General features: G+C 44.8%; 57 protein-coding genes (2 of these 57 only partly in view). 34 read left to right on the top strand and 23 right to left on the bottom strand.

Features of this window, described 5'->3' with window-relative positions; all coding sequences use genetic code 11:
* The 4 genes from QXT17_RS04255 to QXT17_RS04240 all read left to right on the top strand — a co-directional run.
* Positions 1-799: the 3' portion of a NuoM family protein gene (locus QXT17_RS04255; RefSeq protein WP_020962971.1), read on the top strand. It extends 707 nt beyond the left edge of the window; 799 of the gene's 1,506 nt are visible here — the last part of the coding sequence; its start codon lies beyond the left edge, outside the window; its stop codon occupies positions 797-799.
* Between the two features lie 2 nt (positions 800-801).
* Entirely contained in the window at positions 802-2,877 is a 2,076-nt protein-coding gene (locus QXT17_RS04250) for an NADH-quinone oxidoreductase subunit L (protein WP_020962972.1), read from the top strand.
* Positions 2,874-4,247, top strand: a complete 1,374-nt coding sequence (locus QXT17_RS04245) for an NADH-quinone oxidoreductase subunit N (protein ID WP_020962973.1) — start codon at positions 2,874-2,876, stop codon at positions 4,245-4,247. The genes QXT17_RS04250 and QXT17_RS04245 overlap by 4 nt, the downstream gene beginning before the upstream one ends.
* A gap of 88 nt (positions 4,248-4,335) precedes the next feature.
* Positions 4,336-5,625: a glutamine synthetase family protein gene (locus QXT17_RS04240; protein WP_020962974.1), complete on the top strand. Its 1,290-nt coding sequence runs from the start codon at positions 4,336-4,338 to the stop codon at positions 5,623-5,625.
* 32 nt (positions 5,626-5,657) lie between these two features.
* On the opposite strand, the gene QXT17_RS04235 is transcribed toward QXT17_RS04240, so the two are convergent.
* Both QXT17_RS04235 and QXT17_RS04230 read right to left on the bottom strand, forming a co-directional pair.
* Positions 5,658-6,173 carry a type 1 glutamine amidotransferase domain-containing protein gene (locus QXT17_RS04235; protein WP_020962975.1) on the bottom strand — a complete coding sequence of 172 codons (516 nt, stop codon included), beginning with the start codon at positions 6,171-6,173 and terminating at the stop codon, positions 5,658-5,660.
* Positions 6,174-6,259: 86 nt separating this feature from the next.
* Positions 6,260-7,012, bottom strand: coding sequence for a sugar isomerase domain-containing protein (locus QXT17_RS04230; RefSeq protein ID WP_020962976.1), 753 nt, complete (start codon positions 7,010-7,012; stop codon positions 6,260-6,262).
* A 48-nt stretch (positions 7,013-7,060) separates the two neighbouring features.
* Between QXT17_RS04230 and QXT17_RS04225 the strand changes: the two genes are divergently transcribed.
* The gene (locus QXT17_RS04225; protein WP_020962977.1) at positions 7,061-7,333 is read left to right on the top strand and encodes an HPr family phosphocarrier protein; all 273 of its coding nucleotides are present in this window, start codon (positions 7,061-7,063) and stop codon (positions 7,331-7,333) included.
* An 11-nt stretch (positions 7,334-7,344) separates the two neighbouring features.
* On the opposite strand, the gene ptsP is transcribed toward QXT17_RS04225, so the two are convergent.
* Positions 7,345-9,090 (bottom strand): phosphoenolpyruvate--protein phosphotransferase, encoded by a 1,746-nt coding sequence (gene ptsP, locus QXT17_RS04220; RefSeq protein ID WP_020962978.1) that lies wholly within the window; start codon positions 9,088-9,090, stop codon positions 7,345-7,347.
* Between the two features lie 109 nt (positions 9,091-9,199).
* Between ptsP and nagA the strand changes: the two genes are divergently transcribed.
* The 3 genes from nagA to QXT17_RS04205 are packed head-to-tail and all read left to right on the top strand — an operon-like array spanning position 9,200 to position 13,435.
* Entirely contained in the window at positions 9,200-10,357 is a 1,158-nt protein-coding gene (nagA, locus tag QXT17_RS04215) for an N-acetylglucosamine-6-phosphate deacetylase (protein WP_020962979.1), read from the top strand.
* 2 nt (positions 10,358-10,359) lie between these two features.
* Positions 10,360-12,189 (top strand): glutamine--fructose-6-phosphate transaminase (isomerizing), encoded by a 1,830-nt coding sequence (glmS, locus tag QXT17_RS04210; RefSeq protein ID WP_020962980.1) that lies wholly within the window; start codon positions 10,360-10,362, stop codon positions 12,187-12,189.
* 10 nt (positions 12,190-12,199) lie between these two features.
* On the top strand, positions 12,200-13,435 hold the full coding sequence (locus tag QXT17_RS04205) for a neutral/alkaline non-lysosomal ceramidase N-terminal domain-containing protein (RefSeq protein ID WP_052885546.1): 1,236 nt from the start codon (positions 12,200-12,202) through the stop codon (positions 13,433-13,435).
* Here QXT17_RS04205 and QXT17_RS04200 read toward each other — a convergent pair.
* The 4 genes from QXT17_RS04200 to QXT17_RS04185 all read right to left on the bottom strand — a co-directional run bounded on the left by QXT17_RS04200 (position 13,409) and on the right by QXT17_RS04185 (position 16,414).
* Positions 13,409-14,521, bottom strand: coding sequence for a Gfo/Idh/MocA family protein (locus QXT17_RS04200; RefSeq protein WP_020962982.1), 1,113 nt, complete (start codon positions 14,519-14,521; stop codon positions 13,409-13,411). The genes QXT17_RS04205 and QXT17_RS04200 overlap by 27 nt on opposite strands.
* A 13-nt stretch (positions 14,522-14,534) precedes the next feature.
* Positions 14,535-15,038, bottom strand: coding sequence for a PTS sugar transporter subunit IIB (locus QXT17_RS04195; RefSeq protein ID WP_020962983.1), 504 nt, complete (start codon positions 15,036-15,038; stop codon positions 14,535-14,537).
* A gap of 78 nt (positions 15,039-15,116) precedes the next feature.
* Positions 15,117-15,521 carry a PTS sugar transporter subunit IIA gene (locus QXT17_RS04190; RefSeq protein WP_148682118.1) on the bottom strand — a complete coding sequence of 135 codons (405 nt, stop codon included), beginning with the start codon at positions 15,519-15,521 and terminating at the stop codon, positions 15,117-15,119.
* A gap of 5 nt (positions 15,522-15,526) precedes the next feature.
* Entirely contained in the window at positions 15,527-16,414 is an 888-nt protein-coding gene (locus tag QXT17_RS04185) for a hypothetical protein (RefSeq protein WP_020962985.1), read from the bottom strand.
* A gap of 97 nt (positions 16,415-16,511) precedes the next feature.
* On the opposite strand from QXT17_RS04185, the gene QXT17_RS04180 reads away from it, so the two are divergent.
* Positions 16,512-18,113 (top strand): PTS system mannose/fructose/sorbose family transporter subunit IID, encoded by a 1,602-nt coding sequence (locus QXT17_RS04180; RefSeq protein WP_020962986.1) that lies wholly within the window; start codon positions 16,512-16,514, stop codon positions 18,111-18,113.
* Positions 18,114-18,132: 19 nt separating this feature from the next.
* On the opposite strand, the gene QXT17_RS04175 is transcribed toward QXT17_RS04180, so the two are convergent.
* Complete coding sequence (locus QXT17_RS04175; protein ID WP_020962987.1) at positions 18,133-18,801, bottom strand: phosphoglycolate phosphatase; 669 nt, start codon at positions 18,799-18,801, stop codon at positions 18,133-18,135.
* 227 nt (positions 18,802-19,028) lie between these two features.
* Between QXT17_RS04175 and QXT17_RS04170 the strand changes: the two genes are divergently transcribed.
* Positions 19,029-20,318 (top strand): PTS ascorbate transporter subunit IIC, encoded by a 1,290-nt coding sequence (locus QXT17_RS04170; RefSeq protein ID WP_020962988.1) that lies wholly within the window; start codon positions 19,029-19,031, stop codon positions 20,316-20,318.
* A 17-nt stretch (positions 20,319-20,335) separates the two neighbouring features.
* On the opposite strand, the gene QXT17_RS04165 is transcribed toward QXT17_RS04170, so the two are convergent.
* The gene (locus QXT17_RS04165) at positions 20,336-20,656 is read right to left on the bottom strand and encodes a PTS sugar transporter subunit IIB (RefSeq protein ID WP_020962989.1); all 321 of its coding nucleotides are present in this window, start codon (positions 20,654-20,656) and stop codon (positions 20,336-20,338) included.
* A 70-nt stretch (positions 20,657-20,726) separates the two neighbouring features.
* On the opposite strand from QXT17_RS04165, the gene QXT17_RS04160 reads away from it, so the two are divergent.
* Positions 20,727-21,191 carry a PTS sugar transporter subunit IIA gene (locus QXT17_RS04160; protein ID WP_020962990.1) on the top strand — a complete coding sequence of 155 codons (465 nt, stop codon included), beginning with the start codon at positions 20,727-20,729 and terminating at the stop codon, positions 21,189-21,191.
* A 50-nt stretch (positions 21,192-21,241) separates the two neighbouring features.
* On the opposite strand, the gene QXT17_RS04155 is transcribed toward QXT17_RS04160, so the two are convergent.
* Positions 21,242-21,973 (bottom strand): phosphoribosyltransferase family protein, encoded by a 732-nt coding sequence (locus tag QXT17_RS04155; protein WP_020962991.1) that lies wholly within the window; start codon positions 21,971-21,973, stop codon positions 21,242-21,244.
* A gap of 84 nt (positions 21,974-22,057) precedes the next feature.
* Between QXT17_RS04155 and QXT17_RS04150 the strand changes: the two genes are divergently transcribed.
* Genes QXT17_RS04150 through QXT17_RS04140 form a run of 3 tightly spaced genes read left to right on the top strand, consistent with a single transcriptional unit; the run spans position 22,058 to position 25,289 of the window.
* Complete coding sequence (locus tag QXT17_RS04150) at positions 22,058-22,846, top strand: hypothetical protein (RefSeq protein WP_148682119.1); 789 nt, start codon at positions 22,058-22,060, stop codon at positions 22,844-22,846.
* A 3-nt stretch (positions 22,847-22,849) separates the two neighbouring features.
* The gene (locus tag QXT17_RS04145; RefSeq protein WP_020962993.1) at positions 22,850-23,662 is read left to right on the top strand and encodes an energy-coupling factor transporter transmembrane protein EcfT; all 813 of its coding nucleotides are present in this window, start codon (positions 22,850-22,852) and stop codon (positions 23,660-23,662) included.
* Position 23,663: 1 nt separating this feature from the next.
* Positions 23,664-25,289 carry an energy-coupling factor transporter ATPase gene (locus tag QXT17_RS04140; protein WP_342784343.1) on the top strand — a complete coding sequence of 542 codons (1,626 nt, stop codon included), beginning with the start codon at positions 23,664-23,666 and terminating at the stop codon, positions 25,287-25,289.
* A gap of 3 nt (positions 25,290-25,292) precedes the next feature.
* On the opposite strand, the gene QXT17_RS04135 is transcribed toward QXT17_RS04140, so the two are convergent.
* The gene (locus QXT17_RS04135) at positions 25,293-26,300 is read right to left on the bottom strand and encodes a phosphoribosyltransferase (RefSeq protein WP_020962995.1); all 1,008 of its coding nucleotides are present in this window, start codon (positions 26,298-26,300) and stop codon (positions 25,293-25,295) included.
* A 174-nt stretch (positions 26,301-26,474) separates the two neighbouring features.
* On the opposite strand from QXT17_RS04135, the gene QXT17_RS04130 reads away from it, so the two are divergent.
* Together QXT17_RS04130 and bgaS are read left to right on the top strand one after the other, a co-directional pair.
* Positions 26,475-27,752: an MFS transporter gene (locus QXT17_RS04130; RefSeq protein WP_020962996.1), complete on the top strand. Its 1,278-nt coding sequence runs from the start codon at positions 26,475-26,477 to the stop codon at positions 27,750-27,752.
* Positions 27,753-27,754: 2 nt separating this feature from the next.
* Positions 27,755-29,314: a beta-galactosidase BgaS gene (gene bgaS / locus QXT17_RS04125; protein ID WP_052885547.1), complete on the top strand. Its 1,560-nt coding sequence runs from the start codon at positions 27,755-27,757 to the stop codon at positions 29,312-29,314.
* Here the strand turns inward: bgaS and QXT17_RS04120 are convergent.
* The 3 genes from QXT17_RS04120 to QXT17_RS04110 all read right to left on the bottom strand — a co-directional run bounded on the left by QXT17_RS04120 (position 29,304) and on the right by QXT17_RS04110 (position 31,646).
* Positions 29,304-30,212 (bottom strand): winged helix-turn-helix transcriptional regulator, encoded by a 909-nt coding sequence (locus QXT17_RS04120; protein ID WP_187147004.1) that lies wholly within the window; start codon positions 30,210-30,212, stop codon positions 29,304-29,306. The two genes, bgaS and QXT17_RS04120, sit on opposite strands and share 11 nt — an antisense overlap.
* A gap of 67 nt (positions 30,213-30,279) precedes the next feature.
* Positions 30,280-31,287, bottom strand: a complete 1,008-nt coding sequence (gene galT / locus QXT17_RS04115) for a galactose-1-phosphate uridylyltransferase (protein ID WP_020962999.1) — start codon at positions 31,285-31,287, stop codon at positions 30,280-30,282.
* 35 nt (positions 31,288-31,322) lie between these two features.
* Positions 31,323-31,646, bottom strand: a complete 324-nt coding sequence (locus QXT17_RS04110; protein WP_052885548.1) for a hypothetical protein — start codon at positions 31,644-31,646, stop codon at positions 31,323-31,325.
* Between the two features lie 101 nt (positions 31,647-31,747).
* Here QXT17_RS04110 and QXT17_RS04105 point away from each other — a divergent pair, with 101 nt between their 5' ends.
* On the top strand, positions 31,748-32,875 hold the full coding sequence (locus QXT17_RS04105; RefSeq protein ID WP_020963001.1) for a galactokinase family protein: 1,128 nt from the start codon (positions 31,748-31,750) through the stop codon (positions 32,873-32,875).
* Positions 32,876-32,896: 21 nt separating this feature from the next.
* Here QXT17_RS04105 and QXT17_RS04100 read toward each other — a convergent pair whose 3' ends face one another.
* The gene (locus QXT17_RS04100) at positions 32,897-34,933 is read right to left on the bottom strand and encodes a hypothetical protein (RefSeq protein ID WP_342783664.1); all 2,037 of its coding nucleotides are present in this window, start codon (positions 34,931-34,933) and stop codon (positions 32,897-32,899) included.
* Positions 34,930-36,012 (bottom strand): metallophosphoesterase, encoded by a 1,083-nt coding sequence (locus tag QXT17_RS04095; protein WP_342783663.1) that lies wholly within the window; start codon positions 36,010-36,012, stop codon positions 34,930-34,932. The genes QXT17_RS04100 and QXT17_RS04095 overlap by 4 nt, the downstream gene beginning before the upstream one ends.
* Before the next feature lie 124 nt (positions 36,013-36,136).
* Here QXT17_RS04095 and QXT17_RS04090 point away from each other — a divergent pair, with 124 nt between their 5' ends.
* Both QXT17_RS04090 and QXT17_RS04085 read left to right on the top strand, forming a co-directional pair.
* On the top strand, positions 36,137-36,982 hold the full coding sequence (locus tag QXT17_RS04090) for a cation diffusion facilitator family transporter (RefSeq protein ID WP_020963004.1): 846 nt from the start codon (positions 36,137-36,139) through the stop codon (positions 36,980-36,982).
* A 63-nt stretch (positions 36,983-37,045) separates the two neighbouring features.
* The gene (locus QXT17_RS04085; protein WP_342783662.1) at positions 37,046-37,384 is read left to right on the top strand and encodes a 4Fe-4S dicluster domain-containing protein; all 339 of its coding nucleotides are present in this window, start codon (positions 37,046-37,048) and stop codon (positions 37,382-37,384) included.
* A gap of 79 nt (positions 37,385-37,463) precedes the next feature.
* Here QXT17_RS04085 and QXT17_RS04080 read toward each other — a convergent pair whose 3' ends face one another.
* Positions 37,464-37,745: a hypothetical protein gene (locus QXT17_RS04080; protein WP_020963006.1), complete on the bottom strand. Its 282-nt coding sequence runs from the start codon at positions 37,743-37,745 to the stop codon at positions 37,464-37,466.
* Positions 37,746-37,822: 77 nt separating this feature from the next.
* Here QXT17_RS04080 and nrfD point away from each other — a divergent pair, with 77 nt between their 5' ends.
* From nrfD to QXT17_RS04065, 3 genes are all read left to right on the top strand, one after another.
* Positions 37,823-38,257 carry an NrfD/PsrC family molybdoenzyme membrane anchor subunit gene (gene nrfD / locus QXT17_RS04075; RefSeq protein WP_020963007.1) on the top strand — a complete coding sequence of 145 codons (435 nt, stop codon included), beginning with the start codon at positions 37,823-37,825 and terminating at the stop codon, positions 38,255-38,257.
* Between the two features lie 147 nt (positions 38,258-38,404).
* A complete protein-coding gene (locus QXT17_RS04070; RefSeq protein ID WP_052885682.1) occupies positions 38,405-39,193 on the top strand; it encodes a sulfite exporter TauE/SafE family protein in 789 nt (262 codons plus the stop codon).
* Between the two features lie 154 nt (positions 39,194-39,347).
* Positions 39,348-40,391, top strand: a complete 1,044-nt coding sequence (locus QXT17_RS04065; protein ID WP_052885549.1) for a hypothetical protein — start codon at positions 39,348-39,350, stop codon at positions 40,389-40,391.
* Positions 40,392-40,407: 16 nt separating this feature from the next.
* On the opposite strand, the gene QXT17_RS04060 is transcribed toward QXT17_RS04065, so the two are convergent.
* From QXT17_RS04060 to glpK, 5 genes are all read right to left on the bottom strand, one after another.
* On the bottom strand, positions 40,408-40,755 hold the full coding sequence (locus QXT17_RS04060) for a hypothetical protein (RefSeq protein ID WP_020963010.1): 348 nt from the start codon (positions 40,753-40,755) through the stop codon (positions 40,408-40,410).
* Positions 40,745-41,122 (bottom strand): hypothetical protein, encoded by a 378-nt coding sequence (locus QXT17_RS04055; protein WP_020963011.1) that lies wholly within the window; start codon positions 41,120-41,122, stop codon positions 40,745-40,747. The genes QXT17_RS04060 and QXT17_RS04055 overlap by 11 nt, the downstream gene beginning before the upstream one ends.
* Positions 41,123-41,782, bottom strand: coding sequence for a succinate dehydrogenase/fumarate reductase iron-sulfur subunit (locus QXT17_RS04050; RefSeq protein WP_020963012.1), 660 nt, complete (start codon positions 41,780-41,782; stop codon positions 41,123-41,125).
* Between the two features lie 14 nt (positions 41,783-41,796).
* Positions 41,797-42,951, bottom strand: a complete 1,155-nt coding sequence (locus tag QXT17_RS04045) for an FAD-dependent oxidoreductase (RefSeq protein ID WP_342783181.1) — start codon at positions 42,949-42,951, stop codon at positions 41,797-41,799.
* A gap of 77 nt (positions 42,952-43,028) precedes the next feature.
* Positions 43,029-44,606: a glycerol kinase GlpK gene (gene glpK, locus QXT17_RS04040; protein WP_288006126.1), complete on the bottom strand. Its 1,578-nt coding sequence runs from the start codon at positions 44,604-44,606 to the stop codon at positions 43,029-43,031.
* 194 nt (positions 44,607-44,800) lie between these two features.
* On the opposite strand from glpK, the gene trxA reads away from it, so the two are divergent.
* The 12 genes from trxA to QXT17_RS03980 all read left to right on the top strand — a co-directional run bounded on the left by trxA (position 44,801) and on the right by QXT17_RS03980 (position 56,840).
* On the top strand, positions 44,801-45,211 hold the full coding sequence (gene trxA / locus QXT17_RS04035; protein ID WP_020963015.1) for a thioredoxin: 411 nt from the start codon (positions 44,801-44,803) through the stop codon (positions 45,209-45,211).
* 133 nt (positions 45,212-45,344) lie between these two features.
* Positions 45,345-46,649: an extracellular solute-binding protein gene (locus QXT17_RS04030; protein WP_020963016.1), complete on the top strand. Its 1,305-nt coding sequence runs from the start codon at positions 45,345-45,347 to the stop codon at positions 46,647-46,649.
* Between the two features lie 26 nt (positions 46,650-46,675).
* Positions 46,676-47,539: a carbohydrate ABC transporter permease gene (locus QXT17_RS04025; protein WP_020963017.1), complete on the top strand. Its 864-nt coding sequence runs from the start codon at positions 46,676-46,678 to the stop codon at positions 47,537-47,539.
* Positions 47,527-48,330, top strand: a complete 804-nt coding sequence (locus tag QXT17_RS04020) for a carbohydrate ABC transporter permease (RefSeq protein WP_020963018.1) — start codon at positions 47,527-47,529, stop codon at positions 48,328-48,330. Before QXT17_RS04025 ends, QXT17_RS04020 begins: the two co-directional genes overlap by 13 nt.
* 10 nt (positions 48,331-48,340) lie before the next feature.
* Positions 48,341-49,387 (top strand): ABC transporter ATP-binding protein, encoded by a 1,047-nt coding sequence (locus QXT17_RS04015; RefSeq protein ID WP_148684553.1) that lies wholly within the window; start codon positions 48,341-48,343, stop codon positions 49,385-49,387.
* 86 nt (positions 49,388-49,473) lie between these two features.
* Positions 49,474-50,199 (top strand): HAD family hydrolase, encoded by a 726-nt coding sequence (locus QXT17_RS04010; RefSeq protein WP_020963020.1) that lies wholly within the window; start codon positions 49,474-49,476, stop codon positions 50,197-50,199.
* Positions 50,200-50,256: 57 nt separating this feature from the next.
* The gene (locus QXT17_RS04005) at positions 50,257-51,126 is read left to right on the top strand and encodes a lysine exporter LysO family protein (protein ID WP_342783180.1); all 870 of its coding nucleotides are present in this window, start codon (positions 50,257-50,259) and stop codon (positions 51,124-51,126) included.
* A 15-nt stretch (positions 51,127-51,141) separates the two neighbouring features.
* Positions 51,142-52,218: an MFS transporter gene (locus QXT17_RS04000; protein WP_148682122.1), complete on the top strand. Its 1,077-nt coding sequence runs from the start codon at positions 51,142-51,144 to the stop codon at positions 52,216-52,218.
* A gap of 91 nt (positions 52,219-52,309) precedes the next feature.
* Entirely contained in the window at positions 52,310-53,308 is a 999-nt protein-coding gene (locus QXT17_RS03995; protein ID WP_342783179.1) for an ABC transporter ATP-binding protein, read from the top strand.
* Positions 53,309-53,311: 3 nt separating this feature from the next.
* On the top strand, positions 53,312-54,091 hold the full coding sequence (locus tag QXT17_RS03990) for a hypothetical protein (RefSeq protein WP_342783178.1): 780 nt from the start codon (positions 53,312-53,314) through the stop codon (positions 54,089-54,091).
* Complete coding sequence (locus tag QXT17_RS03985) at positions 54,092-54,841, top strand: hypothetical protein (RefSeq protein ID WP_020963025.1); 750 nt, start codon at positions 54,092-54,094, stop codon at positions 54,839-54,841.
* A 220-nt stretch (positions 54,842-55,061) separates the two neighbouring features.
* On the top strand, positions 55,062-56,840 hold the full coding sequence (locus tag QXT17_RS03980) for a S9 family peptidase (protein WP_020963026.1): 1,779 nt from the start codon (positions 55,062-55,064) through the stop codon (positions 56,838-56,840).
* A 289-nt stretch (positions 56,841-57,129) separates the two neighbouring features.
* Here QXT17_RS03980 and QXT17_RS03975 read toward each other — a convergent pair whose 3' ends face one another.
* Positions 57,130-57,671, bottom strand: partial view of a flavin reductase family protein gene (locus QXT17_RS03975; RefSeq protein WP_020963027.1) — the 3' portion only. The gene runs 7 nt beyond the window's last position; only the last 542 of its 549 coding nucleotides appear in the window; its start codon lies off the right edge, out of view — the gene reads right to left on this strand; its stop codon occupies positions 57,130-57,132.

Here is a 57,671-nt window from a genome sequence, read left to right as displayed (position 1 = left end):
CCACATGTGGCTACCATACGCCCACGCCGAAGCACCTACACCGATATCTGCACTTCTAAGCCCCAACCTGATTGGTCTAGGAGGAGCAATGATGTTTAGGATCGTATACACCCTATTCCCGCAAATGTTTGCATCAGCCTCCCCAATACTTACAGCGTGGGCAGTCATAACAATGACTTACGGTGGACTAATGGCGCTCAGCCAGACAGACTTTAAGAGGTTGCTCGCCTACAGCAGTATCTCGCAAATGGGATACCTCCTACTTGGACTAGCCTCTGTAAACGCCTACGGCATAGCTGGAACATTCCTCCACTACATGGTCCACGCTTACGGAAAAGCAATCCTCTTCGCCGTAGCAGGCATCCTTATAGCAACATACCACGGTCTAAGAGACATAACGAAGATGGGTGGACTAGCCGCAAAAATGCCCTATACAGCTTCACTTGCATTACTAGGCTTCATGCACATCACCGGAATACCGCCGACCCTAGGCATCTGGAGCGAATACCTAATAGTTAGAGGAGCAGTAGCACAGGCACTACAAAACGGCTCAACATGGTATATCCTTCTAGCAGTAGGGCTCCTCATAGCAATAGGCCTATCAACTGCATATGCATTTGTAACAATGAGAAGAATCTTCTATGGCCCACTCAAAGTCCAGGAAGCTAGAGAAGCCAGCGCGTCGCTCTGGGGACCATTACTAGTCTTCGCACTCCTCGGCATACTCTTCTTCCTATTTGCCTCTCTTCTCATAGATCCCCTCTTAAGCTTCCTGAAAACGTTCCCGCTAGGTGCATAAACATGGAGAGCCTGCTACTGCTTGCTTGGCTTTCACCATTCATTGGAACCCTCCTCATACTATTATTTAAGAGCGCCTCCTGGAAGATAAAATCACTCCTAGGCATACTATCCATCCTTGTCTCTGCACTCGTATCTAGCTATGCCGCTTATCTATTCCTAACTGAGGGAGAATCCATACACATAAGTTATCCCTGGGTGAAAAGCCTAAACGTTTCTCTGGGAGCATTCTTTGACGGCCTCTCTACAGTTATGGCCCTAGTGGTTTCATGGCTAAGCTTCCTGATAGCTGTCTACAGCTACGAATACATGAAGGGAGAAGTAGGCGAAACACGGTACTGGCTCTTCTTCACATTCTTTGTTGGAAGCATGATGCTACTCGTACTCTCAGACAACATGATAAGCATGTTTATAGGCTGGGAGGGAACAGGGCTTGCAAGCTACGCCCTCATCGGGCACTGGTTTACAGACGAAGAAGAAAGATGGGTCGGCGAACCCGGCAGAAGAGCACTAGGCGTCCCAATGTGGTCTGAACCAAGCCACTCAAGCCTCAGAGCAATAGTTTTTACAAGGCTAGGAGACGTTGGAATGGTCATAGGAATAGCGACCCTACACACATTGGCCGGGACCACTCTATTGTCCGGACTCCTTGACGCCCAATGGGCAACACAGCTACTAAGCAAAGGCGTGTTACCCGTGTTTCTCTGGCTACTTTTCCTCGGAGCCCTAGCGAAAAGCGCACAGTTCCCGTTCCACGAATGGCTCGTCACAGCAATGACTGGCCCAACGTCGGTAAGCGCGCTGATACACGCTGCAACAATGGTAAAGGCGGGTGTATACTTTGCGCTCAGGTTTTCACCCTTCCTTGTAGCCGCATACATCGTACTCCAGGGCGGCATCGGCTCCACAATAATTGAAGAGTTCCTCGTTGGCCTTGCAGTGATAGGCGCATTCACAGCCTTCATGATGGCTACAATGGCAATCGTCAGCAGAGAGCTCAAACTCGTACTAGCCTTCTCTACAGCCAGCCAGCTTGGCTACATGTTCCTCGGCGTTGCCGTGGGAACACTGGTCGGGGGCGCTGTTGGGGGTCTCTATGCAGGTATGTCACACCTAATGAGTCATGCCGTGTTCAAGGCGGCCCTATTCCTGGGCGCCGGAGCAGTGATTCACGCTGTCCACTCTAGGTTTATTGACGACATGGGCGGATTAGCCAAAGAGATGCCCATTACAGCCACAGCATTTGTGCTAGCTTCCCTGAGCCTTGCTGGTGTACCACCCTTCCTAGGATTCTGGACGAAGGACGAGATAATACACCTGTCTTCAGAGACAGGCCTCATAGTGCCCACATTCTTAGCAGTAATAACTGCCTGGATAACAGCGTCTTATACAGCCCGAATGATTTCAAGAGTATTCTTTGGCCATTCCCACCACAAAGCACACGAAGTCAGCCCAGTAATGTTTACCCCGTACCTCGTCTTGGGTCTAGCAAGCATAGGAATCGGAGCAATATGGCCCTCGATTTCTGGCAGCTTTGAAAAAATGCTTGAACACACCTTGGGAGGTGAAAACTCTGTCCATATGCTTGAAGGTCACATACCTGGAACATTTGAAGCCACAATTATCCTTGTCCTCCTCCTATTTCTCTCAGTATTCTACATCTACAGCATAGCAAAGAAACAGCCCTACTATTACATCTCTAAGAGCCCCATTCTAATGAAGCTTCACAGTTTCCTCTTTGACAGGTGGTATATCAATGCACTGTACTATAGGACTATAGTTGATGGATTCAAGGAAACGTCCAAGGCCCTCTACAAATACTTAGATACACTTATAGTCGACAACTTCTACCACAAAGCCATACCTAAATTATTCCAGCAACTAGTCAATGTGACTTCAATATACATAGAACACACATGGGACCGTATCCTGCATCACTACCTCGTAGAGGGCTTTAAAGGCTTATGGAGGATATTCAAGCAACTGCAAACTGACAAGGTGTCAAGCTACTTACTCTATCTCTGGCTAGGATTGTCCCTAATCCTGGTATCCATGTACATTTTAGGGTGGTTCCCATGATGTTGGAAGCCATATACCTCGATATAGCTCTACTAGTACTAACCGCAATAATAGCCCCGTATTTAAGGAAACAGCCGAAGATACTCTATGTCTTAGCATCACTCGCCCTAGCTTTCACCTTACTCGTAAGCCTAGAGGAATCATTATCAGGCACAATAGCCACAGGAGAAATGGTCACCGACTGGTTTACCTCCCTCATACTAACCATTGTCCTCGCAGACATCCTCGTCGTAATAGCCTCATCATTCCAAGCCCTCAACCTGTCCCCCGAGGGCCCATCCTTTATAGCGACACTACTATTAGGCATAACTGGCCTCATAGGCCTCTCCCATGCAGGAACAATACTCATGCTCCTCGTCTCATGGATACTTGTCTCTGTGACAAGCTACGCTATGATTGCACTCATGAAAGACAAGTACTCAGCATCTGGAGCAACAAAATACGGGTTAATGAGCCTAGCCTCCTCAATGCTCCTCCTATTATCACTAACCTTCGTAACAACACAGGACCCAAAACTATCAATCACTCCGTTAAGTTCTCCACCCATAATAGTGGCGGTAGCTACCCTAGCTTTTTCCGCAGCTGCTTTTGGCTTTAAAGCTGGAATATTCCCCTTCCATGGCTGGCTACCAGACACCTATGGCATATCAGATCCATACCCAGTAGCAGTGGTGGCTGCAATCTCAAAAGCCGCAGTTATACTTGCATTCTACAAACTCGCAATTCTGATAGCCCCTATCGTTTCGTCCCATTGGCTAACGCTCCTCGGAATACTCTCCGTCCTCACAATGACTTATGGAAACATAACTGCCCTCCTACAGAAAGGCTTCCAGGGCATCCTTGCCTATAGTAGCATAGCACATGCAGGATACATCCTAATAGGTATCGCGGCGCTCTCCTTACCGGATCCGCATCTACGGTACCTCGCCATGCTAGGACTACTCATGCAACTAGTAACCTACTCCTTTGCCAAGACCGGCCTCTTTCTGCTAGCAAAACTAATTAGACAAAAAGAAAGTCCCCCGCTCAAACTTGAACACCTAAACGGCCTATCAAGGGTAGATGGTTCTCTAGCCGCTTCTTCATTAATACTCGTCCTAAGCCTAATGGGTATGCCCCCACTCGTAGGTTTCTGGGGCAAATTGTTCCTATTCTTCTCTGTCGTGGGGCCAGCTACATGGCTAACCGCTATAGCCCTCATCAACACTGGAATCGCCGCCGCTTACTACGCTAGGATAATAAAAGCCATGTACTTCGAGCCAGGAAGTCCAAACCTCTCAAAAGATAGAGGACTCAAAGTAGCAGTAATTATTTCAGCCATAATCTCACTATTAGCAGGCTTTATACCGATCTTCCTCCCGATACAATAGAATTTATACAAAAAATTCCTAGATATTTCTGAATTTTTTTCTCTTTTTGAAAAGAAAAACATTTTATTCTACAGCCTTGGAACCCTATATGCACAGAGAAGAAACAATCGAGGAATTCGAAAAACAATTCAACGAGTTGAGAAACAAGGGCGTAAAATTCTACGAAGTAGCTGTGCAAGACCTATATGGACACATACGTGGCCGCATACTAAAGCCAGAAAAACCTGAAGACGTCCTAAAGGGATACCGCGTAGATGCATACAGCATAGGCTTCTTACCTATAGAAGATTCAGACGCGATGCTTGTTCCCGACCCTACAACACTCAAAGTCTACAGGACAAGAATGGGTCTTACAGCTTTCCTCATGGGAGATCTCTACAAAGACGGCAAACCATTAGACATTTCTCCGAGGACTCTACTCAGAGAGTTTTCCCGTTCGAAAAACTACAAGGTCTTGATGGGAGCCGAGCTTGAATTCTACCTGACAAAAAACCATAGACCAATAGACGACGGCTCATACATGTATCTCTCCCCCTACTCAAACAATTCAGACTTTTTGGCCGAGGTAATCATCCGAGCAGAAGAAGCCGGCGTAGCAATCTCTGCTACACACCACGAAGTGGGACCCAGCCAATACGAGATTCTCCCAAAAGCACGAACACCTCTCGAGTTGGCAGATGAAGTGGTATTTCTAAAGAAGCTCCTATGGGAAACAGCTTACGAGAAAGGCTTGGAGGCAACCTTTATGCCTAAACCCTTTAAAGGCTTGCCGGGGAACGGTCTACACATTCACGTCTCCGTTCATAACGGAGAAAGAAATATTGCAATAGAAGAAGGCGAAATTACTGAAACAGGAAAGAGGGTTGTAGGGGGTCTGCTCTCTTATTCTTCCACATTCGCTCTACTCACCAACCCCACTGTTAACTCCTATAAGAGGCTGGCCCCTGGATTCGAGGCTCCAGTCTATATTTCTTGGGGGAGAGGAAACAGGACTACAATGATCCGGCTACCCGTGGGCCTAAAGGGGCTCTCGGGCACAATCGAGTACCGTCTACCAGACCCCGCTGGAAACATTTATCTCAAGATACTCTCTGTCCTATACTCAACAGTGAAAGGACTAGAAGAAAATCTAACCCCGCCACCAGAAAGCAATGAAAATGTTTTCGAAAAAAATGGTCTACCAAGAGTCCCTCAAAGCCTGGGAGAAGCAATAAACATTGCACAAAAAAGCCCAAGTCTTCCTAGAGACCTAAAAAAACTAACAGAGAAAATGGTAGAACTGAAAACAAAGGAATGGGACACATACTCCAGAATAGCTGGAAACCAAAACCCTCAGGAGATTACAGACTGGGAAATAAAAGAATATTTTTTCCTGTAAAGAATTTTCACATTTTAAAGAGTCACCGAAGGCTAGATGAGCCATCCCTTTTCACGAATAACGTCCAAAAGAAGCTTGAACATGCCGGGCATAGCTTCTGGATCTGTGCCAGTAATGATGTTCCCGTCGCGGACAAACTTTTCGTCAAGCACTATTGCTCCAGCGTTACGGAGGTCATCATGTATCGAGAAAAATCCCGTTAGCTTCCTACCCTTAGCGAGGCCAGCAGAAACAAGAACCCAGGGACCGTGACAAACCGCCGCCACCACTCCTTTCTCGGCCACTCTCTTAACAAGTTCAAGAATTTCCCTGCTTCTTCTCAGCCTATCAGGAGCATAGCCGCCAGGTATCCATAAGACAACATAATCCTCAGCTAATGCACTTCTTGCATCCTTGTTCGCCCTTATGGTTAGCCCGCTCTTTCCTTTGTATTCTCTTGCCTCAGGTCCTACGAGGTCTACCTCAAAGCCAAGCTCCATGAGCCTATAAAGTGGGTAAATGAGCTCCCTCTCGTCAAACAAGTCTTCAACCAAAACTGTTGCCTTCATTATGTGTACTTGCTTCGCGTAGATATTTATTCCTTATTCACAATTTTCCAAAGAAACCAAAAGTTGAGACATAGGCACACGGTAAATCATAAGAACTTAATTTTACTGAAATACTTCTCGAGATACTGTTTATTTGCCTCGTCGCCCCCGGGTACATTTGCACTCATCCACACTTCAGGTTTAACCCCCATAGATAACAACTTCTGAACGGTTCTAGCGACAAGAAGCTGTAGTATAAACGAATTGATTATGGTGGAGACCGGCGCCACCTTCTGCTCTAAGCCCTCGAGTTTAAGGTAAGCATCACCCTCAGGAACCTTATTATCGATAACAACATCTGCAAGCTCGAAAAGCTTCTTCCCCAAAGGATTGCTTGGGGGCACCCTCTTGCTATACTCAACAGAAGTAATAGCGACAACCTTCAACCCCCTGCTTTTAGCCTCTGCCGCCATCTCAACAGGAACAGCGTTCTTGCCAGAGTTACTCACAATTACAAGCACAGAATTGGGGACAGGCTTAATTGACTCGAGCAAGACCCTGGCATAACCAGAAAGCCTCTCAAGCATAGTACTCTTAAAGGCACCATTAAGACCCGAAATACTCAAATCAAAAACTGGGTACACACGCACCAAGCCGCCTGCCCGATAAAAAGTCTCAAGAGCCATCATCATCGAGTGCCCCGTACCAAAAACATAGATGAAACCATCATTCTTAAGAACTTGGACAAAGAGTTCTATAGCTCTCTCCATGTTCAATTTTTCTTCACGCACTATCCTCTCCTGGAGACTGGCTATTCCAGTCAAAAACTCTGAATAAATATCGGAAACCATTTTTATCATTCTTCATGTTTCACAACATAAATATATTTTTAGATGTTCAAACACACCATGAAAACCATCGTCCTCAAAGTTAAAAACAAGAGCGGACTACATGCGAGACCTGCAGCCGTCTTTGTCCAAACAGCAAAAAAATTCACGTCAAAAATAATTGTAAAAAAGGGCGAAAAAACCGCGGACTCAAAAAACATTCTTCAAATATTATCCCTAGGCATAGACATGGGAGACGAAATAGAACTCCAGGCTGAAGGTCCCGACGAAGAACAAGCAATAAACGAGTTGAGCAAACTTCTGCTTGAATACCTCCCATCTATAGATCAATAATTTCATAAAATTCATTCGAAAACCTTGACATCCTTTTTCTTTAAATAATTCTGAGACCACTCCTTTATATCTCGAGAGGAATCAGCCTCCTCAATCATTTCTCTAACTTCCTCAGCTAGCTCTGCAAAGTTAATCCTCCTAACAACATATTTAACTTTCCCTACAAAGCCCGGAGCTACACTCAGTCCCTTAATACCTAGACCGACAAGAACAGGTATAGCAACACCTCTACTAGCCATTTCGCCACATACTTCCGTCTCTACCCCCTCACGAATATGGTCAAGGGCGTACGACATAAGCCTCAAAACGGATGGATTAAGTTCATCGTAGACATTGCTTACATATGTACTTGTTCTATCTGCCGCTAAAACATACTGGGTTAAATCATTCGTACCAAAGCTAACAAAGCTCAATCTGCCCTTATCTACGAGTTCTCTTACTAGCAAAGCTGCAGAAGGCACCTCTATCATGACGCCCAAAAGAGGGATCTTAACGTTTTGTCCCTCATTCTCTAGCTTTTCCTTTTCTTCTTCAATGAATCTCCTAAGCTCCTCAACCTCCTCAACTGTGGAGATCATGGGAAACATAACTCTCAAGTCACCATATACCGACGCCCGCAAAGCCGCACGAACCAGAGGCCTAAGCATTGAGTCACGATACTTTAACAAAAGACGCGTCCCCCTAAAACCCAACTGGGGATTTGCCTCCCTCGGAATCTCTAAAAACCTTACAGGCTTGTCTCCACCAATGTCTGGGGCACGCACAGTTAGAGGACCGCCTCCTAGGAACTCTAAGCTCTTCTTAAAGAGATTAAATAATTCCTCCTCACTAGGGGCTACATCCCTAGCCATGTAAGCAAACTCAATCCTAAACAACCCAACTCCCCCGCAACCATAGCTCGGAGCTACGCGGACCTCCTCTAGGCTACCAGTATTACACATAACAGCTACTTTTACCCCGTCAACTGTTATGGGCTCGAGCTTTTCCTCTCTTGCATACAGAGATACTGTTTCCTTATACTCGGCGACTAGAGACTTGTAATTATCAATTAATCTTGGGGAGATATCAACAACTAAATAGCCATTCACACAGTCAAGCACAGCGGTAACGTCATTTCTCAAACTGTTTAAGTCAACCTCTTGAGAAATCAAATAAGGCACACCCTTCAACCTAGCCAATATAGACACATGCGCCGTCAACCCACCTCTCCGAGTAACTAGGCCCGCTAGCCCACCCTCAACAGCCTCCAAAAACCTAATGGGATCAATTTCTTCTGCTACAAGAATTCTATCTCTCCAATCAACATCTGTCTTAGCCGCTCCAATAATGCTTGAAACCAGGCGGGCTGAAATGTCATGCAGATCCTGAGACCTAAGAGCAAAAAGCTCACTACCACTCTTAAGCAACTCTGAATATTTCTCGTAAACCCTCTTTACAGCCGAAGCGGCGCTGAGAGACAGGTTCCGAATAAGTTCTTCAGCCTCTGACACAAGGGAATCAAGCATAAGTAACTGTGCATCAATAATTTCTTGTTCTGCTTTCGGGAGAATTCTCTTTAAGTCTTCAAGTCTCTTTTTCACTATTAGGCTTGCCTCGTTTAGAAGCTTTGTTTCTTTATCCACACCGTTGGATTTCGATTCAGAAATGCTTTCTAATATATCTTTCTCCTTCAGGACAAAAATCCTTCCAATAGCCACCCCAGGAGACACGATTAGGCCTCTATACCTCGTCTCACTGCTCCTCGGTAAACTACTCATTCTTTAACCCAATCTTCTATTATCAAAAGGATATAAAATGTTTTTAAAAACTAATGCGAAAAACTAATGTTTATATTCCTAAATACACAACTGTATTCAGGGTTGACACTTGAGAATTCAAGTTAGGAATGCGCATGTTTTGACTCCGCTAGAAGATATCGGCGTGGTTAATATCTCTATAAGGGATGGCGTAATTGAGAGTTTCAATGTCCAAGGAACACCGGACAAAATAATAGATGCTGAAAGACAGTATGTCGCCCCAGGATACATCGATACCCATATACACGGCTATGCAGGCATAGATGTTACGGAGGCTTCGCCAGAAGAAATACTAGAAATGTCACAAAAACTTGCAGGACGTGGAGTGACGGCATTCTTGGCTTCAACAGTCGCCGCACCCCACGAGAAACTTGTCCAAGCCTGTAGAAACATTACAAAGGCGGCTGAATCGTGGTCTCCCTCTAAAGGTGCGAGAATTCTTGGACCTCATCTAGAGGGCCCCTATCTAAATCCCTCCATGAAGGGTGCCATGAATGAAGCATATCTGAGAAAGCCAAGCCTGAAAGAGTTTGAAGACTACTACCTTGCTTCGAAGGGACTTCTCAGAAAAATAACGGTCGCGCCTGAGCTCGAGGGAGCCATAGATTTCATCAAATCCGTAAAGAGCAGAGGTATAACGGTCAGTTTGGGGCATTCCCAGGCAACATACGACGAGACCCTTAGAGGAATAGAGGCGGGAGCTACAGTCGCCAACCATATTTTCAACCAGATGAGGCAATTTCACCACAGGGAACCAGGCCTCCCATTTGCTCTACTCCTAAACCCTAACACATTTATCGAGATGATTGTAGATTTCATACATCTCCATCCAGCCACTGTTCAACTCGTATTCAAACTGGCAGGACCCCTACGAACAGTCCTCATAACAGATGCAGTTAGTGCGTCTGGCTTGCCCGATGGCGAGTATGTACTGGGAGGCCTCAAGATAACCGTTAAAAATGGCGTTTCAAGGCTGAGTGAAAGCGGGGCCCTGGCCGGAAGCACCTTGACAATGGACAATGCAGTCAAAAATGTGATAAAGGCCGGAGCAGGCCTTCTAGAGGCACTTACAATGGCTAGCTATACACCCTCTAAGAGCATCGAGGCATTAACACGGGAAAAAATAGGCTACTTAAAGCCCGGATACAAGGCAGACCTCATTATTCTAGATGAAAAATTAAATGTAAAGAAGACAATTATAAATGGAGAGCTCGTCTACGAGGGATAAAAATGGGAGGAATATTCGCTGCTATTTCAAAAAGTTCTGAAAACACTGTTCCCATAGTAATAGAAGGCCTTAGAAGGCTTAAATACAGGGGCGCAGACAACTCGGGAATAGCTGTTCTTCTAGACGGACGCATAGAGATTTTCAAGGAAGCGGGATCAATAGAGGCAGTTTCAGCGAAACTCGGACTAGAAAACATATCCTCAAGAATAGTCTTGGGACACACGCGCTTCGCCACCCATGGACGACCCACTGTTGAAAATGCTCATCCCCACACCGACTGTGAAAGAAGGATTGCTGTCGTCGGAGACGGCTCACTCTCAAACTATGAAGATTTAAGAGACAAACTGCTGATGGAGGGCCACAAGATTACTTCGAGATCAGACTTTGAGGTAGTTGCACATATATTTGAGTCTCTTCTCAACAAAGAATATCAGTCATCAGAGTTCCTGAAGGAGATTTACTCGAAAATGGAAGGATACTTCTCATTTGCAGTTCTGGAGGCAGAAAAACAAAGAATAATCGCGACAACAAATGGGCCCAAACTTTTCTACGGGCTGTCAGACAAATACGTTCTCCTTTCCAGTAGCCAATACGCCCTGCACGGCTTTGCAGACCAATACGGCGAGCTCTCTCCAGGAGAACTAATAATCCTTTCAAAAGATGGGCCCACCATTTACACCTCAGAAGGCTTAGCGAAACAGGTACAGTCTTTACCGCTCCAACTCGACCCCATACTCGTCGAGAAAGGCGGCTATAAACATCACATGCTTAGGGAAATAAACGAAGTGCCAGAAGCTCTCCTAAGAACGCTCAGTTCTGTGCAAAAGAGATATTTGAACCTCGCGGGAAGACTGGTAACAGGAGCCGACAATATCTACATCATAGCAAACGGCACAAGCCTACACGCAGGCATGATAGCCTCCTACTACTTCTCCGAGCTCGCCGGCATAAGCCCAATAGTGACAAGTGCGGCCGAGTTCCCACTATACTACCTGGAAAACGTCGGGCCAGGAACCCTCGTCATTGCTATTTCCCAGTCTGGAGAAACTGGAGACGTATTATCATCTCTATACGAGGCAAAACTTAGAGGAGCCACGATTCTTGGAATAACCAACTATGTTGGCTCGAGGCTCGCTAGGCTCTCCAATCTCTACTTACCAATTGCCGCAGGACCAGAAATAGCCGTTCCAGCCACAAAGACATTCACCTCAACCCTTCAAGTTCTCTACCTAGTAGCCCTAAGCTCATCAAGACAAAAAGGCAAAATAGAGGAATCCGAGCAAAAAGCGAGGCTTGAAGCTATCAAGAAGCTTGCACAAAGCCTTGATGAAAGGCTTGCATTCATAGATAGTGAAGCAACAAAAGCCGCAGAAAAAATATCTCTTTGCAGGTCAGGCTATGTAGTTTCAAGAGGATTAACATATCCCCTCGCACTAGAAGGAGCACTAAAACTAAAAGAGGCCTCGTATTTCCACGCCGAGGGTGTCGAAGCAGGAGAATTCAAGCACGGTCCATTCGTCCTTGTAGAGCAAGGTTTCGCCACGATATTTATTATGCCTGTCGAAAAGGTTTCTGCAGAGGCAACTTTTCCATCGATAGAGATGGCCAGACAAACAGGTGCAACCGTAGTAGTGATAGGCTCTGAGAACAATCAGAAGTTGCTTGAGCTTTCACAAGACGGCGTAACTACCATACGAGCCGTAGAGACTGAGAGGCACCTTGCCCCAATATCGCTGGCTGTACCTCTCCAGCTCCTCGCCTATAGACTAGGCGAAAAACTAAACAGGCCCATAGATACTCCTAGGCACCTAGTAAAAGCCGTTACACAGTAAGGGGTACAACTTGTTAGAGTTAGCCTTCACAAAGACAACTATAACTCCTCAGCCGGCTCAAGGACACGAGTTGGCTGGCTACATAACCAGGAGAGAAAAATCGCAGGGAGTACATGACGATATAGAACTCCGAGCACTACTTATTGAAGACGAGTCAGCGGTCTTGCTTGTTAATCTCGACCTTTTAGGGGTAGACACACATATCAAGGAAACAATTCAAAGAGTAGCAGAAAAGACAATTGGAAATGTCAATGTTATAGTTACTGCTACACATACTCACTCAGCCCCAGCGACTCTGTTTACAAACCTCTTGCTTACTTTTGGAGACAATGTTTTCCGAAAGGACTACTTCGATTATTTTGTGGAACAAACCGAGAAGACTTTTTCAAACATAGCTAATAACCTCGAACCAACTGAGACATATATCTATAAAACAAAGATAAGAGATATAGCCACAGACAGAAACGATCCACGAAACCCTATAGACAACGAGGCACTTCTGCTAACTTTTGCCTCGAAGGGGGAAACTAAGGGTTTCCTTGTAAATTACGCAGTCCACCCTACAGTATTAGGACCCGACAATTTACTTATAACTAAGGATCTCATTGAATATATTCTCAAAGGACTTTATTCTGTCCTTAAAACAAATATAGGCCTCTTCCTAAATGGTGCGGCAGGCAATATTTCAACAAGGTTTACCAGGAGAGCACAAACATTCAGTGAAGCTGAAAGAATCGGCAATGAATTTGCACGCCAAGTTTTGGTATCGAAATTTAGGCTCCACAATGTGGAAAATCTTAGAATAGTGTCCAAAGAAATAACTGTTTCTTTCAAAGAATATACCGAGGAGGAAATACGCAAGCTATCGATGCCTACATGGAAAGACGGAACACGTAGAAGCGAGTCGCTGAGAGAAGGAATAGAAGCTTTAAACAAACTTTATCCAATTATTTCAAAGAAAAGATACACAGCGAAAGCTGAAATAATAGGTCTAAATCTGGGCGACCTCAAAATGGTATTCGTCCCGTTCGAACTGCATTCAGATATTTCTCTAAGTTTAAAAAAACTGGTGGAGCCTCGATATCTTGCGCTTGTAGGATATACAAATGAATATTTTGGCTACTTATTGATGAAGGAGGCCGAGCCAGGATACGAAAAAATAATGCAGTTTGTAGATGAGAAAACGCGTCAACAAGTGTTTTCTGCGATATGTAATGTGCTAGACATCGATCCAGGTTCCCTGTGAGCTAGAAAGATAAAACGAGTCCAACAACTGCTGGTTTCGAAGCCCCTCTTTTAAGGTTGGCTGATAGTCCTCCCGTAGACCTGCTAAGTACTCTATAAACTGCTTGTACAAGATAACATAGGAGTAAACCCATCCCTCAAAGCTCTTTGAAATTGGCCATACTAGGTCTGGATAAATCTCCTCGTAACCTTTTACTATTTTCTCGATGCTTTTACTCTTTCTCTTAAAGACATAAAGATTGTGAGGCTCATTCAGAAGGAATCTTGCACTCCCCTCACTGCCATAGATCTCTATTCTCATCTGTTCTTCAAAGCCTGGAGACACTTTTGAAGCCTCAATACTGCCTACTTGTCCCTCGTCATACTCGAGAAGTGCAAAACCAACGTCTTCTGTGTCAACTTTACGCCTTGTACCAGTCGCGGGATCAATTCGCTCACCTATTAGCGTATAGGCCTTGCCGAAAAGCCTCTTAATGCGTCTGCCTGTGACGTTTTCAGCAAGGTCAAGAACATGCACGCCGATATCTGCAAAAACCCCACCTCCTGCAATGGCCTTGCTCATTCTCCACTCGAAAGGAGTATCTCTGTAAGCATGCTTTGCATGGGCTATTACACCCCGGAACTCTAGAAAGTCTCCTAGCTCCCCATTCCTAAGAAGTCCACGCAAGTATTGGATTCCCGGGGTAAACCTCGAAACTAAACATACAGTCACATTTCTGCCTGCTTTAACAGCATAGCGTTCTATTTCGCCGGCTTCATGGAGGCTTAGAGCTACAGGCTTCTCCAAGACAACGTTAAACCCTCTTTCTAAAGCTTTCAACGCTAAAGGATAATGCGTATTATTTGGTGTAGCAATTGCAACGAGATCTAAATCTACATTGAAAACCTCATCTTCGCTTGTTGTCCACCTTTTGAACCCAAACTGCCTAGCAGTTTCCTCTGCATGAGTAGCTGTTCTACTCAAAACAATTTCAAGCTCTATTTCGGGAAAATCTTTCTTTTTAACTATTCTGTTTAGTGAAGAAAGTGTCCATCCTTGTGCCTGAGCCGACCACCCCGCCCCTATAAGTCCAGCCTTAATCTTCACTAGGCATCATCTTTTAGAATTTTATACTTCTTATCTTCTCAGCCATATCTAACGGCTTCGGTGGAAAATCTGGAAGTTGCTGATAATAAAGCTTTATACCCATGTCGAGAAGCTTAAGCAAAGCCTTGTGATCCTCGGGACCAATATCGAATGTTTTTTCCACCTTGACTCTCCCAGCTCTATAACCCATCTGTCCCAAGAGAACCCACTCAACATTTACTCCAGATTTCTCAATGAAAGCTAGAACATCGACTGGATTCTCAAAGAGCATTAATATCTTTAGATTATTATTTACATTCTTGATTTTAATAGCAGCCTCCTCTACCTTCAACACTTCAACAGCAATGCCTGGGGGCGCAAGCATAACCTGCAACTGCTTCAAGGCAGGATTACTAGCTATCTTATCGTTTACCACCCAAATAGCATTTGCTCCAAATTTCTTTGTCCATGCCGCTGTTACTTGTCCATGTATAAAACGGTCATCAATACGAATGATAATATTCTGATTGTTTTCCATCAATTACACCCAAACTCTTACTCATGTAAGTTTTCATTTTATCTTTTAAGCTTTTTCTAGGCATCATTAAGACCAGTTTTATTTTGAAATTTCAACAAGCTGAGGTCCCACAAAGGCTCTTATTCCCTGCAAGCCCGCGTCCTTTACTCTAGAAATAAATTCTTGCAGATTACTTCCGAGATCTTCATTCGTGAGGATCTCTATAGCTATTGCCATGTTAAAACCTGTAATGACAGCCTTAGCCCTTCCCTCTTGGAGCAACATTAATGCGGCCCTACTAGGAGTCCCACCAAACAGATCAGCCAATATTATTGTTTCAGGATCCACTTTACCCGAAAGCTTCTCATAGTAATTCTCGAGGCTCTCTCCCTCTAAAAGATCTACACAATCAGTCTTCTCTTTGACAGATAAGCCAAGGATCATTGAAACAGCCTCACGCATTGCGCACCCAAGGCCTCCATGAGAGGCAAACACTATCCTCATACCCCTCACCTCAAATAAGACATAGCGATACGTCTATAAGTATGTCTAACACCCCTCACAGCTAAAGAAAGCTCCAAAATATTCTCTGGAAGAGCTACCCTCATCCCATACCCAGAATCCCCAATATGGTGAATATCACAGCCGCATGCCTTCGAGGTTAAACCGATTTTCCGGATTACACTTCTCTGGGCCCCCTCCTGAGACGTCCCAATTGTACACATAAGTACAGCATCATACCTATAAGCAAGCTTAGCAACCGAACTCACATTTTCCGGCAGTGACCATGGAACAGTGTAAGGTGCAGGTATCACTATTCCATCGGCACCCCTAGCTAAAACCTCTTCAATAAGTCTCAAGTCGTACATCTCTTCTGTTCTCAAGCCTCCACTATGCATCTTTCCACCAAAAACCAAAACTCTATCTCCAGCAATTTTTCTCGCCAATTCTACACCTTTAGATATCCTACTCCAAGTCACGCCAAGACCTGGATTCCCCGTAACAACTAATAGTTTAGATCCCAAATCAATGCTGGCCTTGACACTCTCCTCGGAAAGAGTTCTTCCAGCAGGAAGCAATCCAGGATCCACAGGCTCAAGGTTATGGCCGACAAACCTGCCGAGAAATTCAGAAAGCATCGAAAAAGAAGTATAATACTTTTCAGGAACACCCTCAATCCTGGGATTAAATACATCAATCATGTTCAGAAGAATTACATCCGCACCAAATGACGCCGCCAACTCGACATTGGAGACCCCATCTATGAGTGGAGGAGCAGTAACCACGATTTCTGCTGCAATGGTCCTCCCCTCAGAGCTTAGAACAGCTGCCTTAAAATCTTTAGCTAAACATTTTGAGAGCTCTTTACCAGTCATTTCCAAAACTCTTTTAGCCACAGCTGTAAAACAGGCATATTTGAATTAAAAATATTTTCGATAGAAACATTTATAATCCAAAAATTTTATTAATAAGCAATATCCGTAATACATTTGTATGACAGCAATTGGACCATTCGAAGTGGGACTTCTAGGACTCCTAGCATTCTTCTTCGGACTAGACTACATCTGGGTAACCCCGCTAGGTATCTGGCGCCCCGTAGTAGCCGGCACAATAACAGGCATTCTCCTTGGAGACCCACTAACGGGTCTACTAGTAGGTTCACTACTCGAATTCGTCTTTGCAGGTCTCTTTACAATCGGTGGAGGCACAGTGCCAGAGGCCGCAACAGGAACAATAGCATCAGTCGTCGTAGCCGTAGTGACCGGTTTGAAGCCGGAGGCAGCTGTACCACTAGCAATTCCAGTTGCAGTTCTAACGATGAACATAGAAATCGTTGTAAGGTCTTTTGACGCCGTATTCACTCACTGGGCCGACCGTGAAATAGAGAGAGGAAACTATGGAATGATACCAATAATAAACATATTGGGTGCAGTTCCCTGGGGTCTTTCCAGAGCCATACCTATATGGCTCTTTGTAGGTGCACTAGCAATCAACCCGCCAGCAGTTAAAGCCGCCATAGACGCATTACAAGTAGTATACATAGGGCCATTTGTCATTAAATTCTGGGATGCGATGGCTGTTGCTGGAGCAGTTCTACCAGCACTCGGAGCCGCAATCTTAATGAAGCTTATGATTTCTAGAAGAAACGTCATGTTCTTCATTCTTGGATTCGCACTGGCCGCCTACCTCAAGCTAAGCCTACTAGCAATAGCACTCATCGCTGGCTCGATAATATTTGCCATCTACTATTTCATACACCGCGAAACCCTCGAGACACAGCTTTCAACTACAACAGCGCCTCCAGCTGGAAAAGCCACAACAAAAGACTTTATCAGATGGTTTGGCGTTTCATGGTTTATTCAGTCCTCCTGGAACTATGAAAGAATGATGGGCACAGGATTTGCACATGGAATGCTAGACATAGAGAAGAAGCTAAGAAAAGACCCAGAAGAACTGAAAGCCTGGATGAGACTACACAACGAATTCTACAATACTGAGCCACACATTCACAATGCAATATACGGAATGACGATATCATTAGAAGAACAAGGTGCAGACCCAGACACTATACGAGGCATAAAGACAGCACTAATGGGGCCATTCGCTGGACTAGGAGACTCATTAATATGGTTCACAATCCTCCCAATAGCATTCCTCATAGGCGCCTCCCTAGGAGTACATGGAAATATCCTTGGCCCAGTAGTTGCACTCCTCATATGGATACCCGTCTCATGGGCAATCAAATACTATTCCCTCGTCTATGGATACAAGTATGGTCTATCATTGGCTGAGGTACTAAAGGGAGACGTCCTCAAGATATTCAGGGAAGGAATTGCAGCATTTGCAATGGCAATGGTTGGAGGCATAGCAGCCACATACGTCAGAGCAACAACACCAATAGTCTTAGCCCAGTACGGTGGCCAGGCCATCAAGCTGCAGCCAGTTCTAGACCAGCTCATGCCATCACTGCTCCCACTCCTATTTACACTATATGCCTACTGGCTCATCAAGACAAAAGGCTACAGCTACGGTAAAGCTGTCATTATCCTGTTCCTCACAGCCTTCGTGCTTGCTTTAATAGGAGTCCTGGGATAAACAAAAATATTTTTTCTTTTCACTTTGGTTCTCCAAGAATCTTCTGTAAGCCTTCTACGACCCCCTCACCATAAGGCCTATTAGTCACATAGTCTGCCATCTCTTTCAATTTTTGATCCGCATTAGCAACAGCCACCTTAAAGCGGGCAATCCGAAACATTGGTATATCAGACGCGCTATCTCCAATAGCAACCATATTCTTAGCATCCCAGCCAGTTACCTGTAAAAGCCTAGACACCCCGACACCCTTATCAAGCCCCCTTGGTGCAAAAACATGAGTCCGCGAACCTACCTTCTTCATTTCCACAGAGTATTCACTCTGTTTGTTTAATAATACATGTTGCGCTAGGGAAATATTATCTTGGTCAAAATAATACAGAACTTCTCCCAGGTTAACCCTGGGGACAACTCTAGAAACCTCTTCGATAAACGTGTTCCACCACTTAGGCCTAAATAAGATCAAATCACTTGGCGGGAAGAAGAGAACACTGCCAAGCTCAAGAACCAAGGCATCAAACAAACTCGCTTCAACGAATCTCTCAATGTCGCTTAAAGGTCTGGCCGTAGCTAGAATTAGCTTAAAACCATGCTTTTGTTTTAGAGTCATGACCGACTGGGCCACTTCGTATCTAACAGGATGATTCTCCTCAGCCAGAGTTCCATCATAGTCAACAACTATCAACAACATTTCTTCACCTAGTGCTGAAACCTTTCAAGAATAAAAGGATAACTTATTACTTTAGACCCCATGCATCCAATATAATTGCGTGACTAGCTGAAGGAATTATGAAATAAAAGGCTACACATATTGGTTGTATTTTTGCTGATTAGTTTAAGTTTCTTCTTAATGTTTATATGCTAATATTTATTACAATGGCGTAAAAAATAAATAGTTTAAAAAAGTATTACTACCGTATGAGCCCGTTAGAAATTTTGTACTGGATCGGGCAAAATATTCTTGGACAACCACCAATACTTCTAGGCCTAGTAGCCTTAATAGGCTTATTGATACAGAGAAAGTCATTTGAGGAGATTATAACTAGCACCTTCAAAGTAATGATAGGAGTCGTAATGATGATTGCCGGCGCCACTCTTTTTGTTAATGAATTGGTAAACTTTCAAAACATTGTAGGTACTGCGGTTGGCTTCCAGCCAAAATACCCGCCCGGGTATATCCCTCTAGGAGACTTTACTGCTAAGTTTGGTAGCTATGCAGCAATGATAATGACTGTTGCATTTATTATCCACTTGATAATTGCCCGATTCACCAAAATAAAATTCGTTTACTTAACAGGACACTTGATGTGGTGGGTATCTTTAACTGTTGTTGCAACTCTTCTCACCATTAAACCTAATGCGTCAGCCCTCGAGATAATAGCAATCGGTTCAATAGTTATGGCACTCTACTGGAGCATACAGCCATGGTATATACACTCTGCAATGAAAGAAGTTATGGGCACAGATGAGATAGCTTTTGGTCATACATCATCTTCGGCTGCTTTTCTAGCTTTCTATCTAGGTAAATATATAGGTAAACCAGAAGAGAGCACAGAACAAGTAAAATTCCCCAAAGCATTAAGCTTCTTTAAAGACTACGCTGTAAGTACAGCCGTAATCCTGGGCTTAATAATGATCATAGCCGCCATAATAGGTTATGCCATAAACCCAACTGCTGTAGTTAAATTAGCTGGAGAGCTCAATCCTATAATTTGGGCTTTTCTGAGAGGCATATACTTCGCCGTAGCCATCGTTGTTCTTTTAACAGGAGTAAGAATGTTTATCGCAGAAATTGTCCCAGCGTTTAGAGGTATAGCACAGAAACTTATTCCAGGAGCAAAACCAGCACTTGATTGCCCAGTAGTTTTTCCGCAGGCACCAACTGCAGTAGTTATCGGATTCGTAAGTGGTTTAATTGTCTTCCTAGTATTCATGGGATTATTTGCAGCGACAGGTTTTGCAATAATTGTTCCGCCAATGATAATGTTATTCTTCCCAGGCGGAGCAGCAGCTGTATTTGGAAATAGAACTGGAGGCTGGAAAGGCGCAGTACTTGGAGGTGTTATAAATGGTGCTTTCTTAGCTATTGGGCAGGCAGTTACCCTGAATGCATTGACTTATGCTCCAGAACTTGCAACACTAGCTGACCCAGATTGGTACATAATTATCTGGTTGTTAAAGGCAATCTTAGGACCTTTCTTCAAATAAGAAATAAATTAATTTTTTTATTTTTTCTCTATCCATCCAGCATCAAGTAGTGCTTTTGTTATCTTTTCTCTCATCTCTTTTTTATCCACGAGACTCTTTAATCCTACAATTATTTTTGCCGAGCCTTTTAATTCGGGTTCATGTATTATAGAGCAAACGATAATATCGGCGCCTCCGGCTTTTGCAGTCAATATTTCTGTTGGTTCAACCTTTGCAGGAATACCGAGTTCCTTAAATACATCATCTACGAACATTTTCATGATCAAGGAACTTCCCTGCCCAACACCACATACAGTGAGAACTTTTAATTCTCTTCCTAAAATGTAGCTATAAGTCATCGGTTTTTCACCTTACCTTAAAATTTAATTGTAAGAAAGTATTTATTGTTTTTCAGCCACGCAATGAAATGTGGCCTGCTCCTATAACGAGATATGGAAGGCGGTTGAGGAAAGAATCAAAGTTGTGGAAGTAGTGTCAGACTGGAAAGAAGCAGTAATCCTTGCAGGTAAGCTTCTGCAGAGAGATAATTGCATAGAAGAATCCTACATAGAAGGAATGATCAAGACATGTCAAGAATTGGGACCCTATATTGCAATTGCTCCTGGACTTGCTATTCCCCATGCACGACCAGAGGAAGGTGCCCAAAAGACGTGTTTCTCTATACTAGTAGTGCGTAAAGGTGTTAACTTCGGTTCTCATAACGACCCCGTTTACATAGTAGTGGCTTTTTCCTCTCCTGACAAAAAATCACATTTAAAATTTCTCCAAGTTTTAGCTGAACTCTTCGCAAATAAAGGAGAACAAATAGTGAACAGCCTCCGTGAAGCAAAAAATACCTATGAAGCCCTGTCAATACTAAGGGAACTATTATAGAAGTAATTACCATGCGTAATTATTGATGCAAGAGAAAAAAAGATTGTTTTTCACTGCTGAATGTTGAGCAAGACCCGAGACTTAACTTCCTCGCTGAGAAGACTCCGCCATGCATTGCTCAAAGATACTATTGCAAAGACGCCCACAGTGTACGCGTCAGCGTCGCGGACAATATTCAATAGTGCTTTCAGAGTTCTTCCTGAACGGAGTAGGTCATCAGCTATGAGCACTCTAGAGTTCTTTGGTATGTGGTTCGCCGGGAGATATATGTGGACAATGCTGGGTGGATCTGTCTGAAAAATCTGTGCAGAGAGGTATTTTATCGACTGGCTTTCCCGCTCCCTGCGTGCCACTGCCAGCTTGGCGTCTAAAACCCAAGCAAGTAGAGATGCTAGTGGGATACCATTTACTGCAGCCGTCAAGACGACGTCTACGCTTCTAAAAAACGATAAATAAGCCTCGGCCATTGCCACTGTCAAGACGTCTTCATCGTAGGCCAGCTCTGCTACGTTGACCACGCCGTTCTCATCGATTTTCAGCTTGTTCTGAACAACTTGGGCGAAGACGTTCTCGCTCCTCAATGCCTGAATAATGTGGACTGCCTTTAACTGTGGAGGCAGAACTGTCCCAACAATGTACCGTTTAAGTTCAGGCTGTGATATCCTAATCTTGTTCTCTGCCAAGATCTCGTACAAGTAGCCGAGCTCAAAATGTTTGCTTAGGGTCTTCAGGGCTCTCCAAGCCAGGATCTGGGGTATTGCTGCTTCACTTCTGGTTATCATGATTTCATTTTTTTGAAAGAAATATATAAGTTTAACGCTAAATCAGAGAGAAAAATTTAAAAATAAAAAGTGGTTGCAAAACACGTGAAGGCACAAATCAAAAGAAAAATAACATGGATGCACATAGTCACCTTCGTATTTGCAACGGCAGTCGCATATGTCCTAGCAGTAGTCTCGTCCCTCATCTTCCCAGTCCTCGGCGCGCCCGGCGTATCCGCTCTGTACGTCGCGGCAGCTATTTACGTTCCACTAGGTGTTTGGATGGGCATGTGGGGCGCCCTAGCAGGATACTTTAGTTGCCTTTTTCTGGGGCTCTATCCCTCGGGCTACACCTTACTACAATCCGTTGTTTGGTCTTTCGCAGACTTCATCGAGGCCTTTATACCTGCATTCCTCTTTAGAGTCCTCAAAATCGATCCAGACTTCACAGTGAAAAGGGGCTGGGCTGCCAAGCTCTTTCCATTGTTTATCTCTTTGGGCTCAATTATACTATTGGTCGGCATTACAATACAGGTTCTCTGGGGAAGCCTTGGCGAACCCTTCACAAGCATTTACGTTTACTCTGTCTATACAGGGCTAGCCCTCGCCCTACTTGGCCTGCTTGTAGGGCTACTCGTAGGTGACAAGAAGACTTGGGCTACATACATTGTCGGAGTCATTCTGACCTCATTTATTTCAGGTCTTTGGGGAGCCGGCACCCTAACCATCTTTAACTTTCCACCGCCTCTCCCCAGCGAAGCCTTCTGGCCAGTATTTGTAGGCTGGGTTGCAGGAGACCTCATTGTCCTCTCAGTACTTTCAACTGCACTCCTCGTGGCACTTACGCCTGTCTTCAAGCGAACTGGGCTCTACGTTGAAAAATGGTGGGCGTAACTAATGCCGACAATACTTGGAGAACTAACAGGCTTTGAAGCAAAGAATAATGTCTATATGTCGTTGCACCCTGTAATCAAAATATTAGTTCCTCTTTTTTTCTCTCTTGATGTCCTACTGATAAAGAACATCCATTCGGCACTCATTCTCGTTTTCCTCGTCTTTGCTACTCTTCTCTTTGCTGGTGTCCCGTTGAGAATACTCAAGGGCTTCCTAATACTTATAACCAGTATAAGCATCTTCATTGTTTTGAGTTTTATCCTGTTCACAAACGTCCCTGGAAACAAGTTATTTGAATACACCCTTCTCCAGGTCAACGCCGAGAAGGGCACACTTGTCTGGAAGATAAGCATTACTGACAGCGCTCTTATCAAGGCAGGCATGTTTATCTTTAGGATACTCGCTATGATTTTCACTGCGACACTATTCGTTGCAACGGTAAGCGACAGAGACATTGTTTGGGGGCTTCGAGACCTCCACTTACCCTTGGGATTTTCAGTAGCTGTGTCCCTCTTCTTTAGGGGTATAAGTCTATTCCTAGAAGACTTCAAAGTTATCAGAGAGGCAATGATGTCTAGAGGAGTAGACTTCGAGAAAACAAGCCTTTCAAAAAAATTCATGCTTTACGTGAACGCATTGATACCCCTTGTCTCGTTGATGATAAACAGGAGCTATGAAGTATCTCTTGCCCTTGAATCAAAAGGAATATCTCCGTGGACAAAGTCGAAGCGCCACAGAAAGCTCGCTTTTAGAAGGGTGGATCTCGCAGTATTTGTCCTTGGCTTTGCACAGCTACTTATTTTCGGGGTGATTTGAAGTGGAGATAATCAACGTCCAGGATCTCTACTGGCAATATTACTCCTCGCCAGACTATGCACTGAAAGGCATCTCCCTCAGTGTGGAAAAGGGCGAATTCCTAGCGGTTACTGGTCCAAGTGGAGCCGGCAAGACAACACTAATGCTTACACTTGCAGGCATTATCCCGCAGAGGCTCCCCGGGAAGTTTAAAGGAGAAGTCACTGTTCTCGGCGAGTCCACTCTTTCGGCAGACCTGGCAAGACTAATGCAGAAAGTCGGCGTAGTGTTTGAGGATCCCGAAATACAATTCGTAATGGGTTCGGTGGAGGACGAAGTCTCGCTTTCACTTGAACCACTCGACATATCCGAAGACGAGCTTCATAGACGTGTTAATCATGCCCTAAAAGTGGTAGGGCTTGACGAGTCTTTCCTTTCACGCAACCCGTTACAGCTCTCAGGCGGAGAGAAACAGAGGGTAGCCATAGCATCAGCCATAGCCAAAGAGCCAGAGATACTTATCCTTGACGAGCCAACCTCAGACCTAGACCCACTCGGCAAAGAGGAAGTTATACAGGCAGTAGAAAAATTAAGGCGCGAGACAGATCTAACGATTATTCTTGTAGAGCAGGACCCAGAAATAATTCAACGTTTTGCTGAAAGAGTCGTGGTTCTCAATTATGGGAAGATAGTTTTCGACGGCGAGCCAAGCGAACTCTACAAGAATCTAGAGCACCTAAAGAGGTTTTCAATATATCCTCCCGAGCTATACGAGCTGTCTTTCAAAGCGGGGCTAAACAGCCCCTCCTATGAGAAGCTATTAGAAATGGCCCGAAGTGGCAACCTAAACCACGACATCTGCAAATTCTACGAGACGAGAAGCGAGGGGAAACCAAAGCTACAAGCAGTAAACATCACACATGTTTATCCAGGCAGTGTCAAAGCGCTTGAAAACGTTAACCTAGCTATAGGGACAGGCGAGCTTGTGGCTTTTCTTGGTCCAAACGGTAGCGGGAAGACGACCCTTGCCAAGATTCTCGCAGGCTTATTGGATCCAACCGAAGGCAAGGTATTGATAGATGGAAAAGACTTGAGAAGCTTTAATAGGCTCGAGCTAGCATCAAAGGTAGGCTATGTTTACCAGAACCCACAGCACCAATTGTTCTGCCAGTCTGTCTATGAAGAGGTAGCTTTTGGACTTAGGCTCCGAGGTTTACCTATTAACGAAATTGAGGAGAAGGTTGAAGTTGCCCTAGAAACATTTAGGCTTGGTCACCTAAGAGACGAGCACCCGTTCTTCCTTAGCAAGGGCGAAAAAAGACGCCTAGCATTGGCAAGTGTATATGCCCTAGACCCCGACATTCTTATAGTTGACGAGCCAACAACAGGTCAGGACAGAGTCTTCTCAGAGCAACTTTTCCAACTATTAAGAGAATTGTCCTACAAAAATAAGAGCGTCATAGTCATTACCCACAGTGTAGAGCTTGTAGCCAAGTATGCTGACCGATTAATCATCCTAAGAAGGGGAAGGATAATAGCAGACGGATCCCCAGTGGATGTATTGACTAACGATGCTATAACGAGGGATGCAAAGCTTAAAACTCCCCTCATAGCACAGCTCTGCAAGCATGGCGACAAAAAATCTTAGAAGCTACATTGGGCAATGTTGCAGGGTCAAAGCTTCTTCTAGCCTTCTTTTCCTCGTTTCATATACTCTTTCCAGCCATTCAGGGTACCATCCATAATCAGAAAGCTTGCTCTTTGAAGCCTCCAGCCTTGCCAACGTCTTTTCCAGGTGTTCACGGATCCTGCCGTGCTCCATGCTTTCGCCAGTAAAAAGGATGCACTGTCTCTCGCTCCAGTCACCCGGCTGATCTAGCCCCGGAAAATAAGAATAAATCATTTTCTCCAGGATACTGGTATCTGTAGTGCCACCGAGAGGATTCTTGCCTGGCAAATCAAGGTCGAGACCATATAGGGGCATATCGAAGTTGTTTGAAGCAAGGGCAGACAAGTCCTCGATCCCTATGAAAACCGACTCCACATCCAAGCTATCAAGAAAAGTTGCCACTTTTTTAACCCCAGGCTCGGAGAGGAACCCATAAATAAAAACACGCTTAAACCTTAGGCCCTTCAGCTCCCCTATCTTAACCAGGTACTTGAAAGCTGATTCAAGAGTCTGCCCAGTCGCAACTGTATCGGCTACAATCACGTTTTCGATCTTGCTAGGTATCTCTCCAAGGGATCCATAGGTTACGCTACTCTCGCCTGGGACAGCATGACTAGATATCCGAATGTATATCTCTCTAATGTTAGCGGTATGTCTCCTCAAGGCCTCATGCAACATATAGCCAGGAGAACCCCTCAAAACATGGAGAAAGACTGTTTGATCATCCTTAATCATGTGGAGTATTATTCGTGAGGCTTTCTCCGCCAAAGCTAGAGCCTTGGCAGACAAATCTGAACCAACAAGCTCCGGTTGCGAGGCAATTTCTACGCCCTCCTGCGAATCAAGCAGGTAGACTTGCCCCGGAACATCCATATCTACCTTGAAGAGCCTTGCATCTTTACCTAAAAATTCTTCTTCAACCCTCCTACACACGTCAGTCTTCACTCCAAACGTGTCGATTACTTCTTTGGCACGTTTAGATTCTACCAAGCATGTTGCACCTCAATTTGAGAGCCAATACGCCCTAAAAGGCAAAATCAAGGGTTGAAATATAAGAACTTAGCGGCTCTTCTCAAGTCTGCCTTAATTTTGAGAGGGGAAACAAGTAAAAACAAACCATATGAACGCAAGATTTATTTAGTTTGAGAGTGACTAATAAATGCTATGACGAAAAAATATAAATGGTTCATAGTAATATTCTTCTTCATATTCTTGACCATACACGAGGCAGATAGATTCATCATATCAGCGGTGGCGCCACAAGTAATGGACGAGTTTAAAGTGACGTATAGTCAACTTGGCTTAGTATTCTCGCTAACAGTCCTCGTAGCAGCTTTGCTTTACCCGGTCTGGGGATATCTATATGACAGATATTCACGCAAAATGCTTGCTGGACTCGCTGCACTAATATGGGGATTTACAACAATATTTAATGCACTTTCAAGGACATTCGGAGAATTCTTTGCCACAAGGCTTGCTACAGGCATAGATGACGCCGCCCCACCAGGAATCTATAGCTTGGTAGCAGACTATTTCGAGCCCTATAGCCGTGGAAAAGCCCTCGGTATATTAAATGCCACGGGACCCCTCGGCGCAATCATAGGAACAATACTTTCGCTGTCAATTGTATCGATGGGTCTTAGCTGGAGGAACGCCTTTTTCATAACGGGTCCCATAGGCGTCATCATAGGAATCCTAACATTTTTCGTCATAAAGGACATTCCTAGAGGAAGCTCTGAACCAGAACTTCAAAACCTCCTCGAGGAAGACATTTACAAGGCGAAGTTTTCGGACCTCCCACGTTTATTGAAAAACAGGTCTCTAATATTGCTTTATCTCCAGGGCTTCTGGGGCGTTTTTCCCTGGAACGCCATCACATTCTGGTTCGTAACCTACATGGAGAAAGAAAGAGGAATGGCCCCAGATATAGTCATGGTTGTTATGTCTATCTCGCTGATAGCCATGGTTATCGGCAACCTTGTCGCTGGGGTAATTGGCGACTGGATGTTCAAAAGGACGAAGCGGGGCAGAGCCATATTTGGTGCTATAGTTGTGTTCTTCTCAGCTGTACTAATTTACTTAGCTATCCGTGCCAGAACAAACGAAGAATTCATGCTCTTCACAATCTTGACGGCGTTCGAGATACCAATGGCTGGACCCAACGTTGTAGCAGCTATAACAGACATTACAGAGCCAGAGCTAAGGTCAAGTGCAACAGGTTATCTCAGATTTTTCGAAAACCTTGGAAGCGCCGCTTCGCCTTTCCTGTCCGGCTTGCTAGCTGAAAGCATTGGGCTGGGGGAAGCTATTCTATGGATAAGCGTATCAACTTGGCTCCTATGCTTTGTCTTCTTCTCCTTGTTGGCCATAACTATACCAAGGGACGTAGACAGGCTAAGAAGCCTTATGAAGGAGAGAGCTGAGAAATTAAAAGGTGGCTAAAAGTGTTCCCAAAGAATTTCCTGTGGGGTGTATCACTAGCAGGTTTCCAGTTTGAGATGGGAGACCCAGCAGGCGAAGCCTTGGATCCAAACACTGACTGGTATGTATGGGTTCACGACAAATACAACATTGAAAACAAAATAGTTAGTGGGGATTTGCCAGAAAACGGCATAGATTATTGGCACCTTTACAGGGAGGATCACGCCCTAGCACAGAGCATAGGTCTAAATGCCTACAGGCTGAACGTTGAGTGGAGCAGGATATTCCCTAAACCAACATTCAACGTAGAGGTAGGTATCGAGGAGGAGGAAGGCATAAAGACAGAAATAGACATATCCGAGTCTGATCTTGAAAAGCTAGACGAGCTCGCAAACAAGGAAGCGCTAAGACACTACCGCGACATCATAATGGATCTCAGACAGAGAAACTTCTACGTCATCCTGAACCTAGTTCATTTCACGCTTCCAATATGGCTCCACGACCCAATAACCTCGAGAGCCACAAATGCGAAAAAAGGTCCTCTAGGCTACGCTGACCCCAGATTCCCCATAGAGTTTGCAAAATTCGCCGCCTACATCGCTAAAAACTTTGGAGACCTTGTCGACACATGGTCAACATTCAACGAGCCAAGCGTTGTAACTGAGTCGGGATTCCTAACGAGAAAAGGAAAATTTCCACCTGGGATATTCAACTTCAAAGCATATAAAAACGCAATGATCAACATTGCCCAAGCACACTTCCTAGCATACCACGTCATCAAAAAATTTGACAAAGTAAAGGCCTATCCTAGCTCCGAAGCTCCGGCAAGCGTTGGGATCATACACAACGTTGTCCCATCCTACCCGTTAAACGCCACAAAGAAGTCAGACATAGATGCATCAAGGGTTGTACACCATCTGCACAACGCATGGATTCCCAACTCCATCGTAAATGGATGGATCGACCTAGACTTCGACCTCAAACAAGAATCGGGAGAAATCTATGAGAAATACAAGGGAAAACTCGACTGGATGGGCATCAATTACTATTCAAGGGCAGTCGTCAAAGGTAAATTCAACATACTAAAACCATTAATCCCATTCCCCGCATACCCAGTCCTAGTCAAGGGATACGGCTTCGAATGTACACCAGACTCACAAAGCCTAGCAGGCAGACCCACAACAAACTTTGGCTGGGAAATCTACCCAGAAGGAATAGTTGAAGCAGTAAAACTCATGAAAAACTACAATGTCCCACTCATGATCACCGAAAACGGAATCGCAGACCGCGACGACAAGTATAGACCACACTACCTGGCAATACACCTCAAATACCTAGAAGACGCAATAATGAACAAAGAAATACAGCTCAACGGGTACCTACACTGGGCACTCACAGACAACTATGAGTGGGCCGACGGCTTCAGAATGCGCTTCGGCCTCATCTACGTAGACCTACAGACAAAGAAACGACAAAAGAGGGCGAGCGCAGACGTCTTCTCAAAGATAATAGCAGAGGGCACAGTGCCAGACGAGTATGTAAAAGCGGCAAAACAAGTGCTTAAACTAGGCTCTAATACCTAAGAAGCCTGACATAATTTTTTCCGCCAACTTTTTCTACCTTCACGTATCCAAGTTCCTGCAGCTTCTTTATACGGCGCCACAGCGTTGTTGTCGGCATCTTCACGTATTGACCAATTTCTGACTGAAACATGCCCCCGCCCATTTTCTTTAGAAGCTCTATTATTTCTCTATCTTCCTCCGAAAGGTTACCATTCCTCCTCTTAAGCAAATAGAACATAGCTATTCCCGCAAACAATAATATAGCCAATGCTATACCTATTGTTTCAGCGCTGAATATTTGAGTGGATGTTTGGCTTGGCTTGCCTGGGGCTAGAGATGACCCGTTCTGTGTAGAGGCTGGCTGTTTGTTTACTTGTGGAGTTGTTTGCGGCGTGGTTTTATCCTGTGAGATACTTTGCGGTATGTATGCAAAGGATAAAGACACGCTTCCACTGGGAAACTCGAGGACGAGGTTAGAGTCAGAAGTAGATACGGCTAGGGGTACGGGTTGCATAGAAATTAAAGTGGATCCTTTTGGAAGCTTCACAATGCTTTCTATGGGCGAATTATACTGGAGACTCCATATACCTTTGGAAAAAGTCGTTATGGTCTGGGTATAATAGCTGATATTTATTCTCGTGCAGTTAAGGGCAAGAATGGTAATAGTGTTACTTGTCTGGTTGATGTCGTATGCTAATGGGTTTCCGGATTGATCAGTAACTATGATGCCTAGCTCAGTTATAGGTGTACCTATAAGGGAAACATCATATATACTTGTAGCATTGACCTTTAACGAATAGTCTACCCTGACTAAGCCACTTTCCAGAACAGTGAGCGTGACATATTCATCGGGCAAACATGTAACAGTATAAGCTAAAGCCAACAAAAACACGAGTAGCGCAGGGGCAACTCTACGCATATTATCGAGAAAACACAAGTGAGATTTAAATGTGATGAGAATAAACAGCATATAAAATCTGACAGCTCTATGCGGGAGAGTTTAAGGGTGGCGACCCACTCGCTTTAAGTTTCTCGTATGCCCTTCTGGCAGCCTCCTTGAGTTCCCCTGCCCTTTCCTCCGGCAAGCCGTCATAAGTGAAAACCCATCCTCCCCACTCTATCCCGGCTGGGTACTTCAGTTTGTCTTGAGACCTGTGAACGGGGTAGAACTCTACGTGAAAATGAAAATCCACGTCTCCGCGGCACGGAGCTTGATGCAGAATCATCATGTAAGGCAAGCTGAAGCCGAAAAGCGAGTTATAAGTAGCTACGACAAATCGAATAGCGTCCGCCAGGGTTTTTTCCTCCTCCTTTTTCAATTCTTTGAGACTGCCAAAGTGGCGCAAAGGATAAATGTGTACCTCGTAAGGCCACATAGCGTAGAAGGGCAAGACAGCCACAAAATCTCTGTTTTCATATATGACTCTCTCTTTTCCGTCCCTCTCTAGTTTGGTGATGTGGCAAATTAGGCACTCTCCATGATCCTCTATGAACTTTTTCTGCATCTCTATTTCCCTAGCTACCCGAGGAGGAATAAATGGTAATACATAGACTTGGCTATGCGGATGTGTCAGGGAGACACCAATCACTTCTCCCTTGTTCCTAAATGGGAGCACATACTGAATCTTTTCATCCATGCATTCCTTCTCTGTTACGCTCCTAAGCGTCTCTATGTATTTAACTAGGTTCTCAAATGGGATGCTGTCTAGATCCCCCTCGTGTTCTGGCGTCTCAACTACAACCTTTGCAGAACCATAAGCCTCACGTACAAGGTAAATATCCCGAGATTCCCGAGATACTCTAGCTTCGCGTTTCAATGCTGGGAACTTATTATCCAGCAAGAGAACATCCCAGCCAAAGCCAGTCTCATCGCTCCCTGGACAGAAGGGGCATCTTTCTACTTGTCTCCAGGGACGCTTGCTACGTTGACTTGAAACTATGACCCAGCATCCCAGAAGAGGGTTCCACCTTAACTCGTTATAACTGTTGCTCACAAAGCTAAGCAATAAAAAAAGAAAAATAAGTCTTTTTAAAGAAGGGTTGGGAAAAAGAAGCCGAAAATGGCGTTTATGATGTAGACGAGCACCGCGATGACTGCTGCGCCTAGCCATCCGACGCCCTGTATCTTTCTAAGGGCGTATAGCCATACAAGAATAGCTATCACTGTTCCAAAAGGTATCTCTACAACTTTGAAGACCCAGAAAATTATTGCTCCAATAAGTGCCGTTATGAAGGCTCCAGTGATTGATTCTGCTTTCTGTTTTCCTGGAAAGATTTTTAGCGCTAGCCAGACTGCGATGGCTGATACAATCCATCCTAGAATAAAGTTAATTATTGTTCCCACTGTCACGATATAATGTATAGTGATAAAGGCTTTTAAATTTTTCCTAGCCTTTCCTTTTACTGAAAATATTTTTGAAAAAATTTTAATCCACCATTGTTGAATTAAAACATGTGTTCACTGCGTCAGCTCCAGGTAGAGTGGATTTCCTCAACACGCACCAGGACTATAAGGGTTTACCAGTTGTTCCCATAGCGATAAACCTGAGGACATACGTAACAGTGATAGAGGAGAGCAACTACTTTGAAATCAAGAGCGAAGACCTCTGCAGAGAGGGCAAAGACTGCATCGACAAGTTCTCTCCCTTGAATCCGTCACTACTCGAAGGAAGATGGTGGGGAAACTATCTCAGAGCAGTTGTGAAAGCTGTAGAGGAGCATCTGGGAGAGCCCCTAAGAAAAGGCTTCAAGGCAACCATCACGAGCAAGGTTCCCGTTGGAAGCGGATTATCAAGTAGCGCCGCACTAGAAGTGTCCTTCCTGAAGGCTATCGACCACTTCTGCAATCTTGGCCTCTCAAAAAAGGACTTAGCCGAGCTAGCCTTCCAGGCGGAAAACAGGATAGCAGGCATCCCCTGTGGTAGACTAGACCAGTACTCTTCGGCCTTCGGCGGAATAATTCTATTGAGACCCAAACCTCCCGTGGAAATAGAAGAATTAAAGCCTGGAAACGTGCAACTCATAGTTGTAGACTCTGGGATAAGGCATAGTGTCGCAGATATACATCCATCAAGGCAGGAGGAGATAAATAGCGCCCTTAGGAAGCTAATGGAGAACCCAAAAGTTCCTCATGAGCTTAGGGAAAAACTAGGATACAGATATGACCAGCCAAAATGGGAACAAATTAGCCTAGATGAGATAGAGCCATACCTGGACATCTTAGCCGAAAAGGAAAGGAAAAGAATCCTCTTTACCATCCTAATGCAGGCCTCAACAATGAGAGCAGTAGAAAAAATGAGGAGAGAAAACTGGAACCTAAAAGAGATAGCACCCGAAATCAACTACCAGCACGAACTGCTAAGAGACCTATACGATGTAAGCCTCCCCCAGCTCGAAAAGATAAGGGACGCGATGCTCAAGGCTGGAGCCCTAGCTGTAAAGCTGAGCGGCGCAGGCATGGGAGGAAGCCTCATAGCACTAGTAGAGAAAAATGAAGAAGAAATAGTAAAGTCTGCACTTTCCGCCGGCGCTAAGGAAGCGTGGAAAGTATGGCCTGACAGTGGAGCGCGGATTGAAGAATAATTTTTCCTAGAATCAACACCTTTATTCAAAGCAACCATAAGTGGCGGCAAGCTCTGGATACCCGCACCTGGTAAGCTGCATGCATACCGCATAGTTTTTCTTCTGCGTATATTCTTTAAGAAGCAAAGCGGCTTCAAGTAGAATGTTTGAATACTCACATTTCCCACGGCTAAGTAGCTTAACAAAGTCCTCGAGCTCCCTCAATGTGTCCAGATCCTGCTTTTCTCTTATCTTCGCCTCTAAATACGCAAGCTTCACTGAATAATAGCTGGCATTCTCGGCCCCACCCATTTTTTCTAGTACCCCTCCCAGGATTTTCTTGGCATTTGCATAGTCCTTTAAATGAATAAATGCGATACCCATCAGAGTCTCCAGTTGTATGTTCTTCTCTAACCCAATCTTTTCCACTTCACCGATTGCCTCTAGTGCAAGCTCTGGGAGAAAACGGGAAAGCCTAGCCTCTGCAAGCCTATAGGACGTTTCCAGGATTTTTTCAGAGTACCTGGGATTAATAGCATAAAGTTTTTTCAGGATTTCTAGCTGGAGCTCGAGTAGCTCTTCGGCAAGGGCCATAGCATAGTTGCTTGAGGCATGTCTCTCCAAGACATGTAGCCTGAAAAGAGTGGTATTGCTTAAAAGAGAGGAAACAGTCCCCCTGCTCAGGATAGAAACAGCTTCCAATATATCGACAGAGTTTTCGCTGTGCAGATTGTTTAGTGCGAGAAAAGCCAGATACTTGTCTGCACCAGGTACGCCTGAAACAAGGAACCATGAAGCTATGAAGGGGGCCTCGGATGAATAAACCTTTTCTGCTATATTGCTTGGAACCAATATCTTTTCCCGAAACATCCCCTGGACATAGCTGTTCCTGAAAGAGTACAGTCCCAGGTGCGGAACCTTTAGCAAAAGTCTCTGTAGTATAGCTTCAGACTCCTCGTCAATCTCCTCTATTAACTCTACCGGGAAGCTCCTGGTCTTAAACATTGAAGGCAACCTAAGTGCATCTGCAACCTTCACTGGAACGATTTTTCTAAGTTTCTCAGCTAGTAGACCAATATCGCCTGGAACTTCACAATTTTGCCCCAGCACTTGGCAAACGCCTAGATATGTAGAGGCCAGATCTACATAGGAGGGATTTCCCATACTTTTCTTAGCGATTTCGTGGGCAAGCCGTTCGTCATCAACCCCGTCCCACTTTAGTCTAGAAGAAGCAATTTTTTCAGCGTCCTCGAGTGTTATTACTCCTTCAAGTTCTACTAGTTGCCGCGACGCGCCGTCCCAGCCGGCAGGCGTGAATAAAAAGTCTTTGCCAGGTGTAAAGACAACCTTTTTACCTGAGAGCTTAAACGCTACGTTTTGAGAGCCATAGTAGAGAGTATAATTTTCGCTTAGTAGCTTTTCAGACAACTTGAATGCAAAGCTGTGTTTTCCCCAGCCGTTTTCACCGCTAATTAGAATTGCTCTTCCAGAATCTATGTTCCTTAATGCGTCCTCAAGCAAGGCTTCGATCCTTTCGCTTACTATTATCTCTGTAAGGAGGGGCCAGAGGTAATCTATCATCCAGGGCAGATTCTCTCGCATAATAGAGACAACGTAAAGCTCTCCCTTTTTTGGTTCGACCTTAATATTGTATGAAAGTCTCTCAATAATCTCGTCTGCTATCTCCTTGCACTTGTGAAAGCTAGCCCCAGTAGTCTCCTCCACAAAGGATAAGCCATTGACTAGCCACTTGACACTCTCTATGGTTAACAAAGAAAGATCTACGCCTCCAAAAAACGCCTCGACTAGTGCCCTAAATATTTCAGCAAGCCTCTTGTCTTTTCCTAGGATGTTTACCCAAGAGATTTTTTCTGATACCAGTTTGTTGAGAGTTTCCTTTATCCTTTCTGGCTCTTCTTTTCCAGCAAAAGCATGGAAAAGGACTGGTTCCACGTCGTCGAAAAATTTTCTGGCACAATCGTAAAATATTTCGGGAACATTTTCTAGAGAAGCCGACTCAGAGGCTAGTCTGGACAAGTTTTTTGCTACACAAGTATAGTATGTGTCCGGAGATATCATAAGCCGTAATAATTATTATTGAATATTTGTTTTTTGCCTTGAATCTCTTTTTCGAAGAGAACAACCTCCTTTCCGTCCCACTTGCAGAGCCTAACCTTGCCCCCCTCTATCCTGACGTATGTCTTATTCTCCACGCCGTTATCGGAATTATAACTGTTTTTTACCCAGCTACCAGTGTTGATAAAAACTTTCCCATTGCTAACCAAAAATCCGGGAACATGTGTGTGTCCAAAAATCACTACATCCACCCTGCCGATTTCTGGGTACGACTCCAGAAATGAAACTAGCTTTTTAAGAGGCTTGCTCACTGCCAGTGACTCTATGCTCTTTCCACGTAGCCTACTCTTGAAAAGTCTCGGCCCAATTTTCTGTACAAAGCCGTACCACACCTTGTCCTGGAGGTCCCTCCAGAGAAGAATGATCAGGGGCGAAAAGAGTATGATGCTTGCCAGGATAATTGTAGCCTCCATGAGTAGCGATGTCGCATGGAAAAGGAAAAGCAACAAAAGGACGGTAAGCGTCGCCAAAGCTGCAAAAAACCATTCGAGCGGCCCAGGCAAGGCAAACAGCATCTCCGAGAACAAATAGATATAGGACTGGACTCTCCAAAGACCCTTTGTAAGAAGGAAAAGGTTGTCCAGCTGGTGGCCGTGGAAAAGGAGGACCTTCTTCCCCTCCACGTCGAGCAGGAGGATGTCTGGAGTAACATATATTTCTCCAGCCCACCTACTACCAGGGAAACGCATCCTCGCAGATATCCTGTCATGATTGCCTGGCACAAAAATGACCGAGGAACTTAGGCGAGCAATAAGACGCAAAGGATTCAAGGCGTCCTGGAAAACGTCTCTCAGGCTCCCGCTCCAGAGCTCAAAAATGTCGCCAAGGAGAACCAGTAGCCTAGTCTTGTCCTCATCGTTGAGGTGATCCAAAAAATTTGAGAGATCTTCGTGGAGAGAAAGTGTCCTCCCACCATACCTTAAACCGAAATGCACATCGGAAAAAACAATTGCGTTTTCGTCTTTTGCCAAGTGTACAAGAGGAACCCTGCGTCCACCGACATTTAGCTCCTCCACAAACATATCTAGACGCAAAGCCTAAGTTGTCCCAAGAAATAAATTTATCCCCCGTAGCATAAGCAACGTACCAGATTACTAGCAAAAAATTTAATTCTACAGTTTTCTCGTACAGACAAGGACTGAACTAATGGGTGACAAGAAAGAAGCAGTAGCCATAGCAACTTTCATGACTGTTCTAGGTGTAACAATAGGGAAAGGCATAGTCTATCTCCTCACCTCAAGCATGTCAGCACTAACCGAGTTCGCAGACTCGGTGACGGACATAGCTACCTCACTTTTGACGTTCATCTCTGTTAGGCTCGGAAACAAGCCGCCAGACGAAAACCACCACTACGGACACGGTAAAGCAGAGGCAATAGCCGGCTACACAATTGGAATTTTCGCAACAATTGCCATGTTCTATATTGCTCGGGAAATACTAACACGCTTAACAACCGGGTACCAGGTTCACGCCAACCAAGAAGCAATCTACTTGACAGCTGGACTAATAGTTGTAGATATCTTCCTTGTAGCGATAAACTATATTGGATACAGAATCGAGAAGAGCCTCGCCCTTAGGGCAAACACAATAAACTATCTAGGAGACACAGTAAGAGGCTCAGGCCTACTCCTAGCAATATCCATCCCCAGCCTAGACCTCCCAATCGCAACACTACTCTTCACATTCTTGGCTTACGAGGTTTACAGACTCCTCCGCGAAACAACCTCCGTACTAATGGACGAGTCGCCAACAGACCTAACACTTAAAATAATGGAAGCTCTCAGGGAAACAAAAGAAGTAAAAGAAATAAGAAAAATCCGTACAAGGTGGACAGGAAACACCTACCACGTGGACCTCACATTAGCCCTAGACCCAAGCTATACACTAGAAGAAGCACACAAAATCTCGGAGACAATTGAGAAGAAGATAAAGAATCTATCAAGCTCAAAAATAGACATAACTACCCACCTCGAACCATGCGACCCTTCCTAAGAAGATTTGAGGTATATGAAACATAACATATAGCGCATGTAGCGCGCGCTAACCGTTTGCCCGATGGGCGCTTCATACATAGATAAGGATGGTCTCGTAAAGATCGACCCGAGCCTCTGCATTGGATGCAAGTACTGCATGACCGCGTGCCCGTACGGCATGAGGTGGCTTGAGCCCGTTCTTGGGCTACCGGAGAAATGCATGGGCGAAGAGTGCCAGACCAGGATTAAGCAGGGCCTACAGCCCGTCTGTGTAACAGTATGCCCAGCCGGAGCCAGGGCCTTCGGCGACCTAGACGACCCCAAGAGTGAAATCAACAAGAGGCTTAAATCAGGCAGGGTCATAAAGTTGCTCGAGTATAAGGGTACTAAACCAAAATTCTTCGTGGTGGTGGGAAGATGATATTCCAGGAAATTTGGAACCCGGTAGTGCTGGGATTCTTCCTCTGGTTCGCTGGTATCGCTGGAATGGGCAGTGTGGCCTATGCCTTAATGAAGATCTCCAAGGTCGAGGAGAAGCTAAAAGAATTATCAGTGATAATCTTCGTTTCCATTGTGCTGGCGCTTGTCTTCGTTGTAGCAGACCTATCTCGGCCCTTAAACATGCCCTTCGCAATCCTACAGTCTCTCCTATCGGGAACCTTCATCGTAAAGATATTCATCTCATGGATGAGTTTCGGAATATCTGTGCTTGCACTTCTCCTGTTGCTCTCTTTCCTGTTGCTATTGAGGCATACGTTTGTTCCAGGCCTACAAAAGCTCACGGATCAGAAATGGTACCTCGTACTGACTGGTCTTATAGGATTCCTGGTCGTGATATACAGCGGATTCCTCATTGCAAATGCCCCAGGAATACCCTTGGAACAACGCACTTATCCCTGTTCTATGGATCTTCTCAGCCTCAGTATGTGCAGTGGCCATCCTCAAAATCCTCGTAAAGAACGAATCAATTATACACTTCCTTACACGGGCAGGACTCACACTCGAAGTAGGAGAACTGGTTTCCCTAGTAGCTCTAATAAACGTCTCATTGTACTCGGGTATCGAGGCCGCACAAGAGAGCGCATACGCACTCTTCCTAGGCCCCCTGGCGCCGGCGTTCTGGCTATTTGTAATTATCATAGGAGTACTTGTACCTATGGGTCTAGGCTTCGTATTGCTTAAAAAGGAAGATAGAAACCTTGCTCTGATTTCAGCGATTTGCGGGCTCATAGGAGCCTTGGCCCTCAGAATGCTTGTCCTCTGGGCAGGAATACCAATACCAATAACACTCTAGGGAAAAAGCCTTAAAAAATATTATTTTTTCTTTGGAAATTATTCACTGTTAAAAACTTCCTCTACTTCCTCTATAGATGTTTTCATGTGTATAGCTCCTTATTTTTACATAAATGTTTATGTTCTAGAGAAGGTATACTCATGCTTTATGAGTGGCATAAGCCTAATACAAGTGTTTCTAGCTTTGTTGTCTGGCGGCATTGTAGGCTTTTCTCTAGGGCTGATAGGCGGGGGCGGCTCCATTCTGGCGGTTCCCTTGCTTATTTATCTCGTAGGCTATAGTGATCCCCATGGGGCAATAGGGACAACTGCCCTAGCTGTTGGTATAAATGCCCTCTTAAATATCGTCCCCCATGCATTAAAGCGGCATGTAAACTTTAGGCTTGGAGTAATTTTTAGTTCTACTGGCGTTATAGGTGTTTACTTAGGCTCTGAGCTTGGACTAATGATGGAGGGTAGGAGGCTTCTCTTCCTCTTCAGCCTGCTAATGATACTAGTTGCGATAAATATGATCCTCTCAAAAAAGGAAAATTCCAGCAAGGGGTTCCAAGTAGCAAAGAATTCATTTTTAAAGCTTGCAGGTGCAGGTTTAGGAGTAGGTTTTCTTTCAGGATTTTTCGGGATAGGTGGAGGCTTTTTAATTGTTCCCGCATTGACCACATTTTCTACCATAGATATTGTGCAGGCCATTGGAACCTCCCAGATAGCTGTTTCTTCTTTTGGTTTTCTAACAGCAATAAGATACTTCCTCAAGGGCTACGTGGATATCACTTTTACACTTCTCTATGTGGTAGGAGGAATCATTGGAGGGTGGGCCGGCACATATTTCATGTCCAGGATTCCGCAGAGCACATTGAAAAAGATCTATGCCGTGATAATTTTTCTCGTCGCTCTCTACATGTTGTACATGAATATAGGGGCTTTATCCTCTAAATAATGTTCTCTAGCGCGCGCTTGAAGTTTTGTCCTCACTAGTTGTTCCCATGAAAATCATAGATGGATGTTTTTCCTTGGGTGAAAAACGTTTTCTCCTGCTTTTTCCATAGTTTTCCTAATTAACCCGATATGTGTAATGTTCTGTGGGGTAAAACATGAGGACAAGAAATATCGGATTAGTGCTGGCGGCTGTATTAATACTCTCTATGCTTGTACCAGTTTTTTCAGGCCCAGACAAAAGCGCAGAAACTCTCATAACGAATGCTGAGAGGTTGCAGAGACAGGTGTACTACAGGAACAGTGTACTCGTCAACGCTACTTCAGGTCTAAACACAAGCCTGTATGCATACAATTTATCTCTTATACTCAACCTTACGAAGCTAGCTGACTCCTATCTAAACACGAGCAAGCAACTTTACAGCCATGGCAATTATACAGGGGCTGCCACCTATGCCATCAAGGCAATAAACACCTACGGAGAAGTTATCGAGCTACAGGAGAAACTCTCAGACGCACTACATGTAGAGTTTAAGGTAGGAAAAGAGCAAGAAGAATACAACATAACCGCGGCAAATGTCACAGCTATAAACAGGACAGCCCTAGTACTCCAACTAGAAGTCCTAAAAGCAAGAATAGCTGAACTTAAGAACGTCCTCGGCAAAGTTAACCAGTCCATCTACAATGTAACCGGCGCCCTGAACCTGCTTGACGACGCAGAAAGTCTACTCTCCGATGCAGAGGCAAAGCTACAGACCGGCAACATAACTGTCTCAGAGCTTGCAAAGACCCTTGGAACAGTCAAGAAGATACTTGGGCTTGTCAACGCAGAGCTTCAAAGAGCATCCCTCAAGGTAACAGTAGTCAGGGCAATGAAGCTAGGCATCCTCAAGAACAACGCTACACAGGTTCTAAACATGACTCCAATAATCAACCACACAAAGATAAAGGGTAAAGGAAAACCATCAATAAATGATACAAAAGAACTCGAGGAAGAAGTCAACAAGACAGAGTCCAAGCTAGAGAAGGAAGCCAAGAAGCAGGCAGACATAAAACAATTATTCAAACAGGCTGAGAAACAAATACAAGAGGCAAAGAAAGACATCAACGTTATTAAGAAAGAGGTAAAAGAGGAAGAAGAGGGATACGGCAAAGGAAATCAGGGTAAAAAAGAAGAGGCCAGAGGAAACAACAAAAAATAATTTTGTTTTTGTGTTTTTATTTTAAAAGTATTATCACATTGAAGCCTATCAGCCAAGTCATGATTATTATTCCGATGACCAGCATTATCTTCTTTGAGACATCTTCACGTAGCAACTGTGCCTCAACCAGCACCATGTGCAAGCCATACAATGCATGATAGGTTGCTGCCGCTGCTAAAACAATTTCCCCCGCCATTACGAGTGGATTCTTCAACGCAGATATCACTTCCTCGTAGGTTGGAATACCGTGGGCGGAGCCCGTCAAGTGGACCCTGTAGATATGTGCGAGGACGGCCAGGGTCAGTATTGCCCCTGTTACTGCCTGGAGGAGCCAGGCTTTCCCAGACCGACTCCTAGAAGACATTCATTATCACCCATGTACCTATAAGGAATAACAAAACAATGGTAACCCAGCTAATGGCGAGAATAGTTTTCCTCTTTTCTACCATTATCCCCATCTCAACTATTAACGAGTATAATCCTAGGACTCCGTGAATAACTAGCGCGGCCCACAAAAACAGGTCCACCAAAATAGCTGGGGGAGATGTGAATACTCCTAGAAATGCATTGTAGACATCCTTTCCGAGTACAACAGTCGATATATCGATCATGTGTGCAAGGAAGTATAGAGCCATAATTATCCCGGCTAGTCTTCGAGCAGCAAATGAGACTTGCTCCAGGCTTCTACCCCTTAGCTTGAACCAAGACCTTAGAACATACCCTATATTCATTTATATCACCTGTAATTTTCCAAACAAGAGTTCTTTCCTAATCTTCATAATTGTCTCGCCAGGCTTAAAGTCAACAGGACACCTTGCACTACACTCGAAAGACCCGTGACACGCCCACACGCCCCTGCGGCTGTCAATGATTGCGGGGACTTTTCCGTTGCTGGAAGACTTGTAGGACATAGCTATAACTGAGGGGCCAACATATCCTTCAAACGTGTTTGCGATTGGGCACGCGGAATAGCATATGCCGCACTCTAGACAGTCGAGTAGCTTCTCTACCTCTACTGTGCCCGCTACTTTTTCATGGGTCCCTGGCTTCACGAGGGCATACTGCTTAAACATTCTAGACTTGTTGACTGCCAGGTCGCTTATCACCTTGAATCCTCTCAGGGGCTCTAGGACAACTATCCCGTTCCTCGCGACTTCCCCTATTTTCGTTATGCAGGCCAGCCTCTCTACCCCGTTTATAATCATTCCGCATGCGCCGCACGCACCGTGATGGCATGCATGCTCAAAGGCTAGGGTTCTGTCTTTTTCTAGACTAATTTTCTCAACAACATCGAGAACGGAGGTGTCTGGGTCGGCCTCAACTTCGTAGCTTACGTATTTTGGTTCTCTCCATTCAGTCTTATATTTTCTAATTATAACGCGGTACTTCATACAGTTGCCTCACCTCATGTGAAATAGCTCCAGTAAGGAGCAAGAGGTGTATCAGCGGTTCTGCAAGGCTGAGTTATTCCAATCCTCTCCGCTACGAAGTCCGCCATCTTCTCGGCCATCAGCCGGGCAGTAGTAAATTTCCCACCAATAATGCTGGCAAAGTTTTCGACCCCTTCCCTTGCATGGTCAATTATTGCGAAGCTCCTGCTAACCTCCCTGCCAGTAGATGCCTGGACAGCCCCTACAAGCGGCCTAGAAGAGACAAAAGTAGCTTTCACCTTTAGCTTTGCAACTATCGGTGCGAGCTCTGTGCCCCTCTTCAGCATTAGTTCGACGTGTTCTCTGGGTATAGTAACCGTGTCCGGGTCCTCCACTACCCAAGAAGTCGTACCAATCACCGAAGTCCCCCTCTGGTGAATAATGATGTCGCCGTCTCCGGGCTTATTCAGCCTATTGAAGACCCTGTGACCAATCCTGGCGTTGAGGGCTACCATGACGCCTGGGCTCGGCTTCACCGGCACGCTTAGACCAGCGAGCCTGGCAACCTTGTTTGCCCAGGCACCAGTAGCGTTGACAACATAGTCAGCCTCGAGCTCGTATTCGCGTTCCGACGTCTTGTCGAGGACACGGACAGCCTTTATTGCTCCAGACTCTATCCTGAAGCCTACAACCTCGCTGAATGGTCTTATGTCTGCGCCGTGCAGTTTTGCCGACGCTAAAAAGCTCAGCATAACCTTCAACGGATCAAACGTGCCGTCCGGAACAAGGACAGCCGCCTTTAGCCCAGGGTTAAGGTTCGGCTCGAGCCTCAACGCCTCGTTCCTGTCTAGCTCCTTCACCGGTATACCTGCCTCCTCGCACTTCTTCAAAAAGAAATCCTTGTACTTTAGATCAGACTCGTCTATCGCAACAAATAGCCCTCCATTTTTCTCGAAAAGGAACGGGGCAATCTTCCTCAAAGTAACATTCTCGAGGTAGCACTCCCTGGCAACATCCACGTCAGCGACATACCTGCAACCACTATGCAGAAGCCCATGCGTCCTACCACTCGTACCACTGCCTATCGAGCCACGCTCCAGCAGTGTGACTCTTGCCCCCCGCTGGGCAAGGTCATAGGCTATTGCGGCACCAGTCACGCCTCCACCGATAACGACAACATGCTTTGTCAAGCCGGCTCATAGATTATTCCTATGAATAATATAAAAAGTTTTTTAATTAAAAGATATAAATAGCTATATACATATTGCTACTCCGAGTAGCCGTAAGCCCAAGGTACCTCCTTTGCCCATCCAAGAGCACGCTTGACAGCCGCTTTCCAGCCAGCGTAAAGCTTTTCACGCTTCGAGGGATCCATCTGTGGGATAAACCTCTTCTCCTCTACCCACAGCCTCTTCAGCTCCTCTAAGCTACCCCACACTCCAACCGCTAGACCCGCAAGGTAAGCAGCACCTAGAGACGTTGTTTCACGCACAAGCGGTCTAACTACCTCAACTCCAAGAATATCTGCCTGGAACTGCAACAAGAAGTCACTCTGCGACGCGCCACCATCCGCCTTCAAGACCTTTATATCCCTCCCTACATCTGTCTTCATAGTGTCAACAACGTCGCGTGTCAGATAGGCAATGCTCTCTAGGGTCGCCCTAGCGATATGTTTCCTCGTTGTTCCACGTGTAATACCAATGATGAGGCCCCTTGCATAAGGATCCCAGTAGGGTGCGCCTAGCCCTGTAAATGCGGGGACGAAATAAAGACCACCCGTATCATCTGCGGACTCTGCCAAGGGGTTGATTTCAGGCGAAACCTCGATGATCTTTAATCCATCTCTTATCCACTGGATAGCAGCTCCAGTGATAAAGATGCTCCCTTCTAGTGCATAGTAAGCTTTACCAGGCTCGAGAGAATAGAAAACCGTCGACAGCAAGCCTCTCCCCGAATAGAAGACCCTTAAACCAGTATTCAAAAGGATGAAATTGCCCGTACCATAGGTACACTTGACTTCTCCCTCTTCGAAACCTGCCTGACCGAAAAGTGCCGCCTGCTGGTCTCCAGCGTCGCCCGTCACAGGTATGCTTGCCCCGTTAAATATGCCGTTTAGCGCTGGACCAGTGTACCCGTATACTTCCTTGTCGCTTGAGGGACGAGGAAGTGGCAGGGACTCTTCTGGTATTTTACCCATAAGCTCTAATAGCTCTTGATCCCAGCTCAACTTCTCAATGTTGAAGAGCATGGTTCTGCTCGCGTTAGAATAGTCTGTCACATGTGCGCCGCCCTTTTCAGGCGTCAAGACTTCCCGGGAGCCACGCGTCAAGTTCCAAATAATCCACGTATCGATAGTTCCAAAAACTGCCTCTCCCCTCTTTACCTTTTCCCTGAGACCATCCACGTTTTCTAGGAGCCACTGGATCTTGCTACCTGAGAAATACGGATCAGGAACAAGCCCGGTCTTCTTGTGTATGAGCTCAGAATAATTCTCTTTGAGTTTATCCGTTATCGTAGCTGTTCTCCGGTCCTGCCAGACAATCGCGTTGTAAAGCGGGTTCCCAGTTCTGGGGTCCCAAACAACTACTGTCTCCCTTTGGTTCGTTACTCCAATAGCTACTATTTCTCTAGGGGAAATCTTTGACCTTTGAACGGCATCCTTTATACAAAGCAGGGTTTTCTCCCAGATCTCTGCTGGGTTATGTTCAACCCATCCTGGCCGAGGGTAAATCTGGGTATGTTCGCGGTAGGCCCATCCCCCTGGGACAGGTTTCCCGTCTTCTCCGAAAATGCCTGCTCTGGTTCCAGTCGTTCCTTGGTCAATTACAAGTATATATTTCTTCATAACAAAGCCTATAAAAAACCAGGAAACTAATGAATTTTTTGCTATATAATAGATAAGAGGCTGAGCCAAGAGTATTTCTCTTTATTGCTTGCCTGTAAAATGCCCAAAGATTTATATATCTAGACTTTTAAAAGTTAAAAACCATACTTATCTATTTAAATCTTCAAGAAACTAACTTTCTTGGTCGACGCAAAATGGAGAGCGAGCTTGAAATAATCAAGAGAAAAATGCTAAAAGAAATGTTGCTCAAAGAGGGCGCCACAAAGAGAGAAGCCACATGCCCCTACGACGCCAACGGCAACAGTATAACTTTCCACGAAAACCTGGCAAAGTGCAAACTGGCAATAGCAGATTTCTGGGCAGAGTGGTGTGCCCCCTGCAGACTAATAGAGCCAATATTTGAGTCCCTCGCAGAGAAATACAGGGGGAAAGCTGCCTTCCTGAGGGTAAACATCGACGAAAACCCTGACCTTGCGGCGGAATACCAAGTCATGAGTATACCAACCCTCATTGTTTTCAGCCGTGGAAAAGAATTTACACGATTCATTGGCTACTCGCCACAGCTCTCCAGACAGATAGAAAATGTACTCGAACGACTACTTTAATCTAAAAGTCTAACGGTCTTTTTAGACTATAAAGAATATATTAGGCCTAAAGTAAACGATTTACTCATTTTATAAAGAATTTGCAAAAATGTTTATATACTACAATTACACTAACTAAATCGCCGGTGGAAAAATGGTAACCAGAAGGCAGTTCCTCTACATCCTAGGAGGAACAGTTGCAGTTGCAGTTCTAGGCGGAGGCGTCTACTTTTTGACCCGCACCCCAAGCCAGCAACCACAGAAACCAAAAACGCTCAGCGGCAAGCTAACTATTCTTGGACGTTCAGGTTACCACGAGACCATTGTCAGAAACTTGATGGACACATTTTCCAAGAAGTATCCCGACGTTTCCCTCGATTATGTTCCAAAGGGATACACAGACGAATATCAAACCATAGTTCTTTCCATGCGGAACAAGTCTACAGACTACGACGTATTATACATTGACGAGCCCTGGATCCACATGATGATAAACAACGGCTGGTTGCTTCCAATTGATCAACCAAACCTTTCCAACTATCCCGACTCTTTGAAGAGCTGGCCAACCGTAAACGGTAAGACCTACGCCCAGGCGATAACTGGTAATGCAAACTTCTTGTTCTATAGGAAAGATATCCTGGACAGTATAGGGGAACAGCCACCCCAGACCTGGGACGACGTTTTAAGAATTGCTAAAAAAGTAAAATCAAAGTATACAGACGTAGGAGTCAAATTATATGGCTTCGGCGCTTATTCAGTCAAAGGCACCTCCATAGCTCAAGATACCTTCCCAGCAATTCTTTATCCATTCGGTGGACGATACTTCGCAGATGACGGAGTAACTCCCGCGCTAAAAAGCCAAGCCGCTATAGATGCCCTGGAATTCTTCAAGGAACTAAAGAACTACAGTCATCCACGCATGACTGAGTTCCAGAGTCTTGCAGAGTATTCCGACGCTATACTTCGGGGCGAGGTTGCAGTTGGTGTGGCATGGAACGGATGGCTGGCTGACATTGACAACCCACAAAAGTCTCAGGTAGTAGGAAAAATAGAGGTTCAGCCTTATCCAAGGCAAAAAACATTCTTTGGAGCCCAATCAGGAGTGTGGTATATGGCCGCATCGGCTTTTACCACCAATCCAGATGCAGCAATTGAATTCGTAAAGGTAAGCACGTCATTTGAAGCACAAAAACGCGCCGCATTAGAGGCTGGCTTGCCACCTACACGACTTAACGTCTTTACAGATGATGATTACAAGAGTAAAAGAAGGCTTGCAGACAAATTCCGCGAAATAATATTAAACGCTAAACCAGTTAGGACAAACCCGCTATGGGGAGACATGGCTGAAAACGTGGGTACATACCTCTACATGGGATTGCTAGGACAAATAAGCGCTGAGGAAGCAATCAATAAGGCACATGAAGAGATGGTTAAAGTAACTTCAGCCATAAAGTCCTAAAATAACCTTCAGAGGATATTTACAATATGAAGTTAAGAGAGTTCCTCCAAAAAGAAATTTTTCTTTTACCGGGCCTAGTTGGACTAGGAGTATTCCTCTATGCCCTTATCTACACAATCTACATGTCGTTTTTCAGGTACAAACTTGGCTTTACTGAACCCACCTTTATAGGCTTACAAAACTTTGTAAGCCTGTTCAACGATGAGATCTTCCGCACAGCAGTCTTTAACACGATTTATTTCGTCATCGTAGCGACTACTCTTGAACTTTTATACGGCATTTTGCTTGCCTCTCTACTGTATTGGAGCAAATATAGATACCTTTTCCTTCCACTAATGCTAGTTCCAATGCTTCTACCTGCCGTAAACATAGTTGTTATATGGAGGTTCCTTCTACATCCTGACTACGGTATAGTCAACATATTTTTAAAGAGTATAGGTCTTAGCCCTATTGATCCGTTAAACGACCCTACATGGGCTATGCCTACAATAATATTGATGGATGCATGGCAAATGACACCATTCGTAATGATTATCATTTTAGCAGGGCTATCCACAGTTCCCCGAGAAATAGTTACTGCGGCCAGGCTGGATGGCGCAAACAAGTTCCAATTGACAACAAAGATACTTCTACCGCTCACCAAGAACGTCATTATGGCTGTGCTTCTGTTGCGTTTGATCGACGCTTTTAGAATATTCGCCAAGGTCCAGCTATTAACAAGAGGAGGCCCGGGAATAGCCACAGAGACGCTCGAACTACAAATCTACAATCGGGGTGTTAGAGGTCTCGAGATAGGGTTTGGGTCAGCTATGTCCGTGATATTTATCCTTCTAGCAATGGTTGTGATTATTCCATACATGATAATGGTGATAAGAGGATGGCGTCGCTGAGTGATGCAATACTAGTTATAATTGTTCTCTCAGTGATTATACCGCTAGGCTCCCTTATCCTCATAAGCTTTATGCCTCCAGGAGAGAGAACATTCCCGCCAGTCCACTACACGTTGGATAATTACGTTTATGTGCTTGACAAGCTAAAGTTCTACCAAAACATGTTCAATACTTTCTATTTTATCACACTAGCAGTCTTAATATCGCTTGTGATTTCAATTCCTACAGCCTATGCGATTGCACGTTTACCGATTAACTACCATCTTTGGGTTATCACAGTTGGTTTAGTGATTCTAGTCAAATCGCTTCCCCCGGGAAGCCTGCTAGTACCTATTTATGACTGGCTGTGGAGACTAAAATTAACAAATACTCCTCTCGGCGTCGCTATTAGCTATCAAGTATACACGTTGCCCTACACCATTTGGCTTCTCACATCTTTCTTCTTGGATCTCCCACGAGAAATAGAAGTAGCGGCAAGACTTGATGGAGCCGGAAGCTTTTCGCGTCTAATCCATGTGATTCTCCCCATAAGTATACCAGGCATTATCTCTGCAGTAATAATGAACTATCTGAATCTCTGGAACGAATACATGTATTCAAGCGTTATGGTCTCAAGCAGTAGGTACCAAACAGCAGCAGTTATCCTGGGTCAAATGGTAAGTAGCGAATACGTTGTAGAGTGGGGTGTCATGGCCGCGGCAAATGTTTTAAGCATAATTCCTGCATTGATATTTGTCTCGTTTGTTCAGAAAAATATTTCGAGAGCAATTACGGGTGGTATTAAGGGGTAAGGTGAGGAGAATGGCATTTTTAGAGCTTAGGAATATCTCGAAGTCGTATGGGAAAAACAGAGTCCTAGACAAAGTCTCATTGACAGCCGAAAAATCAGAGTTCCTCGTAATACTCGGGGCAAGCGGAGAAGGCAAATCCACAATCTTGAACATCATATCAGGCGTTATACGGCCTGATGAAGGCGAAGTAGTAATAGATGGGCGGGTAGTAGACGACTCCAATAAAACATATGTACCGCCAGAGTTAAGGGACATCGGATACGTCTTCCAAAACTATGCATTGTATCCCCACATGTCAGCCTTTGACAATATTGCATTCCCACTTAAAATGCGTAAATTGCCCGAGGAGGAGATAAAGAAAAGGGTCAGAGAAGTCGCAGAAATGTTGCGTATAAGCCATGTTCTTGACCATAAACCATCTCAGCTATCAGGCGGACAGCAACAAAGAGTCGCAGTTGCTAGAGCAATAGTTAAGCAACCCAAACTTTTACTAATGGATGAACCATTCAGCAACATTGACCCGGCTCTCAGGGCAAGTGTACGTTGGGAAATAAAGACCCTCGTTAAACAGGTAGGCATCACGACTGTGATGGCTACACATGACCAAGAAGAAGCCATGTCTCTAGCAGACAAAATATTGATACTACACAAAGGCAAAATAATTCAAACAGGGACTCCAGAAGAGATATACAACAGACCCGTCAACACATACGTTGCAGACTTTGTTGGAGGAATGAATATCTTACCTGCAAACATTCTGATTCCTCAGATCGAAAGCATAGCCGAACTGAAAAGTCTTAGTGTTGAAAATATTGGATATATTGGTTTTAGGGCAGAGCATACGCGTCTAGACGACCAAGGAATCAAGGGCAGAGTAATAGGTTCCGAGTATAGGGGAGACAAGTGGGTAGTCTTGGCAGATATCGGCTCTGACAAGCCTGTAAAGCTATACCTCACCACAAAGGTAAATGTCGACGATACAATAAGATTCTTGCCGTCCAGGATTTACTTCTTTGATTCACAGGGGTCACTGGTAGATACAAAAACCTTGGCTTGAAATTAAAATTTCTTTCTTAAAGTGTTTTTTCTTTCTTTTTAAGAAAGATTTAAAGGGTATAATCCTCTTTATGCCAAGCGATAGACATGGCAACACTTGAAAAAATCGTTAGGGATGCAAAGGTTTTCTCTTTTGACATCGATGGCACACTTCTAGACAGCTACACCTATATGCGGGACGTCATCCAGATACTCCTCCTATACATAGGGGTGCCAGCAAACATGCTTGAAATGCTTACAGACGAGGTCTACATGAAGTGGTATGAGCTTGAAAAACAAGGTGTCATGGACTACGGCAAGTTCCACGTTTTCCTGGAAGATTTTGCCCGCAAATACTCTATTAATGTAAAGTACGACGTAGAGAAGTTTAAAGAGCTTATGCTCGAGGCGCGTATCAGGGGGTCTCAGCCATATAAATGCGCATTTAAGCTCCTCGCCGAGCTCAAGAAGGCTGGCAGAAAAGTCGTTTCAGTGTCTGGTGGCGACGGTGTTCCCGGGATGAAGTACAAGAGGATAGCTGAGAGCGGTCTAGCACAGCTTTTCGACAAGATAATCGTTGTATATGAAGATGTGCCTTCACGTGTAGATGGACTCATAAAGGTAGCAGAAGAGCTGGGCGTGCCAAGAGAGGAAATTGTACACGTCGATGATAGAGCGAAATTTGCCCTCGAGGTCTACAATGCAGGCTTCAAAGCAATAGTAGTCAAGACAAACTTCTTTGACCCCTATTATAGTCTTCCAGAAGAAATACCAGTTGTCGACTCACTCTGCACAATCCTAGATATAATTGCCAAGACACCGCCAAAACAATGAATAATTTTCAAGAAAATTTAAAACATGTTTACGAGACATGAGCAGTGAAGCCTTCCTATGCTGGATCTAGGGTCCCTTGAGGTAATAATCGTATTTCTCGCTTCCCTACTCATCGGCAGGGTTTTTAACATCAAGCTTCCGGGCTTTGTCTTCCAGGGAATAGTTCTCGTACTAGTCTGGAGCATAAGTGCATGGGCCGCGGCTAGCGGAATAGAGGCGCTAAAGGTCTCTCTATATCACACAGTCATATTTCTGGCGCTAATTATCCTGTTTGTCTTTGGTATAGGTAGCTTCTACACAGAACGGTCTCGCAGAATTTCGGCTCATGTAGAAGCCAGACCGAATTACCCGATAATTATAGCTATAGCCTCAGGGTGGCTGACGGGTATATACGCTAATTGGCTTCAAGCATACCTGTCCCAAGTCATATGGCCCCTAGTACTCGCAGTAATCTTTGCCACTGGTCTGGCAATGCATACAACAATTAACCTTGAGGCAATAAGGAACGGTGGAGACGTTTTCCTCAAGGCCTTATCGGTAACCCTGGTTTCTGCGTTCTTAGCTGGCATTGTAGCCTCGATTTTTCTCAGAGTGTCTCTCAGGTATTCTCTGTCGATCCTCTTTGGTCTTGGGTGGTACAGTTTCGCTGGTCCCTTTGTTGCACAATTTTTTGGCCCATCGGCAGGGCTGACAGCATTCCTGGTAAACATCCTAAGGGAACAAGCAACATTTATACTTACACCACTTCTATCAAGGTTTAAGGTGGCAACAATAAGCCTCGGGGGAGCAACGACCATGGACAACACACTATCAGTCTTTATCTATACTTACGGCGAGGAAGCCGCAGTTCCAAGCATTATGCATGGATTCGTTCTGACATTTATCGTGCCGCTTCTAGAATCAATAGTTGTAATGCTTCCCATTTGAGGCCGGTGAGTTCCCATGAAAAGACTTTACGCCTTATCATTTTCCTTATCTTTTCTGCAGGGACTGCTTGTCCCAGTCATCGTTCTCTATATGCTAAGGCTAGGCTACAGTGAGGCAGAGATAGGGATAATCACAGGCAGTTCTTCACTTTTATATATTGTAGGCGCATTACTATCTTCATTCATAGTTAGCAGGCTCGGGGACTCGAAGACAATAATTCTTTCTCTAAATCTCTTGACAGCAGGATACCTCTTATTTTTATTCTCACATTCAATCGTGGTCATCTTTATCGCTGCAAGCCTTGTACTCCTAGGCTTTGGGATATTCTGGCCGTCCATAGAAAATGCAGTATCCAGTGTCGGTGGAAAAGTGTCTTCCTTTTCATTTTCCTGGAGCTCTGGCTCCCTTCTTGCAATGGCATCTGTCTACCCATTGTCGCTTGTGGAGCCAGCATTTACCTTTCTATTCTTCTCAGGATTCTCGGTGTTTCTAGTTTCTTTCGCGATTTTTAGCCACAAAAGGAGAATAGAGCCAGCCACTCCTGCCGGCATTCTGGGATCTCTCAGGAAGGCCGCTATTGCATGGCTTCTCTGTATAATATACTCCCTAAACTCTTCGGGACTAATAACGTTTTACCCTGTCCTAGTCGAAGCCAGGAAGCTTCCACAAATTCTCCTCTCTGCGACCCTTTTCGGCATGATTTTTTCTAGAACGCTTCTTTTCTATCTATTCGACAGGGTTCCCAATAAATTGAGAAGACTAGACCTAGCCGCCCTCTTGATGTTAACTCCTGCCCTCGTGGTGTATACGAATGATTCGCTTATTCACGTATCTACCGCACTTCTATCAGGAATAGGGCAAGGAATAGTCTACGGCATTGCTTTAGAAAGAGTTTTCAAAAGACAGAGCCTAGAAGTTCATCTATATACATCCCTGTTCGAGTCATTTATTGGAGTGGGCTACTTCTTCGGACCAATGCTCGGTGTGGGCTTCAGTAGCTTATTGCGTGTCCAGCCCATCGCAACTACTGCCTTCATGAGCTCGGTTATGGCTCTATTAGCTGGCTTGCCACTTAGGAGAAAAGAGTCCTAAAATTTTTTATATAGGCTCAAAGCATATCTTGTTAGAGGATATACTCCAAAGCGTCACCCGGTTTTTGACCAGTTTTCTGGAGGTGAAATGGATGTATCCCGTCGAGGTTCAAGGACTAAAGAAGACCTACATCACTAGGAAGCGTGTAGGGCTCTTTAAAACAGTTGAGAGCCGTATAGAGGCACTCAAAGGCGTGTCCTTTAATGTAAACGAAGGCGAAATCCTCGGAATACTCGGACCAAACGGTGCCGGAAAATCTACCCTTGTCAAGATACTAGCTACGCTCCTCCTACCAGACGAAGGATCCGCAAAGATTCTTGGATATGACGTGGTAAAAGAGAGAGGAAAGGTAAGGAAACATATAGGCATATCTCTAAGTGTTGAAAAAGGCTTCTTCTATAAGTTGACAGCCCGGGAAAACCTAAAATATTTTGGAATGCTTTACGGACTCAGCGGTAAAAAGCTTGAAGAAAGAGTAAATGAAGCCCTAAAGGCCGTAGGGCTCCAGAACCAGGCGGAAAAGTTCTACGAGGAAATGTCTCTAGGAATGAAGGCAAGACTGAGCATAGCTAGAGCCCTGCTCCTTGACCCTCCCGTATTAATTCTGGACGAGCCTACACTTGGCCTAGATCCTGTGACATCCAGGCGTATAAGACACCTCTTGGTAAACCTCGCACACCAGAAACGAAAATCTATACTCTTAACGACTCATAACCTCTTCGAGGCAGAGCTTATATGCGACAGAGTAGCGATAATATCAGAAGGAAGAATTCTCGCCATCGACACCATCGATGAACTGAAGAAAAGGGTTGCAGACACAGTCTTCATAGAGGTACGACTACCAAGCATGTCGGGACTACAGGCACTAAACATCCTCAAAGATTTTCCAAGCAACGAGGTAAAAATCTACCACAGGAAGGGTATAGCAGAGAAAATAGTAATCTCGGTCCCAGTCTCTCAGGCTGAAGAAACAATGGAAAAATTACTCCACGAATTCAGGTCTTCAAGGCTAAAAGTCCGGAGCATAAGCATTCTTGAGCCATCGCTAGAAGACGTATTTGTAAAGCTCACAGGCCAAAGAGGTGTTTAAGCTATGAAGCATTCATTCCTAAACATGTTAAGGGCGGGTCTGTTCTTCGAAGTCTCGATACTAAAGAACAACAAGGGTTTATTATTCACATTACTTGCCAGGCCATACCTCGTCCTCCTTATGCTTTACTTCCTCTACCAGCAACTACAAGCAGAAACATCGCCAAAAGACCTCGTGCTACTCAGCCTCACTGTTACGGGATCGATAGATGTCCTCTGGGACATAGCAGGAAGAGGAATAATCCTCAGAATGCACGGCATTCTCCCATACTACACGGTAGTGCCAGAAGGTTTGCTTGTATCACTTACCATAACCTTCCTACCAAAATATCTCTTAGAAAACCTCCTGAAAACACTTGTATTCCTGCCTTTACTTGTTATATACCTCGACTTACTAAGCGCCCTCGAATACGTAGCCGGGGTCTTTTTCCTACTCATACTTGGACTCTTGCCCCTAATAGGGCTAAGCATGCTTCTTGCAGGCTTAACACTCATGGCCAAAGAAGAATCACCCTGGCTAGACTGGATAACCCCCATAATCCTACTGGCTTCGGGAGCGATTTATCCTTTAAGCGTCCTTCCACCATGGCTCCAAGCAATCTCTAGGCTCTTGCCAACCACATACATCGTTGAAGCCGCCGACATGTTGACACAACATCTCGAAACAGGAGGATTCTTTACAAGCGTCATAGTCGCCATGATGATACTAACCATTGGATACAACATTGTCTCAGCGAGCCTAGCAAAGCGGGCCGAAGAAAAACTATTGGTAAGGGGGATATAGATGGGGAGGACCCGTGCAGTCATATGGCTCCATGCGATTAGAGCCAGAAGATACCTACTCTCCATGATTTCGAGCTCTCTTACAGACACTCTGTGGATAGTTACCCTACTCCTAGGCTTCGTCCTTTCAGGAAAAACACAGCTCCTCGCAGAAAACCTCCTGGGACTAATAGCCTGGACAATAATCTCGAACTCAGCATGGATGATAAGCGGCTGGGTAGACTACCTAGGAGTCCTAGGCCTCATAGAGGAACACGAAGCCAGAGGAACATCCGTCTTCCTAGTACTAACAGGCAGAATCATTCCTCTTCTCCTCTCCTCAGGAATAACTTCCACTATAACACTAATAATTTTCCGAATAGCTGGAGCCGAGATAGCCATACACTACCCCATTCACGTCTTGCTAACCCTTATACTACTAGTTGTGCAGTCCGCTGTATACGGGCTTCTGCTGGGGGCCCTAGCGCTAAAAACAGGTATCCCCGGATACATGTTCGACATTGCCAGCCTAGCGTTCCTAGGACTCGCACTCATGCCTATAAATGAAGAACGCCTGTCCCAAATAATTTTTGTACCACTCCTAGGCCCCCAGCTAGCCACGAAGCTTGCAGGCCAGCAACCACTGGATTCACATTTACTATTTTTGCTCTTTTTAACAACACTACTGCAGATACCAATACTATTGGTAGTAATAAAGAAAGTCTCGAGAGACATACAAAAAACCGGAATAAAGATAATTGGTGAACTATGACTACTTAATGGTCAAAAGGGAAGTCCCCAATCAGCATCTACGTTTTTTTTTACCTTCAAATTCAAACCTTTAAACCCATTTTAATACATTGTAATATCATGCCTCTAGTTTTTACTCTATTTTCCATCTAAAATACTGATTATTTTTGTTTTTCTTTTATGAGGACAACTATGTAAAGAAAAATATATATGTTTTTCGATAGTTTTTATAACGACAAAAAATGCAAAAATCAAAAATTGGAATGTATGCCGCCGCCTCCCTTCTACTAGCAATCCTTTTCAGCTTTCTGGCATACCTAGTAATAAGCGATTTCGGCTACGTAACAGTAAACGACGTCAGATTCTATGGGCCAAACGGCGAAATGATTAGCGCTCACCTTTACGTTCCAGCCGACGCTACACCTCAAAAACCAGCTCCAGGAATACTAGCAATACATGGATACAATAACCAGAAAGACTATATGACAAATACTGCTCTCGAACTAGCAAGAAGAGGATACGTCGTACTATCAATCGACATGACTGGACACGGCTTCTCAGAGGGAAATGTGGGAGCTTTTTCCTACGGAGCCGTAGCTGGGCTCAACTATCTTAGGAGCCTTGCATATGTCGACAAAAACAACATTGGACTCGTAGGCATGTCTATGGGTGGCTGGGCAATACAGAGCGCGGCACTCGCAGTGCCAGATGGCTATAAAGCAATGTTCTACATGGATTCCTATGTCTTGCCCCCAACATTAGCTCCAAGGCTAAAGAATGTAGCGATACAGATGGCATTTGCAGATGAATTTACACCATTTTGGCTTCAGGTTCCAACTGGGAAAGACATACCAAAGTCCCCTGTACTAAAGCAAATATTCAATGTGACTGAAGATATTATACCAGGAAAAGTCTACGGAGATATATCCAAAGGAACAGCAAGAATACTATACGAACCATACATAGACCACGCAGCCTCAACCGATGACCCGACAAGCATTGGCAACGTGATAGAATGGTTCAGTATGACGCTCCAAGGAGGCAAAAAAATCCCGAGAAATGACCTGATATTCCCACTTAAACAGCTCTTTACAAGCCTGGCATTCCTCTCAGCAATGTTCTTCATATTCTCATTTGGAGGATACCTGCTCGAAACAGAAACATTCAAGGAGCTAAAGGGAACACCGCCCGAATACAAGGGCTTTACAGGCTACAGCTACTGGATAGCAGCGTTCATAACAACTGCACTTCCACCCCTACTATTTTTGCCGACATTCATCGAGTGGGGAATGAACCCCATGCTTCTAACAATATTCACGCCTCAAGCACCGACAAACAGGTATATGGCTTGGCAAGACACAGTCGCGCTTGTAACTGTAGTGTTGCTCGCGACATTCTACTATGCAAGCCTCAGGAAGAAAGGCTTCACACTACAACACACAGGACTGGATCTCTCACTCAAAACGGTGGCTAAGAGCTTCCTGTTCGCGGCCTTGACACTCCTACCACTCTACATAACACTCACATACTGCTACGCCTTGTTCAGGACCCCATTCACGCTTGCAGGTCTACCTGAACCAGTCGTCCTGAGACCAATGAGTACAATTAGATTCACCTTTGCATTTACGTACTTCCTACCATTCCTCTTCTACTACCTAGTAACAGGAGTACTCTTCGCAGGATTCATGAGGTACAAAGAAGGAAAAGCAAGCCTAACAATGGAACTGCTCATAAACTCGTTAATTGTATCCTTAGGCTCAATAATATTCCTCCTTTACTACTACGTACCACTCTACATCGGAATGCCACAGACGCTTTCCTGGACATACGTTTATGGCGGAGTCCCACTTGCAATGATCTACTACATAGTTGTTCCAGTTGTTTCAATACTTACAATATGCATCTTAACGTACTTCTACAGGAAAACAGGCAAAGTGTGGCCCGGAGTATTCATAGCAACAATGCTAATAGTGTGGTACCACGTAGCATTTGCAGCCTTCCACATACCTATGCCACCTTAAAAAACAAATTATTTTTTCACAAACATTTTTTCCAAGAAGCTTTTTGGTTGCTTGATCTTTTTTCAGTTCCTTCGTCATTGTCTTCTGCTTTATTTCTAAGTACAACGAGAGATTAATGGACAAAACAAAATACACGAGATGATTAGAAAAGTATAGTTTTCGTCAACATTAAGTATTATTTAATAAGGTCTAACTAACTGTAGTTTGGAAACCCCGGCTATATCACTTAGAGAAAAATCCTCCACATATGTTTTCCCAATCGTGTGTGACTCTAGCGGCATTATACGACTCAAAATTTACATGCACTCGTATACTCTTCTCCACCCAAATGGAGAAGGGGTCGAACCTTAGACAAGTCATAAAGAGAGTTTTTCCACGCATCTCGCCTGACTCTCGCGGCTAATACTTCTCCCACAAACAAAGAGTGGTCACCACAAGGATACTCAGCCGCTACTCTGCACTCGATGCACGCCAGTGAATTCCTTATGCATGGAACCTTTACCCTGAGAGGTGTTAAACTTTCTATCCCATATGCTTTGAACTTGTCTATTTCGCTACCACTTGTCGAGCCAGTCTCTTCGACTAGCCCCAGCATTGTGGCTTCTACCGGGTTCAAGGTAAATTCTCCACTCTCCTTTATCAGTTTGTACGTGTATCTCTTTGGCGAAATCGCAACGGCAACCAGCGGCGGATTCACAGAGACAGGTGTGACCCATGCCGCGGGCATAACATTGGCTCTGCCATCTTTCCCAATTGAGACAACGAGGACCACGAGTTTGGGGTGCAGCAACCTGGTATGTTGCCTGGTTACTACTTCAACATATTCAGGTA

The sequence above is a fragment of the Thermofilum sp. genome, assembly GCF_038871435.1.
Taxonomy (GTDB): domain Archaea; phylum Thermoproteota; class Thermoprotei; order Thermofilales; family Thermofilaceae; genus Thermofilum; species Thermofilum adornatum.
This window is presented reverse-complemented; position numbering and strand designations above follow the sequence as displayed.

Bases quoted from the DNA above. Each gene is read 5' to 3' on its own strand.
- QXT17_RS04250 (WP_020962972.1), top strand. From the start codon at position 802: ATGGAGAGCCTGCTACTGCTTGCTTGGCTTTCACCATTCATTGGAACC.
- QXT17_RS04245 (WP_020962973.1), top strand. From the start codon at position 2,874: ATGATGTTGGAAGCCATATACCTCGATATAGCTCTACTAGTACTAACC.
- QXT17_RS04240 (WP_020962974.1), top strand. From the start codon at position 4,336: ATGCACAGAGAAGAAACAATCGAGGAATTCGAAAAACAATTCAACGAG.
- QXT17_RS04235 (WP_020962975.1), bottom strand. From the start codon at position 6,173: ATGAAGGCAACAGTTTTGGTTGAAGACTTGTTTGACGAGAGGGAGCTC.
- QXT17_RS04230 (WP_020962976.1), bottom strand. From the start codon at position 7,012: ATGATAAAAATGGTTTCCGATATTTATTCAGAGTTTTTGACTGGAATA.
- QXT17_RS04225 (WP_020962977.1), top strand. From the start codon at position 7,061: ATGAAAACCATCGTCCTCAAAGTTAAAAACAAGAGCGGACTACATGCG.
- ptsP (WP_020962978.1), bottom strand. From the start codon at position 9,090: ATGAGTAGTTTACCGAGGAGCAGTGAGACGAGGTATAGAGGCCTAATC.
- glmS (WP_020962980.1), top strand. From the start codon at position 10,360: ATGGGAGGAATATTCGCTGCTATTTCAAAAAGTTCTGAAAACACTGTT.
- QXT17_RS04195 (WP_020962983.1), bottom strand. From the start codon at position 15,038: ATGGAAAACAATCAGAATATTATCATTCGTATTGATGACCGTTTTATA.
- QXT17_RS04190 (WP_148682118.1), bottom strand. From the start codon at position 15,521: ATGAGGATAGTGTTTGCCTCTCATGGAGGCCTTGGGTGCGCAATGCGT.
- QXT17_RS04180 (WP_020962986.1), top strand. From the start codon at position 16,512: ATGACAGCAATTGGACCATTCGAAGTGGGACTTCTAGGACTCCTAGCA.
- QXT17_RS04175 (WP_020962987.1), bottom strand. From the start codon at position 18,801: ATGTTGTTGATAGTTGTTGACTATGATGGAACTCTGGCTGAGGAGAAT.
- QXT17_RS04170 (WP_020962988.1), top strand. From the start codon at position 19,029: ATGAGCCCGTTAGAAATTTTGTACTGGATCGGGCAAAATATTCTTGGA.
- QXT17_RS04165 (WP_020962989.1), bottom strand. From the start codon at position 20,656: ATGACTTATAGCTACATTTTAGGAAGAGAATTAAAAGTTCTCACTGTA.
- QXT17_RS04155 (WP_020962991.1), bottom strand. From the start codon at position 21,973: ATGATAACCAGAAGTGAAGCAGCAATACCCCAGATCCTGGCTTGGAGA.
- QXT17_RS04145 (WP_020962993.1), top strand. From the start codon at position 22,850: ATGCCGACAATACTTGGAGAACTAACAGGCTTTGAAGCAAAGAATAAT.
- QXT17_RS04130 (WP_020962996.1), top strand. From the start codon at position 26,475: ATGACGAAAAAATATAAATGGTTCATAGTAATATTCTTCTTCATATTC.
- QXT17_RS04120 (WP_187147004.1), bottom strand. From the start codon at position 30,212: ATGCGTAGAGTTGCCCCTGCGCTACTCGTGTTTTTGTTGGCTTTAGCT.
- QXT17_RS04100 (WP_342783664.1), bottom strand. From the start codon at position 34,933: ATGATATCTCCGGACACATACTATACTTGTGTAGCAAAAAACTTGTCC.
- QXT17_RS04095 (WP_342783663.1), bottom strand. From the start codon at position 36,012: ATGTTTGTGGAGGAGCTAAATGTCGGTGGACGCAGGGTTCCTCTTGTA.
- QXT17_RS04090 (WP_020963004.1), top strand. From the start codon at position 36,137: ATGGGTGACAAGAAAGAAGCAGTAGCCATAGCAACTTTCATGACTGTT.
- QXT17_RS04085 (WP_342783662.1), top strand. From the start codon at position 37,046: ATGGGCGCTTCATACATAGATAAGGATGGTCTCGTAAAGATCGACCCG.
- nrfD (WP_020963007.1), top strand. From the start codon at position 37,823: ATGCCCCAGGAATACCCTTGGAACAACGCACTTATCCCTGTTCTATGG.
- QXT17_RS04070 (WP_052885682.1), top strand. From the start codon at position 38,405: ATGAGTGGCATAAGCCTAATACAAGTGTTTCTAGCTTTGTTGTCTGGC.
- QXT17_RS04065 (WP_052885549.1), top strand. From the start codon at position 39,348: ATGAGGACAAGAAATATCGGATTAGTGCTGGCGGCTGTATTAATACTC.
- QXT17_RS04060 (WP_020963010.1), bottom strand. From the start codon at position 40,755: ATGTCTTCTAGGAGTCGGTCTGGGAAAGCCTGGCTCCTCCAGGCAGTA.
- QXT17_RS04055 (WP_020963011.1), bottom strand. From the start codon at position 41,122: ATGAATATAGGGTATGTTCTAAGGTCTTGGTTCAAGCTAAGGGGTAGA.
- QXT17_RS04050 (WP_020963012.1), bottom strand. From the start codon at position 41,782: ATGAAGTACCGCGTTATAATTAGAAAATATAAGACTGAATGGAGAGAA.
- glpK (WP_288006126.1), bottom strand. From the start codon at position 44,606: ATGAAGAAATATATACTTGTAATTGACCAAGGAACGACTGGAACCAGA.
- trxA (WP_020963015.1), top strand. From the start codon at position 44,801: ATGGAGAGCGAGCTTGAAATAATCAAGAGAAAAATGCTAAAAGAAATG.
- QXT17_RS04030 (WP_020963016.1), top strand. From the start codon at position 45,345: ATGGTAACCAGAAGGCAGTTCCTCTACATCCTAGGAGGAACAGTTGCA.
- QXT17_RS04025 (WP_020963017.1), top strand. From the start codon at position 46,676: ATGAAGTTAAGAGAGTTCCTCCAAAAAGAAATTTTTCTTTTACCGGGC.
- QXT17_RS04020 (WP_020963018.1), top strand. From the start codon at position 47,527: ATGGCGTCGCTGAGTGATGCAATACTAGTTATAATTGTTCTCTCAGTG.
- QXT17_RS04015 (WP_148684553.1), top strand. From the start codon at position 48,341: ATGGCATTTTTAGAGCTTAGGAATATCTCGAAGTCGTATGGGAAAAAC.
- QXT17_RS04010 (WP_020963020.1), top strand. From the start codon at position 49,474: ATGGCAACACTTGAAAAAATCGTTAGGGATGCAAAGGTTTTCTCTTTT.
- QXT17_RS04005 (WP_342783180.1), top strand. From the start codon at position 50,257: ATGCTGGATCTAGGGTCCCTTGAGGTAATAATCGTATTTCTCGCTTCC.
- QXT17_RS04000 (WP_148682122.1), top strand. From the start codon at position 51,142: ATGAAAAGACTTTACGCCTTATCATTTTCCTTATCTTTTCTGCAGGGA.
- QXT17_RS03995 (WP_342783179.1), top strand. From the start codon at position 52,310: ATGTATCCCGTCGAGGTTCAAGGACTAAAGAAGACCTACATCACTAGG.
- QXT17_RS03990 (WP_342783178.1), top strand. From the start codon at position 53,312: ATGAAGCATTCATTCCTAAACATGTTAAGGGCGGGTCTGTTCTTCGAA.
- QXT17_RS03985 (WP_020963025.1), top strand. From the start codon at position 54,092: ATGGGGAGGACCCGTGCAGTCATATGGCTCCATGCGATTAGAGCCAGA.
- QXT17_RS03980 (WP_020963026.1), top strand. From the start codon at position 55,062: ATGCAAAAATCAAAAATTGGAATGTATGCCGCCGCCTCCCTTCTACTA.